Raw genomic sequence first — 57,671 nt, forward strand, 5'->3', positions numbered from 1 at the left:
TCTTATTATTATGACTCTGTCATTCTGAATGTAACGTAGTGAAATGAAGAATCTAAGCTATCATGGGATTCTTCCTTCGTCAGAATGACAATGGTGTAAAATTGTATATAGTCGCCATTTTTAATATTTGAATGCCGCCATCTTGGAGCGGTTTTTTATGGCTGGAAAATAAGAAATATCAACTTGAACTAATGATATACTTCCGAAAGAAATTATTGAAAAGATTTAAAATTGTTATGAAATATTATACCATTGCATTATATCTATTTTGTAATTTTTTTATACTTTAATTTAGAAGAAAATTCAAATTTAGACTTTCTGCCGGATCAATATTTACACTAAATCTTTGTACATTCGCTTTAAATCTTATTATGAAAAAAACGTTGTACCCTTTTTTTATATTGTGTATGCTCTCACTTTCCGCACAGGGAAAGAAATTCTTTGAAAGCGGTAATGTGCAGCTTAAAAATCCCGTAGAGAAGATCAACCTGAGATATACCGGAGATCTGCCTTTTGTACAGGTCAGCATCAATGGTAAGAAATATAATTTCCTTTTTGATACCGGTGCTCCAACGGTCATTTCGAATGCTGTTTACACTGAACTCAACCTTGAGAAAAAATACAAGGCTAAAATTAAAGATTCACAGAAAAATAAACAGACGCAGATCTTTACAGAACTCCCGGAAATGGTGGTAGATAATGTGGTTTTTAAAAATATTGGTGTTGTGGTAATGGATTTTACGGTTTCAGAACTGGACTGTTTTAAGGTTGACGGTATTCTTGGTGCGAATCAAATGGCAAAACTGTTTTGGAGGATCAACTATTCGGAGAATTCACTGGAGGCTACAAAAGACCTGTCTCTGTTCGATCTGAGTGCCTATGATACAGTTATTCCTTTTGATCCGAAGCCACAGAAAACACCTGTTGTAATAGCCAAAGTTTTAGATAAAAAAATGGATCTTACATTTGATACCGGATTTTCCGGAAGGATGAAGATGTCAGAAAGCAACTACGATATCGGTAAAGCAGCAAAAAGCATTAAAACGTACGGTACAAGCTCTGTGGGAGCTTATGGGGCCGGAAAACCGATTGCCGGATATATTTTCAAAGCTGATGAGATTTCTCTGGGAAATAAAAGCTTTGCTAATGAAATTGCGAGTACCGGGAATTCCAATCTGATTGGAAATGATTTCTTTAAGAATTTCTCTTTCATTATGGACTGGACCAATAATAAGGTGTATATGAAGCGAATTAAAAATGAGGCTCCCAAACTGGAATCATTTGGTTTCGGATATCGTTTCGTAGATTCAAAACCTGTGGTTGCCTTTGTATTTGAGGAGGAAAACTTTCCATTGAAAGTAGGGGATTCCATTATCAGTATTAATGATGTGGAACTTGATAAACTGGACAAAGATGGAGCCTGCCATTATTTTACCAATAGAGTAGAAAAGGATTTCAGTACGATTGAAGTCAAAGTAAAGAGAGACGGTAATATTCTGGATTTCAGAATGAGTAAGAAAGAGTATTTGAAATAGTGGTTTTCCATATCAAATTACTCTAAATATGTGTTTTAAGGAACTTTAATTCAATGAAAAGATTAATACAAAAACCGCCTATACAGGCGGTTTTATAATAGTAAGAAGTTATATATAATTCTACCAGTTTTTATCAATCATATAAATAAGTTGGGTCATAGCGGTCGCTCCAAGCAGCAATTCCCGGCGGTTAACCTTTTCGAAAGTATCTTCTTCTGTATGGTGGATATCAAAATACCGCTGTGAATCGGGAACGAGCTCCGCGGTGGGAACCCCCATGTCATGAAGCGGATAAATATCAGTTCCGGAATAAGTTCCTTCAAAGTTGTAGACACCGTAGGGAAAGAATAAAGGTGCCCAGCTTTTGATCTGATTTCTTTTGGTATCGTCCATTTCCAGGGAGATTCCTCTTGGGGCAAAACCTCCGGCATCAGATTCTATCGCAAAAAGATGTTTTTCATTATTGTCTTTGGCTGTTTTGCCATACTGTACGCCTCCCTTTACACCATTTTCTTCATTGGCAAAGCATACTGCTCTGATGGTGTGGTTATTTTTAATTCCCAGTTTTTTGAAGGTTCTGAGGACTTCGATACTCTGAACAATTCCGGTACCATCATCATGGGCACCTTCGCCTACATCCCAGGAATCCAAATGGCCGCCGACAACAATAACGCTCTGGTCTTTTTTGCCGGTGATCTCGCCAATAACAGAGTGGGAGAGTTTTTCAGCTTTCATACCGCAGTTAGAGTTTAGCTTGGCAGTAATTTTTTGGCTTTTTAAAAGATTCTCCAGTTCATCGGCAGTAGTATTTCCTATGGCAACAGCCGGAATTTTAGCGTAGTCTTTATCATACCGCATCCCTCCGGTATGAGGGATATCATCAAAAGCAGAAGATAATGACCGGATAATGGCAAATCTTCCTCCCTTTTTAGAAGTTAAAGAAGCTGCGTTCACCCTGTACTTTGCTGCATCGCCATATCCCTTGAAAGTTTCTACGAAAGACTGGCTAAAGGGATAGTTGAAGAAGACGATCTTATCTTTCACCCGTTCAGCAGGTAACTTGTCGTATTCTTCCATGGATATTACCATAATAATCTCTCCTGAAACGTCTTTTCCGCCGGTGCCTTCAGAGTTTCCAAGAGAAAGCATTTTAAGACTTTTCCATTTTCCATCTGGGGTTTTGATCTGGAGAGATTCTTTTCCTCTTTCCCAGACAGGGATCATGACTTCCTGAAGCCATACCTTATCAGCGCCTGCATCCCTGAGTTTCTGTGCTGCCCATTCTACGGCTTTTTCGTAAGATTGGGAACCGCTTAAACGATGGCCTATGTTTTTGGTTAGTTCTTTTAATTCTGTATATCCTTTTCCATTATTCAGAATTTCCGTGGAAATTTTACTGAATTGTATAGAGTCTTCTTTTGCCTGACCGAATACAGTCATGCTTAATAGAAGCAATGTAGTTCCAATTATTTTTTTCATTTTACCAGTTTTTATCAATCATATAAATAAGCTGTGTCATTACAACAGATCCCAGAAGGAGCTCTCTGCGGTTTACTTTTTCGAAAGTATCTTCTTCCGTATGGTGGATGTCAAAATAACGTTGCGGATCAGGTACCAATTCTGCAGTAGGAACTCCTGTTTCATGAAGCGGGGCAATATCTGATCCCGAATATTTTCCTTCAAAATTATAGACGCCATAAGGCAGAAAAAGACTGGTCCAGCTTTGAATCTGTTTTCTGTTTTGATCATCCATTTCCAGTGATATGCCTCTCGGAGAAAAACCTCCTGCATCAGATTCTATCGCGAAAAGATGTTTCTCATTATTTTCTTTGGCTGTTTTTCCGTATTGTTTTCCGCCCATCGTTCCGTTTTCTTCATTCGCAAAACAGACCGCCCGGATCGTATGGCTATTCTTAATTCCCAGTTTTTTAAAGGTTCTAAGGACTTCGATACTCTGAACAATTCCGGCACCATCATCATGAGCTCCTTCGCCTACATCCCAGGAATCCAAATGTCCTCCTACAACAATAACGCTCTGGTCTTTTTTGCCTGTGATTTCACCAATAACAGAGTGGGAGAGTTTCTCACCTTTCATGCCGCAGTTGGAATTGAGCTTTGCGGTAACTTTTTTGTTTTTTAACAATACTTCCAGTTCATCTGCGGTAGTATTTCCGATGGTTACAGCCGGTACTTTGGAAATATTCTCATCATACCGCATATTACCTGTATGGGGAATATCATCAAATGCTGAAGACAAAGATCTGATTATGGCAAACTTTCCGCCTTTTTGGGCTGTTAAATTGGCTGCAGTTCTTCTGTATGCTCCGGCTTCCCGGTATGAAATAAAAGTTTGCACATGTGATTGATTAAAAGGGTAGTTAAAGAATACGATCTTATCCTTTACTTGATCTGCCGGAAGCCTGTCGTATTCCTCTAAAGATCTTACCATAATCATCTCACCGGAGACATCTTTTCCACCCGTTCCTTCGGAATTTCCAAGAGAAAGCATTTTGAGACTTTTCCATTTGCCATCCGGGGTTCTGATCTGGAGAGATTCTTTTCCTCTTTCCCAGACCGGGACCATGACTTCCTGAAGCCATACTTTGTCAGCACCGGCATCCCTGAGTTTCTGTGCTGCCCATTCTACTGCTTTTTCGTAAGATTGGGAACCGCTTAAACGATGGCCTATGTTTTTGGTTAACTCTTTTAATTGTGTATATCCTTTCCCGTTATTGAGTATTTCCGTGGAGATTTTACTGAATTGTACGGAATCTTCTTTAGACTGTCCTAAAACAGCCATGCTTACCATTAAAAGTGAAAGGGTAACGGTCTTTTTCATTTTACCAGTTTTTATCAATCATAAGAATAAGCTGCGTCATGGCAACTGCACCAAGCAAAAGTTCTCTTTTACTTACTTTATCGAAAGTATCCTCTACAGAATGGTGATAATCAAAATATCTTTGGGTATCGACTACCAATTCAGCCAAAGGAATGTCCAGCTTTTTCAACGGAGAAATATCCTGAATGGCATCAGTCTGGTCAAAATCATAAATGCCGTAAGGAAGGAAATAACTTTTCCAATCAAATATCAATCTTCTTCTCTGAGGAGACATATCTAGTGAAAACCCTCTTGGTGAATACCCTCCGGCATCTGTTCCTAAAGCAAAAATATGTTTTTCATCTCTCTTTTTAACGTACGCTGCATACATGTCACGTCCCTGTCCGCCGTTTTCACTGTTTGCGTATAATACCACTCTGATCGTATGGTTATTTTCATAACCCAATGCTTTCAGGGTTCTCAATACTTCAATACACTGAACCACGCCGGTACCGTCATCGTGGGCACCTTCTGCAAAATCCCAGGAATCTAGCTGAGCCCCCAAAACAATGACTTTAGAATCTTTTTTACCTTGAATTTCAGCAATAATATTCGGATTGGTCGTATCGCCTTTTGATTCGGCAGACAGATTTAATTTTGCAATTACTTTTTGTTTTTTTAATAACTTTTCCAATTCATCAGCAGATCTTACTCCAATTGATAAAGCGGGAATTTTAACTTTATCATCAGGTTCATAATAGACCATTTTTGCATGAGGCGTATCATCGGATGCTGTTGTTAAAGATCTTATAATTAAAGCTTTTGCCCCTGTTTTTGAAATGACAGAAGCTGAAATTAATTTTGATTTTGCGGTAACTAAATAAGAATCACTTGTGTTAATGATTTTTGGATCGATCGGGAGATTAACGAAAACGATTTTATCTTTTAATTGTCCAACGGATAAAGAATTAAGCTCAGAAACAGTATTAATCTGAACAATTTCACCTGTAAGATCTTTGCCTCCGGTTCCTTCAGAATTTCCAAAAGACAGCATTCTGATGTTTTTCCAATCTCCATTACCGGCTTTTATCTGCAAAGATTCCTTTCCCCGTATCCAAACAGGAACTTTTACTTCCTGTCTCCAGATCATTTCAATACCGGCATCTTTAAACTTCTTTTCAGCCCATTCTACGGCTTTCATATAACCTGGTGTTGCGCTGAAACGAGATCCAACACCTTTAGTTAATTCTCCAAGGTTTTCGTAAGCGGTTCCGTTAGTCATGATCTCATCCGAGATCTTTTTAAACTCATCTTGGTAATTTAATTTTACAACGATTCCTTTTTTTACCGGCTTTTTTTGAGGTTTTTTCTGAGAAAATAAAAATCCACTCAAAAAGAGTGGAAGTATAATGAATATTTTTTTCATTTTTATAAACCATTTCTTTTTCCGCCGATAAAAGTAGCGAAAAAATAGGAATATTTTAAGGTTTCATGTCGTACATGAGTAATGCTGTAACCAATTTTGGCTCAATGAATGTACATTTTGGAGGCATGCTTAGCTTCAGGTCTGAAATTTTAATCATATCATTAAAACTTACAGGATAAATTCCGAAACCTACTTTTCCTTCACCATTGTCTACTTTTTCTTTTAATAAATTGATTCCCTGGATGTTGGATGTGCCTTTTACATAAGAGATTTTGTCTGAACTGTCAGAGTTCTCGATTTTCAGAATATTTTTAAAGATGTATTTATCTAAAAGATGGTGGTCTACATTATCCAATGACATTTCTGCAGAACGAAGGTCGTGTTTTACGTGAAGTGAATAAAACTTTCCGTCCATATACATGGACATATGGAATTTCTGTGAAGGAAAATATGCCGTTTCTCCTTTTTCATGAATCAGAAAATATTTTTCAAGCTCTTTTAAAAAGTCTTCTTTCGAAATGCCGTCAATATCGCTTAAAATCCTGTTGTAGTCATGAATTTTAATCGACTGGTTGGAAACGATAAAGCTGTATACAAAATTATACGCTTCCGTACCGTTATGTCTCTTGTTTTTATCTTTATTACGCTTTGCATTCAGAGCGGTAGAACCGATCCTGTGGTGGCCGTCTGCAATGTAGAAGGAATCAATCTGATCGATCACTTCTTTAAACTGCTGTAATTTCAGGCGGTTATCGATGCGCCAGATTTTATGTCTGATGCCTATAGAATCCACATGATTGAAAATCGGAACGTTTTTCTCCTCATGGTTCATCAGCAATTCAATTTTTGAATTGGAAGGATAAGTAAGCAGTACAGGTTCAGCCTGCAGGTTTACTTTCTCCAGATAATGAGCCAGTTTTTCCTTCTTTTGAGGAATGGTACTTTCGTGCCTTTTAATTTTCCCGTTCCAGAAATCTTCTATGCTGGCAAGGCCTAGCAGGCCTCTGAATACCTGTTTGTTGGGATAGATCTGCTCATAAAGATAATAAGCCGAACTGTCCTGGACCAGTGTTTTCTCTTCCAGGAGTTCTTCAAAAGTAGAACGTATTTTTCTTAAGTTCCGGTCAATATCTTTAGATTTACTTACAACATAAGGCTTTATCATATTGATGTAAGTATTTTCAACTTGAGCCTTCTCCGCAATCTCTTCCTGGGTAAAATTGTCAAGAGGATGCGTAGGGAAAGTGCTCTCAAAGTCTTTATGAGGTCTTATTCCACGGAAAGGTTTAAAAACAGGCATATTTTATTTTATAATTTCTTTTTGTAGCTTAATAATTTGTTCTGCAAGCTCAACTCCGATCTTTTCCTGAGCATCTACCGTATTTCCTCCTACATGTGGAGAAAGCGATAATGATGGGTTCATCAGTAAAAGGACTTCAGGATTGGGTTCGCGTTCGAAAACGTCCAATGCTGCACCGGCCACTTTACCGGATTCAATATAGTCAATCAGAGTTACCTCATTGATCACACCGCCTCTGGCAGTATTGACAATATAAACGCCGTCTTTCATTTTCTCAAACTGGGCGGCATCTATGATATATTCATTGGTTTGTGGAGTATTAATACTGATAAAATCTGCGTTGCTTAGGAATTCATCAGAATCAGTGGTGGAAGTTACTTCAAAATGTACAGACTGTCCGTCAAAAAAATCCAGTGTAAGTGTTTTTGTTTTAACTTTTCGGGTTAATACACTTACTTTCATTCCTAAGGCAATTCCCATCTTTACGACTTCCTGGCCAATACTTCCAAACCCTATCACTCCTAATGTTTTTCCTGAAAGCTCATACGCATTGCTGAATGATTTTTTCATCGCATTGAAATGAGTTTCTCCTTCTAAAGGCATTAATCTGTTGGATTCGTGAAGAAACCTTGCCAATGAAAAGAAATGTCCAAAAACCAGTTCTGCCACTGATTTTGAAGACGCATTAGGGGTATTGATTACTTGTATTCCTTTGCTTTTTGCATATTCTACATCAATATTATCCATTCCGATACCGCCTCTCCCAATAATTTTCAGGCCGGGGCAGGCATCAATAATATCTTGCTTCACTTTAGTTGCGCTTCTTACCAGAAGAACGTCCACGTTGTTCTCGTTGATAAAGTTGATCACGTGGTCCTGGGCAACTCTGTTGTCCAGAATTTCAATTCCTGCTTCCTGTAAGGCTAATTCCCCTGCTTTGGAGATTCCATCGTTAGCTAAGACTTTCATAGTTTATTTAATTTAAAATTCAAAGATTGAAAGATTTTAAATAGGCCTGCAAATTAATCAATTTAAATTAACTGCATTTCCCTCTTTCTATCTTTGAATTTTTTAATACTTACATTGATTAGTTTATAGACTGAATTACGTCTACCAATACCTGTACGCTTTCAATCGGTAAAGCGTTATACAGACTGGCTCTGTAACCTCCCAGGCTTCTGTGCCCGTTCAGTCCGCTGATTCCTGCTGCTTTCCAGGCATTGTCAAATGCTTCTTTTTTACTTTCGTCTGTGATTTGGAAAGAAACATTCATTAAAGAACGGTCTTCTTTTACACAAAATGCTTCAAACAGAGGATTTCTGTCTATTTCATCATACAAAAGTTTTGCTTTTGCTTCATTTCTTTTTTCAGCAGCAGCAATTCCGCCGTTTCTTTCAAGATGCTGAAGAGTCAATAATGTAGCATACACAGGGAAAACAGGAGGGGTATTGTACATTGATTCTTTTGAAATATGCTGAGAATAATCTAGTATAGACAACATATTTTCTCTTCCTGTTTTTCCAAGGATTTCTTTTTTAATCACCACTAAGGTAACTCCTGCAGGTCCCATATTTTTCTGAGCACCAGCATAAATCAGATCAAATTTAGAGAAATCCAGTTGTCTTGAAAAAATATCAGAACTCATATCACATACCATCAACGTATCCACTTCCGGAAAAGACTTCATCTGTGTTCCGTAGATCGTGTTGTTTGAAGTACAATGGAAATAATCATATTCTGAAGATACCGTGTAATCTTTCGGAATGAATGAATAGTTTTCTTCTTTTGAAGAACCTACCACATCCACTGTTCCCAGCTTTTGAGCTTCTTTGATAGCTCCTGCTGCCCAGGTTCCGGTATTGGTATAAGCGGCTTTTCCCCCTACTTTCATCAGGTTGTAAGGAACCATTGCAAACTGCAGGCTGGCACCACCTCCCAAATATAAAACTTCATAATCATCACCCAGATTCATTAATCTTTTTACAATGGCACGCGCCTCATCCATGACAGCAACGAAATCCTTGCTTCTGTGGGAGATTTCTAAAAGAGAAAGTCCAATACCATTAAAATCTAAAATAGCTTCTGCTGATTTTTCGAATACCTCCTGAGGTAAAATACATGGTCCTGCGCTGAAGTTGTGCTTTTTGCTCATATTTTTATTTTTTGGTTGTGCAAGAACTTGCGGACTTGCATTTTACTAGATTTATTGAGATTTATAGTTAAAAAAACCGTCCCATACTTCATGAGACGGCGTTTTTTTATTCACCGTGTAAAAACGCTTTTTTATTAAGCAGCGCTTCTTCAGATTCTACGTGATCTTCATCCGGAACACAGCAATCTACCGGGCAAACGGCAGCACACTGTGGTTCCTCATGGAATCCTTTACATTCTGTACATTTGTCTGTAACAATAAAATAAACATCATCGCTTACAGGTTCCTGTGGTGCATCTGCATTTACAGTAAGACCTGACGGCAATGTGACAGTACCTTTAAGCTCAGTACCCTCGGAAGCTTTCCAGTCTACTGCTCCTTCATATATTGCATTATTTGGACACTCCGGTTCGCAGGCCCCACAATTAATGCATTCATCAGTTATTTTAATAGCCATCGCTAATTTTTTTTAAATTTGCACAAAATTACAAAATATTCCCCAATTTTACAGCAATTATGAATATTGAAAAACAAGTTTTAGGACTTATTAAGCTAGGCGATTATATAAAAGAGTTTTTAGCAAAGAATCCAGAAGGATATAATGATAATGATTTAGATTTTGAATTATTGTTAAAGAAATCTGAAATTGAAAATCCATGGTTTACTATTGATAATCAGAAATTTGCCTTACAGCAGTGGTCTGGTTTACTTACTGAAGAAAATATAAAAAACTGGCTTAAAGACTATTCGATCTCTAAGATCACCAAAAGGGTAGGACTTATTTTAGCGGGGAATATTCCTTTGGTAGGATTTCATGATGTGATATCGGTGGTGCTGAGCAATCATATTCCGGTGATCAAACTTTCTTCAAAAGATAAGTATATGGTTCCGTTTTTACTGAGAAAATGGAAAGAATTTTCTGATGATCAGGTTAATTATGAGTTTGTTGAACGATTGAAAGATTTTGATGCGGTGATTGCAACCGGCAGTAATAATACAGCAAGATATTTAGAATACTATTTTAAAAACAGTTTAAGCATCATCCGTAAAAACAGAACTTCTGCGGCAGTACTGAAAGGGGATGAAACTCCAGAAGAATTGCAATTGCTGGCGAAAGATATTTTCCAGTACTTCGGGTTGGGATGCAGGAATGTAACCCGTATTTTTATTCCGGATGACTTTCTGATTGACAGGCTGTTTGAAAGCTTTATTGAGTATAAAGATATTATCAATCATAATAAATATGCCAACAATTATGACTATAACAGGGCTGTGTTTTTATTGAATCAGGATAAATTCTGGGATAATAATTTTGTCATGCTGAAAGAGGATGATAAATTATTCAGTCCGCTTTCTGTCGTTCATTTCAGTAGATATTCTTCGTTAGATGATGTTAAAAATTTCATTGCTGAAAACGGAGAAAGTATTCAATGTATCGTGGCTAAAGAAGAGTTGGGTCTGGATTCAATCGGCTTTGGAGAGGCCCAAAACCCAAGTCTGAATACGTATGCCGATAATGTAGATACGATGAAATTTTTGGAATTGGTTTGATTTTCGTATCTTCAATCACTTATTTCACCCAATCCAAGAAATCAATAGTATGAAAAAATTAATGTTTGGACTTGCCGTTCTTTTCGGACAGTTTTTCTTTGCACAGGAAGTCGTAAATCTGAAAGTGCAGGAGAGCCAGAAAACAGCTTTACCGTCGGAACTGAGCAAGGAAAAAATCAAATTGTATAACGGGAAATTCTTCGAATTTGTCAATGCTTTAAAGTCTTCCGACCGTAAGGCGATGGACGGATTAATTTCTGAAAAAGTGAAAACTATTGTTACCGATGGTGTCCTTAAGAAAGTTAAAGATGGCATTGATGTTACAAAAAAGTTTGAGGTTTTAAAAGCAGATTATACGCCTGTGGCAGATGGTTCTAATTATCCTGTAATTCAATACAGATACGAAGGAGATTCAACTGCTCAGGGAGTAGTGAGTGTTGTGTTTGAGGAAGATGGTAAGATATTAGGGATTAAACCCTTAAGTAAAAGTGAATAATTAAAAAAATATAAATTATGATGACAGATGTTTTAGTTGCGAATTCCACCGATGTGGAAAAAGCAAGTTTTTATAAGAAAACATACCTGCACGTTGCTTTGTCAATTCTTGCCTTTATAGGAGTTGAAACTGTTTTATTGAAAATAGTTCCGGAGCAGCTTATTTTTGCCATGTTTGCTCAGCGATACATATGGCTTTTGATAATCGGTGTTTTTTGGCTGGCTTCTTTCTTAGCGAATAAATGGTCGCTTTCACAAAGTAGGTCAACGCAGTATTTTGGACTTGGATTCTACATTCTGCTTGAAGCTGTGATTTTCCTGCCGCTGATTTATATCGCGATGCTGTATTCCGGGCCAAAAGTTATTTTCCAGGCTGCAACGTTAACTGTAGCGATGTTTGCAGGGATTTCTGCAGTAGCCTTTACTTCGAAGAGAGATTTTTCTTTTTTAAGAAATGTAATCGTTATCGGAGGATTTATTGCTCTGGGATTGATTGTAGGAGGAATGCTTTTCGGATTTAATCTTGGACTGTGGTTCTCGGTAGGAATGGTAATTTTAGCTTCGGCAACGATTTTATATCAGACCAGCAAACTTAAAGATTCGTATGCTACCAATCAGTATGTGGGAGCTTCTTTGCAGCTTTTCGCTTCGATCATGTTATTGTTCTGGTATCTTTTGAGTATTTTAATGAGCAGAAGAAGCTAAGACCATAGAAAAAATAATAAACCCAAAAAATCCTGATGTTAATGCATCGGGATTTTTACTTTTTTAGGAGTAGTATATTGGATAAAGACTACTTGTCAATTGAACCTAAAACTTTCTGAGCAAAAGAATTTAAAGCATCTTTTTCACTCATTCCGTTTTGTACATTGGCATGAACTTCTAAAGCTCCGCAAATGTTGGTAATCAATTCTCCGGCAACGTTTAAATCTTCTTCGCTGGTTCCTCTGAACTCAGAGAAGCTTTCTAAAACTTCCAGTGTTTTTTCAAGGTTTTCCGGTGTCTGATTCTGATAAAATTGTCTTATTACAGGTAGTTTCATATTATAATTCGTTAAATAAATTAATTAAACTTTCCGCCTGGTTAGACTGAACCTGGTTGACCAATTCACCGTTTTTGAAGATGGCGAAAGTAGGTAAGTTGTCCACTTTTGCTAATTTTCTGCTTTCCGGAAGTTTCTCAGCATCTACGTATAAAAATGGGATATCTTCATTTTCAGAGGCTAATTTTTTGAATTTAGGTTTCATGATTCTGCAGTTTCCACACCAGGTTGCCCCGTACTGAACGACTACTTTTTCATTATCGGTTACGATATTTTGTAAGGTATCTTCTGTTAATTCTGTATACATGAGTTTATTTTTTAGAATAAAAAACAAACAATGTAGCAATCTAATAATTTACCAGTTTACCAATTTACCAATCATTGTTACACTGATACATTGCTACATTGTTAGATTAATTTTGATTAATTTTTTGCTAAATATTCAGCGGTAGAATTTCTGTCAGCTTTCATAGCATCTTTTCCTTCTTCCCAGTTAGCAGGACAAACTTCTCCATGCTTCTGAACGTGAGTATAAGCGTCGATTAATCTTAAATATTCTTTTACGTTTCTTCCAAGAGGCATATCGTTTACAGACTCGTGGAATACTTTTCCAGTTTCGTCAATTAGGTATGTTGCTCTGTAAGTAACGTTAGAGCCTGTGAAGTTTTCATTACCTTCTTCATCATATTCGAAATCCTGATCTACAATTCCTAAAGCGTTAGCCAATTGTCTGTGCGTATCTGCCAAAAGAGGGTAAGTAACTCCTTCAATACCTCCGTTGTCTTTTGCTGTGTTTAACCATGCAAAGTGTACTTCGTTAGTATCACAAGAAGCACCGATTACTTTTGTGTTTCTTTTTTCGAATTCACCAAAAGCATCCTGGAAAGCGTGAAGCTCAGTCGGGCATACGAAAGTGAAATCTTTCGGGTACCAGAATAAAATAACTTTTTGTTGGTTTTTAGTGGTTTCTTCGAAGATGTTGATTCTAAGATCATCACCCATTTCAGACATTGCGTCAATTGCTACATTTGGGAATTTTTTTCCTACTAAAGACATAATTTTCGGTTTTTATATTTAAATTTTCTGATGCAAATATAGAACTATTCTGTCTATCGAACAAATCAATATCGATAAATAGGATCTATAATTGTTTTTGATTGATCCTAAAGAAAAAAGCCCTGAATTCAGGGCTTTTCATTATCTTTTAATAACCGAATACTTCGGTTAGGCTAAGCTTTTTCACTTCTCCGAGTTTTTTCATATCGGCTTCATTCACTTTATCCTGAGAGGAAACGATACAGTATGTATAGTTTTTACCTTTCATCTGTTTGTCGTGGAAATTACTGATGTCCGTGAACGCCAGTTTCGGAGCCTGCTCGTACACATTCTTTCTCATATCAAAATTATTTCCAAGCTTTTGGGCTTTTAAATAAGAGAAGATAATTCCGTCTTGGGTAATTCTTTCAGAAGCGATCGTTTTTTTCAATCCGCTTTTTGCTGTTTCAAATAACTGATCTGATTTTGGAAGATCAGTAAGAAGTTCGTTCATCGCGGTTGTAGCCTCATTGAATTTATCAGCCTGAGTTCCAACATATGCCATTACCATATCCTTATCTTCTTTTTTGCTTGGAAGGGCAAAGTAAGAATAGGTGGAGTAAGCTAATGCTTTAGACTCTCTGATGGTCTGGAACACGATAGAACCCATTCCGCCACCAAAATAATTATTGAATAAGCTTACGGTAGGTGTTGTTGATGAATTATACTGATCAGCATTTCTTACCCAGAAAACTTCGGCCTGCACCATATCATAATGAGCAAATAAAACCTTGTTCTTATCGGTTGGGATCTGAGCAAAAGTTTTAGATTTTGGAAGTTCTTTCAGGGTAGCAGGTAGTTTGTGTACCGGTGTCAGAGCAGCCGTAACTTCATTTCCGGATTTTGGTCCATAGTATAATACTCTATGCTTATTGTTGAACAAGTCATGAAGTACATTAATAAGGTCTTCTGCCTTTAACGCATCCAGTTCAGCGTCACTTAATACATTGTTGAATGGGTTTTGAGGACCATACTGCGCGTAACTTCTAAGTCCGGCCATAATGGTCCCTTTGTTCTGTTTTGCGTTGGCTCTGGCCTTCTTTAACCTGATTTTATAAGCGTCCAATGCCTCCTGATCTGCCTGACAGTTTTTGATCAGATCTTCAAACAGGGAAGCGGTTTGAGCAAAATTTTCATTTAACCCTTCAAGAGATACGTAAGTTTCTTCATTTCCGGCACTTACATTAAAGCTTGAAGCCAGTTTGTAGAATTCTTTACTGATGGTTTCAGAAGATTTGTTTTTTGTTCCCAGGTATTCAAGATATTCTGCCGCCAGAGGAAGGATTTTATTGTTCCATTTTCCGGAATCAAAGTGATAGTATAATCTGAACAGGGCGTTATCCGTATTTTTTACAGACAATACATCTACACTTCCCAATTTATTTTTAGCGATATCTTTATCATAGTTCAACCATACCGGAGTAATAGCATTTTCCGGCATTTCATCGATCTTTTTAAGGAAAGGAGACTGATCTTCTCTGTTTACAGAAACCGGAGTAATTGTAGGCTTATCCACTTTTACAATGCTCTTGTCTTCACCTTTTCTCTTGTAGATCGCTACATAATTGTTGTTTTGAAGATACTTTGCAGCGAAATCCATAATATCCTTTTTGGTAAGTTTGGATATTTCGTCTACATATTCCAGAGAAGCTTTATGATCAATATCAGAAGTAAATTCATCCATCAGGATACTTGCTCTTGAAGAATATTTTTCATCTTTCTGAATGATACTTTTCTTTTCATTATTAACAATAGACTGAATCAGGTCATCCGAGAATTCCCCTTTTCTAAGTTTGTCAATTTCCTGAAGAAGAAGGTTTTTCACTTCATCCAGCGATTGCCCTTCGGTAGGTTTCCCCTGAAGTAAAAGAACGGAATAGTCTTTTAAAACATATGGGTAAGCGTACGCTCCTAATAATTTCTGTTTTTTTACTAAGTCAAGGTCAATTAATCCAGCCTGTCCGTTGGTAAGCATATTGCCCACTAAGTTTAATAATCTCGCGTCTTTTGTTGTGGCACCCGGAAATCTGAAACCGAGCATTACGTTTTCAGGATTAGGGCCTACTACTTCTTTAACGATTGGAGCGGTGATTGATTTTTCCTGTCCTACCTTATATTCAGGAACCGTTTTAGGTTTCATGTAAGAGAAGGCTTTATCTATCTTGGCAATCATTTCATCAGGATTAAAATCTCCGGACATAATGATTCCCATGTTATTAGGAACATAATAACTGTTGAAATAATTTCTGATGGCATTAAGAGAAGGGTTTTTCAAATGCTCGATCGTTCCGATGGTGGTTTGCTTTCCATAGTTGTTATTAGGAAATAAGCTGGCAAACATCATGTCATACACCTTGTCAGCATCATCATCAAGAGATCTGTTCTTTTCCTCGTAAACTGCCTCTAGTTCTGTATGGAAAAGTCTTAAAACAGGCTCTCTGAATCTTTCACCCTGTACAGCCAGGAATTTATCCACTACATTAGCAGGAATATCTTCTGTGTATACGGTTTGTTCAAAAGAAGTGAACGCGTTTGTTCCGTCAGCGCCCATTCCGGCCATCATTTTGTCGTACTCGTTGGCGATGGCATATTTTGCAGCTTCCCCGGAAACTCTGTCAATTTCCTTATAAATTGCTTTTCTTTGAGTTTCGTCTGTTGTTTTATTGTATTTCTCGTAAAGAGCATCAATCTGGTCTAATAGAGGTTTTTCTTTTGCCCAGTCTTTAGAACCGAATTTATCCGTTCCCTTAAAAAGCATATGCTCCAGGTAATGGGCAAGTCCTGTATGATCTGCGGGGTCAGTTTTACTTCCTGCTTTTGTCGCAATATAAGCCTGGATTCTTGGATCTTTACTGGTTGGGCTTAAAATGACAGTCAACCCATTTTTTAGGGTGTAATATCTTGCTGAAGTAGGGTCGTTGGTGACGTACTTATAGGAATAGCCATTCGATTTGGCTTCCTTCCATTGGAAATCCTGTCCGTAAGCATAGCCCGTGAAACTCGCCGCAGCAATACTTGTTACAATTGTGATTCTCTTAAAAAAATTCATGTGTTATAGTCGTGTGTTTATATAATAATTATATTTAATTGAATTTAGTCAACAGATCTTTGATTCTTTTCATCGCTTCTGTAAGGTCTTCTTCCGATGCAGCATAAGAGAATCTTATACATTCCGGACTGCCGAAAGAAACTCCGCCTACACATCCTACACGTGCATTTTCTAATAGGAACATGGCGAAATCATCAGAATCTTTTATTTCTGTTCCGTCTAAAGTTTTTCCGATATAATAAGAAATATCCGGGAAGAAGTAGAAGGCTGCTTTTGGCAGTACTACTTTAAATCCTGGAATTTCTTTCATGAGGCCGTACACAAGATCTCTTCTTTTTTTGAAGGCATCGATCATGTATCTATATTCAGATGGATCTGTCATTAACGCTGTGATAGAAGCTCTCTGTGCTACCGTATTCGCGCCGCTGGTCATCTGTCCCTGTACTTTTTCACATGCTTTCGCCAGCCATTCCGGGCAGGCGGAATATCCTATTCTCCATCCTGTCATGGCAAACGCCTTAGACATTCCGTTGATAACGGCAGTCTGCTCATATACTTCAGGAAATTGAGCGATAGAAGTGGTTTTTGTTTCGTAGTTGATGTATTCATAGATCTCATCAGAAATCACCGTTACATGCGGATATTTGGCAATTACTTTTGCCAGAGATTTCAACTCGTCATATGTATAATATCCGCCGGAAGGATTACACGGAGAACTGAAAAGAATTGCTTTTGTTTTTTCAGTAATAGCTTCTTCCAGTTGTTCTGCAGTAATCTTGAAATCAGTGATGTAGGAAGCGGGAAGCATGACAGAGTTTCCACCCATCATTTTTACCATTTCATCATAGCTTACCCAATAAGGAGCGGGAAGCAATACTTCATCTCCGTCATTAACGATGGCTGCCAAAACATTTAAAATAGCTTGTTTGGCACCGTTTGATACACAAATCTGGGTCGGTTTATATTCGAGGTTATTATCTCTTTTTAATTTATGAACGATAGCCTGGCGCAGTTCTAAAAATCCCGGAACAGGAGAGTAGTGGCTGTAGTTTTCGTTGATGGCGTCAAAAGCTGCCTGTTTTATATTGTCTGGAACATCAAAATCCGGTTCGCCAAGGGTCAGGCTGATAACGTCTATTCCGTTGGCTTTCATTTCTCTGGCTTTGTTAGACATTACAAAAGTCTGAGAGTAGCCTAGTCTTTTTACTCTATCTGAAAGTTTGTCCATGTAGTATTTTTGAATTGTAACAAATATATAATAAAAACATCTTGCCGGGAAATAAAAACAATTCTAGTTTATAAGAATTTTGTCAGGTTTATATTAAATCATTAGATTTGGAAATAAGATTAAATGACCGGCTTTTACGGCATTTAACGGTATTGTAACCAAATTAGTATTGAAAATGTACAGATTATTGTTTTTATTATTTGCAACCCTTTTTTCAGCGCAGAACTATCGTTTTGTATATGAATATAAAATGAAGCCGGACGCCGGAAAGAAAGATTCCGTGGTAACGGATTATATGAATCTGGATACGGATGGTAAAAAGTCTTATTTTTATAATGCCGTAAAATATGAAAGAGATTCTGCATATACTGCCGATAAAAACAATGCAGCGCTCTTTCAGAGTAAACATTATGACCAGAACTTAAATTATATCATTGAAAAACAATATGCTAAAAAAACAGTGAATTTCTATGATAAATTTAAAAGTGTTAATCTGTTGATCACGGATAACGATGCTCCGAAATGGAAAATAGAAAAGGAATTTGCAACCATTAATACTATGAACTGCCAAAAAGCAACAACCGACTATAAAGGTAGAAAATGGGAGGCGTGGTTCAGTAAAGAATATCCTATCAGTGATGGTCCTTATAAGTTCAGCGGACTACCGGGGGTTGTTTTAAAATTGAAAGATGCTGATGATAACCATGTTTTTAATTTAATACAGATCAAAAAAATACAATCACTCTTTGCGCTAGTTCCTAAGAGCAATAAACAGGTTTCGAGGGAGGAATACAAAAAGATTATGAAAAATTACACCTTCATTGCTGCGGATGATATTCAGAGCATGAATATGGATTCCAAAGCGGGAATGATGAGTATTCAGTTAAAAGACGGGTACATTGGTAAGTTTGACACCAACCAGCTGAAAAAAAGCGGTGCCGGAATGGATGCTGAAATTGCCAAAAGGTTACGGAAAACAAATAATCCCATTGAAATGGATTAGAAATAAAATAAAAGACTGCTAAAAGGCAGTCTTTTTTTATATACCCGCCTTCAAAATTTGAATAAAGCCAATAAAAACTTATTTTTGCAGATTATAATAATTCACATGTCTACATCGTTACTATTAAAATACTTTCCGGATCTTACCGAAACACAGATCGAGCAGTTCACATCATTGGAATCCCTTTATCATGAGTGGAATGAAAAGATCAATGTGATCTCCAGAAAAGATATGGAATCGCTTTACGAAAAGCATATTCTCCATTCTTTGGGTGTTGCCAAGGTAATGGCATTCGAGCCGGGAACCAGAGTGCTGGATATCGGAACCGGAGGCGGTTTTCCGGGAATTCCTTTAGCGATATTATTTCCTGAGACGGAATTCACTTTAGTGGATTCTATCGGAAAGAAAATCACCGTAGTAAATGCAGTTGCTGAAGGAGCCGGACTGAAAAACGTAAAAGCCATCCACGGAAGAGCTGAAAAAGTAAAAGAAAAGTTTCATTTTGTAGTAAGCAGAGCGGTAACGCAGATGCCGGAATTTCTTAAATGGCTTAAAGGAAAATTTGAAAAAGAACAGATTAATTCCAAACACAACGGCGTTCTCTATTTAAAAGGCGGAGAACTTGCAGAAGAGCTTGCCGGAATTAAATGTGAAATTTACAGTCTTAAAAATTATTTTGATGAAGATTTTTTTGATACTAAAAAAGTGGTTTATGTATCAAAAGGGAATTTTAATTCTTAATTTAATAGGCTTTAGTGATAATTTTTGCTTAATATTGATTGATAATCAAAAATAACGATAACGTCATGAAAAAACTTTTACGTCTAGCGTTTTGTGCACTGTTTTTAGGATTATTTCTAATTTCTTGTGATGATGATGATTATCAAACCGTTGAATCTGTGGATAAAATAAAGATAGACAGTGTAAAAATTGTTAAAGATACCATGGATGTTTTTTCCATACAGCATATCAAGACGTATTCCACATATCCTTCTCATTGTGAAGGGTTTTACGGCTATGACTATGTGTATGATACCAAATTTGACAGAACTGTTACTTCATACAAATACAGATCAAGCGGACCGTGTGGACAGGGGAGTTATACTGCTGCCAGCCAGATTAATTTCAGTCCGCAGCAGACAGGTACCTATACTTTTAGATTCTGGAATGGAGGCAATAACTGGATTACCAAAACAATCGTAGTTGAATGATAATGAAATGGATCATGTTAATCTGTCTGACGGCTGCAAGTGCAGTATTTGGGCAAAAGATTAACTGGAAAGAAGATCAAAAACTGGTTTGGGACAATTTTAAAAGTTCCGTAAACAGAAAAAGCAATCCCGATGTGGTAGCGTATACACATTGTGGTTGGGAATATTCCGTAGTGAAATCTACCAATCCGAAATCTCCCGTTACCATTGAAATTACAACTATTTTCAATGAAGACAAATCCTGGAAAGATGTAAAAAGGATTAATGATTATGTACTGCTGCACGAGCAGAAACATTTTGATATTGCAGAAATATTTGCCAGAAAACTTCGAAAAGAAGTCAGTGAAAAGATCAAAACCTCCGGAGATTTCGATAAAACTTTCAAATCGATTTACAATACGATATCTACAGAGTACAGAAATTATCAGATCTCCTATGACAAAGATACCCAGCACGGAATGAATAAGGAGAAACAGGCAGAATACAATGCTGCTATTTCTGAACAATTAGACAACCTAAAAAGCTATAAAGCCTCTTGAAGTTCCTCAATAAAATCATCGACGAATTATTAGTACAAAACACAGATTTATCGGTGTTTAATATCGTTCTGCCCGGAAAACGTCCTATTGTATTTATCCGACAGATTTTAGAAGAAAATAATTATTCGGGATTTCTTCCCAACTTTTTTACAATAGAGGAACTGATCGACAGGATTGCAGATAAATTGCCCATTCAGGGGATTTCTTTGTGGCTTTTTTCGTTTGATGTGTATCAGAGTATGAATTTCATTCCCAGAGAAAGTTTTGCAGATTTTTTAAAATGGTTTCCCACCTTACAAAAAGATTGGGACGATATTTTAAAGTTTTCTGATAGTGATGAAGCGGTGCTTCAATATATGTTTGATGAAGAGCGGATAAAAGAATGGGCACAGGATCTGGGTGATGATGAAGATGTTCCAAGAAGGAAATTCCTTAATTTCTGGAAAAATATGACGGTTTTCCTTCCTGCGTTAAAGAAAAAGCTGCAGGAAAAAAATTGGGCGACTTCAGGAATGATTCACGAAGAAGCAAAATCTAAAATTGAAGCCTTTGCTAAAAATAATACCGAACAGTTTGTTTTTTGTGGGTTCAATGCTTTTACCCCTGTGGAAGAAAAGCTGGTGAGAAACCTACTGCAATGGGATAAAGGACAATGTTTCTTTCAGGCAGACCGCTATTATTTCGATGACGAAAGACAAGAAGCCGGAAAATTCCTGAGAAATCATATAACATGGAAAGAATTCAATGACAGCAGAGCTTTTCAATGGATTGAAGATGATTTTAACCAGCCTAAAAATATAAAAGTTTACGAAGTTTCAGGGAATGTGGCCCAAACTAAAATCCTACCGGAAATATTCAAGGAAATTACCAATAAAACCTTTTCAAACACGGCTGTAGTATTGCTGGATGAAAATCTCTTGCCTGCAAGCCTGGACGTAATGTATGGTGTTGATAATCTAAATATTACCATGGGATTTCCGCTGAAGAATTTATCATTCTCCAATGCGGTGAAACAACTTTTTTACCTGCAGAAGCAGTTAGAAAAAAATAAATCTTCTTACTATTACAGGGATATATTTCCAATTCTTGAAGAACTTCCCAAATCTGCTGAAGACGGGGAAATTATCAGTCAGTTTAAAGCTAAAATAGAGGAAAGGAATATCGTTTATATCTCCAGAAAGCTTTTGCATGAGCTGCTGAGCGAACTTTCTTATTTTAATTTGCTTCAGAAAGCAGATTCTGTAAGCGCATATCTCGATGAGTTTATTGCCTTCTGCCGCCAGGTGAAATGGCTGGAGATCGATGATATTCAGTATGAAAATGTATCTCATTTTGAAAATGCCTTCAGGATTATCAAAAACCAGCTTACTCCATACGATTTTGAAATTAAAATGGAAACCCTGGAGATTTTGATCAATCAACATATTAATTCTGAAAGTATTGATTTTCAGGGAGAGCCCTTGCGTGGACTGCAAATCATGGGGCTTCTGGAAACCCGTCTTCTCAACTTTGAAAACGTGATCATGCTTTCGGTGAACGAAGGAAAGCTTCCATTGGGAAATTCACAGAATACCTATATTCCATTCGACATCAGAAGGTTTTTTGATCTTCATACTTTTCTGGAAAATGACAGCATTTATGCCTACCATTTTTATAGGTTGATCCAGGACTCTAAAAATGTCCATCTGCTGTTTAACGCCTTAAGCTCCGGAGTAAATACCGGGGAAAAAAGCCGGTTCATCACGCAGATTGAAATGGAGAGTTCTCATCCTATTGAGCACCTGATTATTGAAAATTCTTCGGAGCCGATTACCACCCAGCCCATTGAAATTACGAAGACAGCTGTTGTGTTGGAAAAGCTTGAAAAGTGGAAAGAAAAAGTATCTGCTTCACATCTTACGAGCTATCTCTATAATCCTATTGATTTCTATCTTTCCAAGATCCTGAATACTTCTGAAACCGATGAAATTGAAGAAGAACTGTCTATAAAAAATTACGGAAATTTAGTGCATTATTCACTTCAAGAAGTATATGAAGTATTGAAAGGTAAGATTTTAAAAGAAAGTGATTTAAATAATTCAATTAAAGCAATAGATCAATATATTAATATTGCCATAGAGAAGCTTAAACATCAACCGGAATTCTATGAAAAGGGGATGAATTACATCCATAAAGCCATTGCAAAAAAAGTAATTGAAAGTATTCTTACCTATGATCTTGAGTTGGTAAAAAGCGGAAATGCACTGGAAATTATTGACATTGAAAGGAGGTTTGAAAATGTAGATTTTTATCTGGCTGATAAAGATAAAATTTCGTTCTTTGGATTTATCGACCGCATCGACCGTTTTAATGGAACGTTGAGAATTATTGATTATAAAACAGCAAAAATAAAAAATCTCAGTGTAAAGATAGACGAAGATAATGTTGAGGAATATTTCCTTAACAGCGACCGTAAACAGGCACTACAGCTTTGTATTTATCAGTACGTCGTTCAGAGTCTTCCTGAGTTTTGGGGACTTCCGGTGGAAACAGGTATCTGGAGCTTTGCTGAAGCCAGAAAAGGTGTAATTTCTCTGCAATTTGATAAGGGAACGATTGATGATGCAATGCAATCGGTGAAAAATTTAATTCTTCAGATTTTAGATCCTGACCTTACTTTTATAGAGAATATAAAATCGTATATCAACTAAAATGCACCCCATTGCTGAAGTGCACTACTGTAAAGATTTGATATTGAGAAAAAACTGAATTTATAATTTTACTTTTTTACTGAGTATTTTTCCATTGTTTTGAATAACCTGAACCAGATACACGCCAGATTCTAAACTTTTGGATTCAAATTGTGTTGTGTTTACGTCCTGCTGAAGAATTAATGCTCCGGAAATACTGTAAATACTGATGTTTTTAATATCATTCTTTGCTATAACCATAATCTGACGGTTTTGGGTGAAGATATCCGGTTGTTCTTCAGATTTACCATTATCTATTGTTTTATTAAACTGCAGATTGTAGAACTCGGTGACGATTTCAATAGTATACGGTTGATTTTCCAGGTCTTTGATAGCAATTCCTCCGTCTTTATCATACTGTTCTTTTGAAACTGTTTTCACTACATTTTTATTTCCATCGAAAATATTGACCGCAGACAGTTCATCACGATTGATTTTTAAAGCGAGAATCCCATTATTTTCAGATTGTACAATAGCCTCTTCCGTAATGATAGCAGGAGTTGTTTTGATATAAGGAATCATTTTATTTTCATTGTTATGATTGGATACTTTTAATAAATAAACACCATCCTGCAAAGAAGATAAGCTGCGGTCTGAACCTGATTTTTTGGTCACTTTTTCATGGTTGAAATCTGTAATTTCCACCAGTTTCATTCCCTGAAGCTCCGGTTTTATTTGTGAAGAATAGAGTTGTGGCATTACAGACTGATTATTTCCTGCCTGTTTAGAAGTTAACAAGGCCCATTCATTGAATAAACCACCGCTTCTGAGCGTATTGAATTTTGCATTGGAAGCCAGTACGAAAGGCAGAATTCCCCCTACATGTCCCAAAGGACCCCAGTAAAAAGAATCCAGTTTATATTTATTCAGATCCCACCAGGCATAATATCCACGCTGAACCTCAATGGTTTTCGAAGTATTTTCAGGCGCAATAGCAAGATCTACTGTTGAGTGTCCTAAAGTCATAGGTGTTTTGTTATACCAGTCATACACATCACTGGCTTTTAAGCACTTTCTGAATACGTGATTTGGGTTGTTTGTCACTTCATTCACAAATTGAGTCGTAAACAGTTTTCGCCAAATCACTGGGCCCCACAACAATCCGCCGTTATCCTGAGTGACATGTTCATCATATTGTTGAAGATATTCCGGGGAGATCACTTCAGAAATATTGTTGGTATAACTTTTATACCCAATGTTATTACAGGTATTGACTACATTCGCAAGAAAAGAAGAAAAAGGATAGATATCTTTTTCCAGAACTCCTTTTTGAAGAGTAACTCCTGAAAAATCATACGGTCCGTCTCCCATATAAGCATATTTGAACTGAAGATTGCCCGGATTGGAAATACTTAATTTTTTTAGAGTAGACATTGCTGCATGAGCTCCCTGAGAATAACCTGTTAAGAAATATTCATTGTACCGCTTTATTCCCAATTGAGTTAATACTTTATTGGCTGCTGTTACAAAATCAATAGTAGCGCCAGCCTCGGTGGGATAGTGTACATAAGGATGAACACCGTCTCCGCTTCCCATTCCTACATAGTCCGGAGCCATTACAATATAACCGTTAAGAGCATAAGACAACTCTACAACAAAACCTGCATACAGAACTCCTTTCAGGTTTGAAGGTACATTCTGACGGCTGTCAGTCGTTCCATGATCCGATACTACAGTGGAAAGCTTATAATTGACATTGGGATACATAACCAACCCGGTAGCTTTCACCAGTGTATTGTTTTCATTTTTAGTGTAGTAGGTTATTTTATACGCTTTTAAGCCCGTATTGAACCCATTAAGGTAGCTTACAAAGTCAGGAGCATTCTGTTCTCCCAAATTTTGGGCAATGAAGCTGATGACTCCCTGAGGGGTCAGATCTAAATTCTTTTCAAAATTAACTACATCTCCGGCCTGTTGTGCAAAATAGTAAGGTGCAGCAAGGCTTAATAAAAATAAGGATATTTTTTTTCATATTGATATTTTAAGTGATTATTAAGTTAAATATTTACATTAAATAACCGTCAATATTAATAGATCAATAACTATTCATTGAATATAAATTCCTTATGAAGTGAGTAAAATAAAAGAGTCCGGCCAAACGACCAGACTCTTTTTATACTATTGTGTTATCTTCTTAAAATGCGTTGATTCCTGTGATATCCATTCCGGTAATCAATAAATGAACATCGTGTGTTCCTTCATAGGTAATCACTGATTCTAAGTTGGCTGCGTGTCTCATCATCGGGAATTCTCCCATGATTCCCATTCCACCAAGAATCTGTCTTGATTCTCTGGCGATATCAATAGCCATTTTCACATTATTTCTTTTAGCCATTGAAATCTGTGCAGGGCTTGCTTTATGATCATTTTTAAGGGTTCCTAACTGTAAGCATAATAATTGAGCCTTAGTGATTTCCGTTAAAAATTCCGCTAATTTTTTCTGTTGAAGCTGGTAAGAACCAATAGGTTTTCCGAATTGCTTTCTTTCTTTAGAATATTGTACAGCTGTACAGTAGCAGTCAATTGCGGCACCGATTACTCCCCATGAAATACCATATCTTGCAGAGTTCAGACATGATAAGGGACCTTTCAGACCGGTAACTCCCGGAAGAAGATTTTCTTTAGGAATTTTCACATCATTAAATACCAATTCTCCTGTTTGTGAAGCTCTTAAGCTCCATTTATTGTGTGTGGCAGGAGTGGTAAAGCCTTCCATTCCTCTTTCAACGATAAGCCCCTGTACTTTTCCTTCTTCATTTTTTGCCCATACTACGGCAATATCGCATAAAGGAGAATTCGTGATCCACATTTTAGCCCCATTTAAAAGATAATGGTCGCCCATATCTTTAAAATAGGTTTCCATAGATCCCGGATCTGAACCATGGTTAGGCTCTGTAAGGCCAAAAGAGCCAATCATATCTCCGGAAGCTAATTTGGGTAAATATTTTCTTTTTTGTTCCTCAGAACCAAATTCATTAATAGGAAACATCACCAAAGAACTCTGTACAGAAGCAGCTGAACGCACTGCAGAATCTCCTCTTTCCAATTCCTGCATGATAATACCATAAGAAATCTGATCTAACCCGGAACCTCCGTATTCAACAGGAATATAAGGACCAAGGGCTCCAATTTTACCCAATTCTTTCATTAAGCCTGGTAAATCGGTATGGTTTTGTGCAGCCTGATCAATCTGTGGCATTACGAAACTTTCTACCCAATCTCTTATCGATTGACGGATTAGTTTGTGTTCTTCGGTTAATAAAGCATCAATTCCGTAATAGTCGGGAATGCTTGTAAGAGGATAGTATGACATTTGTTTTTAATTTCCCTAAAAATAGCACTTTTCAGTATTCCGGGAAAATTTTTTTTGAAAGGGTTTTCATATCCTTTATTTTCTTCTTTCTTAGAGAATAATTCTGCCGGAATTTTTCAGTCTATTTTTCATCATCATCGTCGTCATCGCGATTTGAAATAGGATACTGACTGGTGGAATTGTGCACCTTGCTTTTAAATTTATACAGGTACGGAGCCTTGTTGGCAGAGCCGTCGTACAGCTTTTCCAGCCTGTCAAGGATATTTAAGCTTAAGATTTTGCGTTGGAAATTGTTCCTCCTGAATTTCTCATTTAAAATCGTTTCATAAAGCGATTGCAGATCTTTCATGGTGAATTTTTCAGGCAGAAGATTGCTGGCTGCAACCTCCGTATTGATGTTCATCCGGAGATATTCAAGCCCCGTTTCTATCACGCGGTCATGGTCGAATGCCATTTGCGGCAATTTACCGACTTCAAACCACTCGCAGGTTTCATTGAATGCATCCGGAAAAGTATTGGCAATAGAAAAATCGATAAGGCTGCAATAACCTACAGTAATGAAGCGCTGAAATATCCAGTGGTCTTTCGGAACTTCAATTCCTTTATTATTAAGCAAAATCTGATGTACATTATTTTCCGTACGATCGATTCTCCCAAATGTATGAAACTGCTTTAAAAACAGATCTTTTAGTTGGGTCCTTTCATATAATACCCTTGCAGCAGCCTCTCTGAGATCTTCGTCATTAAAGACAAAACCACCGGGAAGCGACCACAGATCCAAGTCGTGGTATTTTAAGAGCAAAACCTTCAGAATGTTATTATGAAAACCAAAAATAGTGCAGTCAACAGATACGTGTGCCACAAAATCTTTTGTATCAATAAGTTCCTGAAGTGTTTCTTTGTTTTTTGTATCCTTGATTTCCATGGCAGTAAAAATAAAATTATTTTTTATACTTTTTTCCTGACAAGGTGAAAATATATTAAACTTATCGTAAGAAGCACGATTACAGCAAGTAAAATATAGAGTGGATAGTAGTTTAAGAGCTGTTTTCCGAACAATAATGACATAATAATTGAACTGACAGAGCTGCCCAGCGATGAAAAAATGACAATTAATGAAGTAAATAGATTTATTTTTTCCTTATTGATCTGAGCAATCATTTTAGAATTGATAACAGGGTAGAGCGGCGCCAGAAATAATCCGATGACAGGAAATAAAAAAAGAAGTACCTTCGAGTTTTCAGAATCAAAGTATTGTATTCCCAGAATAATAACCAATACACTGATAATTAAAGAAATACAAAGCGTATAATAAGCAGGTAATGAAAATCTTTGAATAATATTCGCGGTAGCGATTCTTCCTGCATAAGAAAAAAGAGCCAGAAAAGAAGTGGCCTGCAAAGCAAAAAATGAATTGACCTTCAAATGATTTTTATAAAATGAAGGAAGCCATGAATTGAATCCCTGTTCTATAAAAACGATAAAAAATACAACTCCTAAAAAGCTAACAATTATAGGATTGACAAATTTAGAAAGTTCTGAAATAATACTTTCTTTATTCACTTTCTGAGGTTCTGAAATCTCCAGTTTTGAAAATAAAAATATAGTAACTGCACAAATAAGAGATATGGATAAGAAACCAAATTTCCAGAATTCAGAATATTGACTTGATATCAGCCATCCAAAACCTGTGTTAACTACAAAAATACCAATCATGAACGAGGCCTCGACACTATTCATCATTTTGGCAAGAGATTTTTCGTCTGAAATATTATTCCTGATGATCCCAAAAACACAAATTTTACCGATTGCAAAACAGGTCCCAATAATGGCAAACCACACCTTATAAAACCAGAAAACTTCTACAAAAGGTAAAACTGATGCGCAAATACCTACAATGATAAGGGCTAAAATCAGTGCCTTTTTTGTACCGATTTTACTGATAAAGTTAACGGCAAAAAGTGAAATAAATGCGATCGGCAGATCTTTAAATGACTCTAAAAATCCCAGTTTTTCGTAGGTTATTTTTGCCTCAGAAAGTTGAAGAATCACAATGCCCATGCAGTTTAAAACCATTGAAAAAATCAGGAAAGTGAGTTTGAGAGGAAGCGAAATATGGGAGAGCTTAGTCGTCATTTTGGGGATTTTTTTATTGGATTTTTATGAGTTTTTATGATTTATAAGAAAGAAAAGATGCCTTTAAACCCCCAAAAATAAACGAAAAATTAAAATATTTATTAATATAATGTTAATTATTTAAAAAAAAATATATTTTTATTGTCTCAATTTGAGAATTAAAAACTAACTGTATATGAATGTTAAAATATCAAAATGCCTGGGAATGGTTGCTGTCCTATACTTTACAGCAAATTTCAACGCCCAGAGCCAGGTGAAAAAAGACACTGTTCCGAAAGAGAAAGCCATAGAAGAAGTTGTTCTTGTAGGTTACGGTTCAGTAAAAAAGCAGAACCTTACCAGTGCAGCTACTACGGTAAAAGCAGATGCATTTGATAACCGGCCGATCTACAATGTGGGGCAGGCACTGCAGGGACAAGCTGCAGGAGTAAGTGTCATTCAGTCCTCAGGAAAACCGGGAGCGAACATTGACATTAAAATCAGGGGAAATAACTCGATTTCGTCAGCAGTAAGTCCTCTTTACGTAGTGGATGGTATACAAACCAATGATATCAGTGGGATTAATACAGATGATATTGTAGATATGACTATTCTGAAAGATGCGTCATCTACTGCAATCTATGGTATTAACGGATCTTCGGGTGTGGTAATTATTACAACCAAAAGAGGAAAAGCAGGAAAGCCTCAATTGAATTTTAACGCATACTGGGGATCTTCTAAAACAGTAAAAAATATAGAAGTACTTTCTCTTGATCAATATAAATCGTTATTAGGAGACATCAAACTGAACGGAGGAGGAGATTATCTTGCTACAGCAAATAACAGCCGTTATGCAGGGATTAATACGGATTGGACTAAAGAAGTTTTCCAGACAGGGTTTGATCAAAATTATAACGTAAATTATTCTTTCGGAAACGAAAATGTTAAAGCATACGCAGCCCTTGGATATCAAGATATCGATGGGATTATCAAGCCTGCAAAATTTCAGAGGACATCTGCAAAATTGAATTTGGATGCAGTCATTCTTCCCTGGCTGAAATTAAATTCATCTGTTAATTATTTCCTTACGAACCTTACCAATACCAACGATAATTTAAGTACAGCAAGAGGTGGAGTTGTACTGAGTGCTTTCAATACGCCCACATTTTTGCCGGTATATGGAAACCAGGTTAATATGAGTCCTGGAGATTCAGAAATATATGATCAGACAACAGGAGCTATAAAAGATGGGTATAAGTCGGGGCAATTTGCACCCAATCCCTATCAGTCATCATGGGAAAACCCTGTTGCGTATCAATCCAGAAAAGACAAAACTCTTACGCAGAGATTTTTAAGCAATTTAGGGCTTGAAGTAAAAATTTTTAAAGATCTTACCTGGAGACCAAGTATATCATTTGATATGACGGATTCAAGGAATACTAAATTTACCGATGGGTATCAGACCAGCTACGGAAGATCTAAATTCGGTATTGGTTCTCAGGAATTGTATCAGTATCAGGAATATAATTTTGAGAATACATTGAATTACACCTTGAAGAGATCTGTACACGATTTATCGATACTTGGAGGACTTCAGATCAATGAAAAAAATGTACAGAATACATACTATAGTGGTGATAATTTCCCGGGTGATACTTTCAATTTTAATTATGATTTAGCCAAGAATCAAGGGAATGATTTCCATAAAGAGATTCTAAGACAGGTTTCATTTTTCGGAAGAGCCCTTTATACACTTAACGGTAAGTATACGGTGATGGGTGTTTTCAGGGAAAATGCAAATTCTGCTTTAGCACCGGGTAATAAATGGGGATTCTTTCCGGGAATTTCAGCTTCATGGCTGATTTCCAAGGAGAATTTCCTTGCAAACAGTAAACTGATTAGTGAGTTAAAAATTAGAGGAGGTTGGGGAAAAACAGGTAATGCTTCAGCCATTCCAGCCTATTCCCATTTTAATCTTTATGATCCTTACTGGTCTAATGGCATTCCTACCTATACCAATACCCAATCTGATAGCAGTGATCTTACATGGGAAACTACCACAGATACAAACGCGGGTCTGGATATTGGATTGATCAGTAACCGTATCAGACTAAGTGTTGATGTTTATCAGAGAAAAACAGACAACCTGATAACTTCAATTCCTTTAGGTACGAACGATTTTAAAATTTTCAGAAATATAGGTTCTCTTGAAAATAAAGGGTTGGAATTAGCCCTTAATACGGTTAATATTAAAAATGAAAATTTTACATGGAATACTTCATTCAATATTTCATTTGCTAAAAATAAAGTAACGCACATCAGCGATTATCTTAGAACAATTCAGGCTGCAAATATAGACGGGATGGGAAATCTGGTTAGAATCCAGGAAGGTCAGTCATTAGGAATGTTCTACGGATATCAGGTGGCAGGAGTAAACCCGAATAATGGGGATCAGATGTATGTAAACGCCAGCGGAAATACAGTGGCTTATGCAGATTTGAAACCGGAAGACAGAAAATACATAGGAAATCCAAACCCTGATTTTACATTTGGCTTCAGTAATAATTTTACCTTTAAAAACTGGTATCTGGATATGCTGATTACAGGGTCAGTAGGAAATGATATCTTCAATGCAACGAGATTCGATCTGGAAATGATGAATGATTATAAAAATCAGTCAACAGCAGTATTGAACCGCTGGACAACAGTAGGACAGATCACAGATGTGCCTAGAGCTAACTCCACTTCTGCACAGGCAATTTCTGATAGATTTATTGAAGATGGTTCTTATGTAAAATTAAAAGCGGTTACATTAGGGTATAACTTCAATAAACCGTTTAGAGGAGTGAATAAACTTAATCTATATGTAACGGGACAGAATATTTTTACCATCACCAATTATTCAGGGATGGATCCTGAAGTGAATGCATTCAGTCCAAACAGAGGAACATCCGGTGCGGAAAGATCAGTTTTTGGAATAGATTACGGAACTTATCCACAGGTAAGAACTTTCATCATCGGGTTAAAAGCTAATTTCTAAATTATTTACAATGAAAATCAATAAAGCAATATATTATTTATTTGGAGCATCAGTTCTTGTTACTGCTGTTTCCTGTAATAATTTCCTGGATACAGAACCGATTACAGAACAGGGGATTCCAGTTGCAAATCCTTTAAAAACAGCAACAGATGCAGAAAATAGAATGAATACCATTTATGCGGCATTCGGAAATGAATACTGGCAGCTGGATTACGGAATGAATGGAGATTCACAAACTGATATTTCCTATGCAGGTGCAGATAACGTTCAAAACTTTCAGCAGGATGAATACCGTATTATAGCCACCAATACGAATATAACAAGAGACTGGAAATATATATACGGCTTCATCAATGACTGTAATATGATTCTTAATTATGTAGATGAAATCAATGATCCTGCATTAACAGCAGCCAGAAAAGCTGAAATGAAATCTGAAGCATCCATTATGAGAGCATTGTATTATTTTCATGCTGTACAGCTTTGGGGAGATGTTCCTTTGGTGACAAAAGCGGTAATAGGGGTGAATTCAGGTAACTTTGATGAAGTATACAGTCAGGTGTATCCGGCAAGGAAAACAGTTCAGGAGGCATATGATCTGATCATTGCAGATCTTGAAGGAGCTATTGCCAATGCTCCGGCTGGAAGTGAAAAATACAGAGCCAATAAAAACTTTGCTTACGGATTGCTGGCTAAAGCTAATGCAACAAAACCAAACCCCGATTGGGCAAAAGTGAAACAATATACCTCCAATATCGCAGGTGTAAACTTACTTCCTGTGTATGATAATCTTTTTGACGGGTTGCACGAAGCTAATGCAGAATCTATTTTCGAAGCCGATGGTAATGCAGGAAGTGTATGGGCCTGGGGATCATCCATGTTTTTAGGAACCGACTGGAAGAAATTCAATGTTCCTTCCAATGACCTTGTTAAAACTTTTTCTGATGCCGGAGATACTCAGAGAATGAATAGTTCGATTCATTTTTCGCCGGTGGCATGGTCCGATAATTACTGGCCGAGTACCAACTATCCTTTCATGTATAAAATGCGGAAAACGGATGGAACACAGAATTTTTACGTCATGAGATATGCCGATATCCTTTTACTGAAGGCAGAAGCTGCTGTAAGAACAGCAGATTACACAGGAGCAGCAGGGTATATTAATCAGGTAAGATCCCGAGTGGGCATGGCCCCGGTTACAGTTTCTTCTGAAACGGATGGAATTGCTAAAGTTTTAGCAGAAAGAAAAATGGAACTGGCCTTTGAGGGACAACGCTGGTTTGATCTGAAAAGAACAGGAACAGCTGTTGCTATTCTTTCCCAACAGAAAGACGGAAATGGAAATATTCTTCCTTACGCTGCAAATATTAATCAAAATAGACTGTTATGGCCTATTCCTCAGGGACAGAGAGATAACAATCAAAATTTAACCCAAAATCCAGGCTATTAACATATGAAGTTTCACAGTTTATATAGTTTCTTTTTTAAAAGTACTACACTGCTCTATAGTGGTGTGGTACTTTTACCTTTACTGTCTTGTAAAACAGCTGTATCCGGTGCGGGTGATGAAGTTCAGGTTTGGCTTACAAAAGGGGATGAAAGCGTAAAATTGCAGATGCAGCATCCTGTCCGTTTTGTAAATACTCCTAATAGCACTCAAAATATTGAAATTGATGATACCCAAAAGTTTCAATATGTTGACGGTTTCGGATATACCTTAACAGGAGGAAGTGTAGAAGTTATTAATAAGCTTTCGCCTTCAAAGAGAAAAGCCCTGCTTCAGGAACTTTTCGGAAATGATAAAAATGGAATCGGAGTAAGTTATCTGAGATTAAGCATAGGGGCTTCCGATCTTGATGGTACTGTTTTCTCTTATGATGATCTTCAGGAAGGAGAAACTGATCTTTCTCTTTCTAAGTTCAGTTTAGCAAAAGATAAAAATCTAATTGCTATGCTCAAAGAGATTTTAGCAATAAATCCAAACATAAAAATCATTGCAGCTCCCTGGTCAGCTCCGGTTTGGATGAAAGACAACGGGAAATCAAAAGGCGGAAGCTTGAAGCCAGAATATTATGGTGTATATGCCGATTATTTTGTAAAATATATTCAGGGAATGCAGAAAGAAGGGATTGCTATAGATGCCATTACCCCACAGAATGAACCGTTGCATCCGGGGAATAATCCCAGTCTGTATATGCCTTCCGGCCAGCAGAAAGATTTTATTAAAAATAATTTAGGTCCGGCTTTCAAGAAAAACAATCTTAAAACAAAGATTGTAGTCTATGACCACAATTGCAACAAACCGGAATACGCAATGGATATTTTAAGCGATCCGGATGCGTATCAGTATATCGATGGATCAGCTTTCCATCTTTATGAAGGTGATATCTCTGCTTTAGGTACTGTTCATGCTGCTTTTCCCGATAAAAATTTGTATTTTACCGAGCAATGGACAGGCGCAAAAGGAACTTTTAATGAAGATTTAAATTGGCATACCAGAAATGTGGTTATCGGTTCCATGAGAAACTGGAGCAAAACAGCACTGGAATGGAATCTGGCCAATGACCCAAAATACGGACCCCATACAGATGGAGGCTGCACAGAATGTAAAGGAGCAATAACCGTTACAGATAAAGAAAACTTTACGAGAAACGTTGCTTATTATATCATTGCTCATGCTTCAAAATTCATCCCTGCGGATTCCAGAAGAATTGCTTCTACACAGACGAAAAACCTTTCTACAGCAGCTTTTATAACACCTGCAGGAAAGAAAGTGTTAATTGTACAGAACGACTCTAAAAATGAAGAAACCTTTACGATTAAATATAACGGAAAAACAGCAGCTGTAACCCTTTCAGGAAGTTCAGTGGCAACCTATGTTTTTTAAAGAAAAAGATATGAAAAAAAGATGCCTTTTATTAGCATTTGCAACATTCGGAATAAGCATTTCTGCACAAAAATCAATAGATCAGAAAGTTGCTGACCTGTTGTCTAAAATGACCCTTGAAGAAAAGGTAGGCCAGTTGGTACAGTACAGCGGTTTTGAATATGCTACGGGACCTCAGAATTCTAATTCCGCGAGTGTTCTGGATGAAATAAAAAAAGGTAAAGTAGGATCTATGCTGAATGTAGCAGGAACTGAAGAAACCCGTTCTTTTCAGAAACTGGCCCTGCAGTCCCGTTTAAAAATTCCTTTATTATTTGGTCAGGATGTGATCCATGGTTACAGAACCACTTTTCCTGTGAATCTGGGACAAGCCGCAAGTTGGGATTTTGGACTGATTGAAAGATCTGAACGGATTGCAGCAACAGAAGCATCCGCGTATGGAATTCACTGGACCTTTGCACCGATGGTAGATATTGCAAGAGATCCGAGATGGGGAAGAGTAATGGAAGGGTCCGGGGAAGATACTTATCTGGGAACAAAGATTGGACTTGCGAGAATCAAAGGATTTCAGGGAAAAGGGTTGGGAAATATTGATGCAGTGATGGCCTGTGCAAAACATTTTGCGGCATACGGAGCAGCAGTGGGCGGCAGAGATTACAATTCTGTTGACATGAGTTTAAGACAACTGCATGAAACCTATTTGCCCCCTTTCAAAGCAGCGGCAGAAGCCGGAGTGGCTACTTTTATGAATTCATTCAATGATATCAACGGGATTCCTGCGACAGCTAACAAATATATTCAAAGAGATCTTTTGAAAGGAAAATGGAATTATCAGGGATTTGTAGTTTCAGACTGGGGAAGTATCGGCGAAATGGTTCCTCACGGCTATGCAAAAGATAATAAAGAAGCGGCAGAAAAAGCAATTTTGGCCGGAAGCGACATGGACATGGAAAGCCGTGCCTACATGGCTGAACTTCCGGGATTAGTAAAGGAAGGAAAAGTAGATGCAAAGTTTATTGATGACGCTGCAAGAAGAATTCTAATCAAAAAATTTGAAATGGGTCTGTTTGATGATCCTTACAGATTCAGCAATGATAAAAGACAGCAGGAGCAGACCAACAACCTGGAGAACAGAAAATTTGGAAGAGAATTCGGCTCAAAGAGTATTGTATTATTAAAAAATGCAAATAAGGTTCTGCCACTTTCAAAATCTACAAAAACAGTTGCTTTAATCGGACCTTTCGGAAAGGAAACAACAGCCAATCACGGTTTTTGGTCAGTAGCTTTTAAAGATGACAATCAAAGAATTGTAACCCAGTTTGACGGAATCAAAAATCAGCTGGATAAAAAATCAACTTTATTATATGCTAAAGGCTGTAATGCGGATGATCAGGATACATCCATGTTTGCGGAAGCAATAGAAACAGCTAAAAAAGCAGATGTCGTGATTATGACCCTGGGAGAAGGACATGCAATGAGCGGAGAAGCCAAAAGCCGAAGCAATATCCATTTTTCAGGGGTTCAGGAAGAATTGCTGAAAGAAATTGCAAAAACCGGTAAACCTATTGTATTGATGATTAACGCCGGAAGACCATTGGTTTTTGACTGGGCAGCTGACAATATTTCAACGATCATGTATACGTGGTGGCTTGGAACGGAAGCAGGAAATTCTATTGCAGATGTTCTGTTCGGAACAGTGAACCCGGCTGGAAAATTACCGATGAGTTTCCCGAGAACCGAAGGACAGATTCCGGTATACTACAATCATTACAATACAGGAAGACCTGCTAAAAATAATACCGACAGAAATTATGTTTCCGCATATATCGATTTAGATAATGATCCGAAATTCCCTTTTGGGTATGGATTAAGCTATACGGATTTCAACTATTCTGATATGACGCTAAGTTCAACGGATCTGAAAGGAAATCAGACGTTAGAGATTAAAGTAACGGTTTCCAACAAAGGAAAATATGATGGGGAAGAAGTTGTACAGCTTTACATCAGAGATCTTTTTGGAAAAGTGGTAAGACCGGTAAAAGAATTAAAAGGATTCCAGAAAATCTTCATTAAAAAAGGAGAAAGCAAAACGGTAAACTTTAAACTTACCCCGGAAGATTTAAAATTCTATGATGATGCACTGAATTATGATTGGGAAAGTGGTGAATTCGACATCATGGTGGGAACAAGTTCTAAAGATGTTCAGACTAAAAGAATTAATTGGGTAAAATAAATAAAATACACCAACACTAGCGGGCTTTAGCCCGCTTTTGGAGGTAAAAGGAATTGGGTTTTAACCGAACATATAACGATTAGTAATGAAAATCAATATCCAACATATCATGACTCTGTTATTGGGAGGAGCTTTGGCTTTTTCTGTTGCAAGCTGTGCGTCAAACAAACCCGATTCCAGCAGAAAATTGATCTGGAATGATGAATTTAACGGAAAAGGATTACCGGATGCTTCAAAATGGAATTATGAAGTAGGCGGAGACGGTTATGGAAATAACGAAGCCCAGTTTTATACCAAAAACCGCCTGGAAAATGCCAGGGTTGAAAATGGAAACCTGGTCATTGAAGCCAGAAAAGAAAACTGGAAAAAAAGTAAATATACTTCCGCAAGGCTTTTGACCAGAGGGAAATTCTCCTTTCAGTATGGAACCGTAGAAGTAAGGGCAAAACTTCCGAAAGGTCGCGGAACCTGGCCAGCCATCTGGATGATGAGCGAGAATATAAAGCAATGGCCTGATGACGGGGAACTGGATATCATGGAGCATGTGGGCTTTAATCCCGGATATATTCATGCTTCGGTGCATACAAAAAAGTACAACCATATTCTGGGAACCCAGAAAACAGATACCCTGATTGTACGCGATGCCAGTGAAAAATTCCATGTCTATAAAGCAGACTGGACCCCCGAAAAAATTGATGTATACATTAATGATACAAAGTTTTTCACCTATGAAAATAAAGAAAAAAGCTATGAAGCCTGGCCCTTTGATCAGCCGTATTTTATCATTCTAAATCTGGCTGTAGGAGGATTTTGGGGTGGAAAAGAGGGAATAGACGACACCATTTTCCCTCAGAAATATTATATAGATTATGTAAGGGTGTATCAGAATAAATAATGAAGTGAGAGTGATTTTTCTCTCCATAAATAGAAAGAAAAAATATGAAAAAATTAATCGTAAGTTGTTTTGTAATGGGACTTGCTTTGAATGCAAATGCCCAGAATTATTGGAAAAAAAATGCAGGGAAAACAGCTAAGGTAATTCTTACCAGTTCCAAAACCAATGAAAAAATGGTGGATAAAGGAACGGTAAAGTTTGAAAAATTTGGTCAGCCAAAAGAAACGGATGCCTGCATCTTTGTAGATCCGGATTTTAAATATCAGAAATTGATCGGAATAGGAGGTGCCATCACCGATGCATCAGCTGAAACTCTTGCTAAAATGCCTAAAAATAAGCAGAAAGAGATCATGGAAGCCTATTTTGGGAAAAATGGACTGGGATATACGGTGATTCGTACGAATATGAATTCTTGTGATTTCTCAAGTGATTCCTACACGTATGTTGCTGAAAATGATACTTCTTTGAAGTCTTTCAATGTAGCCCATGATGAGAAGTATAAAATTCCTATGATCAAAGAAGCTCAGAAAATGATAGGAAAAGACTTTACGTTTTATTTTTCTCCATGGAGCCCGCCGGCTTGGATGAAATCCAATAAAAGTATGCTGAAAGGAGGAAGATTGGAAAATCAGTACTATCAGCCTTGGGCAGACTACTATATTAAATTCATTAAAGAATACGAAAAAAGAGGAATCAATGTCTGGGGAATGACCATCCAGAATGAACCGATGGCGACGCAAACCTGGGAGTCTTGTATCTATTCTGCGGAAGAAGAAGGGGAGTTTCTTAAAAATAATTTAGGACCAACCCTTTGGAAAAACGGATACAAAGATAAAAAAGTAATGATCTGGGATCACAACAGAGATTTAATTTACCAAAGAGCAACTACAACGCTAAGCGATCCGGAAACTTCAAAATATGCTTCAGGTATTGGTTATCACTGGTATGAAACATGGAACAACAAAACGCAGCTGTTTGATAATTTATTAGAAACCCAAAGAGCATTTCCGGATAAATTTTTAGCATTTACAGAAGGATGTAAAGAGCAGTTTGATATGTCCAGAATCAATGAAGTGAGTCTGGGGGAATTATATGGAAGAAATATGATCAATGATTTCAACAAAGGAACTGCTTTGTGGACAGACTGGAATGTTTTGCTGGACGAAACCGGAGGTCCGAACCATGTTGGAAACTTCTGCTTTGCACCTATCATTGCGGATACCAAAACAGGGGAGGTGCACTACACCTACGAATATTATTATGTAGGACATGTATCAAAATATATCAAGCCTAATGCCCAGAGAATAGGAAGTTCTTCCAACAGAGCTGCTTTAACTTCTACAACGTTTATGAATGAAAATGGACAATTGGTAACGGTAATTATGAACGACACTGATAATGATATCGAAACTAATCTTTGGATCGAAGGAATGTCAGCGAAGCTTTCAGCACCTTCACACTCTATACAGACCGTAATTTTATAGACTTCATATTAACATTTTAATGAAAACCGGCGGGCTCTCTGAGCCCGCCGGTTTATTTTTATACATGAATAAACTGATTGGCAATTTATCCAATATTCTAAAGGAAATTACAATAGATCAGCATTCCATCCTGCAGGGAAACAATAGCTTTCCTCAGAATAATAACACGTTTTTCCTGTTGCAGCTTCGCATTGTTCTTGTGAAGCATAAGGACGGTACAGTGGTGATTTAGGTCCCGGGCATCCTTCTTTAGTGCCTCCTTTTACTGATTTTAAAGCCTCTCTTGAGATGTTTCTAAGATTTTTCATGATAATAAGTTTTTAGTTTTCCTACTCTGTTATAAGCTTTTCAGATTCCGCTTTTATTTAATCCTAAAGTAGTGATTTTTTTAATATGTCAATTATATTCATATGAAATATTGATTGTATGCAAAAATAGAAGGATATTTTTTAGCTGAATCTTAAAAATGGACATAAAAAAACAACGCAAAATAATTTGCGTTGTTTTTTTATAGTTTGATCCAAATAATCCTTGCAGACTATCAGAAATGTGTCAATATTTATTCAACATCATATTTGTTGATTACTTTCTGAGAAACTCCGGTATTGCTGAAGCCTCCATCATGGAATAGGTTCTGCATAGTTACTTTTTTAGTAAGATCAGAGAACATGGTTACACAGTAATCTGCACATTCCAGCGCTGATGCGTTTCCTAGTGGAGACATATCTTCAGCATAGCCTAAGAAACCTCCAAAACCTTTTACTCCGCTTCCTGCAGTGGTAACCGTAGGAGACTGAGAAACTGTATTTACACGCACTTTTCTTTCTCCCCAGTAATATCCGAAAGTTCTTGCAATACTTTCTAAATACGCTTTATTATCAGACATATCATTGTAATCCGGGAACGTTCTTTGTGCAGCGATATAAGAAAGGGCCAAAATACTTCCCCACTCATTCATACAGTCTTTTTCCCATGCCGTACGCATTACTTTGTGGAAAGATACTGCTGAGATATCCCAACCTTTTTCCAACCAATCGTAATTCATTTCAGTATAGTGTTTTCCTTTTCTTACATTTACGGACATTCCTATAGAGTGAAGGATAAAATCTATTTTACCAAACTTCGCTACTGCAGCATCAAAAAGTTTTTCAAGATCCTCAGTAGACGTTGCATCTGCACCGATTATTTCAGAACCTGTTTTTTCTGCTAAACCGTTAAGCTCTCCCATTCTCAAAGCGATAGGAGCATTAGACAGGATAAATTCAGCACCTTCTTCATGGCATCTCTCAGCAACTTTCCATGCGATAGATTGTTCATTAAGGGCTCCAAAAATAATTCCCTTCTTGCCTTTAAGTAAACCGTATGACATAATTTTTTAATGTTTATTAACTACAAATGTAGCGATAATTTATGTTTAGAGCATAATAAAAAAACAGAGCCTTTATAAAAAGACCCTGTTTTCTTGAAAATATTTATACGACTGAAATTCTAATTGGTTTTCTTGTTCCATTCTGCTTTTACATCCTCAGCAGCATCTTTCGTTTTCTCCCATGCATCATTGGCATGATCCTTAACACTTTCCCATGCATCAGAAGCGTTGTTCTTTACCTTATCAAGCCAGTCTTCCTGAGTAGCTTCCTCATCATTTGCTCTTTTTTCATTAATATAATCCTTAGCTTTATCTGCTAATTCATTTACTTTCCATTTTGCTTTGTCTGCTGCATTCTGTAAAGAATTTTCTGTGTTGTTTACTGCATTTTCCGCTTTGTTATAATCTGAATTGTTCATAATATTAAAATTTTGTTGTGATGGTATTGAATAAACAAGAACCATTCCTAAAATAAAAAGATGTTGTTAAATTTTTCATAATATTTTGTTATGATTTTCTAAAGATGTTTCTCAATTAAAAATTATTTTAATTTGAAATGAAAATAACCTGGAAAAGCTACACTGTGATTAAAATGAAGTGGTGTATAATAATATAGAAGAAAAATAAAGTTTGAACTCGGAATTACAATTAATCATGTCTTTAAAAAACATCTTCCCTGAATTGCTGAAATTTCAAAAAGTATATCAAAAATTATAACACAACCTATTATGAATTTATGGCTTGTCTGACGATACTGACGATTGAAATCGTCTTTCATGACGTAAAAACATGTTTCATTACTTAGTGATAAATTAAATTTTAATCAATTTTTGGTGACTTTTTTTATGAATACTATAATTATTTTCAATGGTGTATATGTGATTAATGTGCTATTAAAGCCTTTAAATACGGGATTTAATGATTGGTTAATAATGGAAAATGTTTCATTTAATTGTGATTAAATGGGGTTTTAGTCACTTATGTGAGTAGTTAATTATGGAATTATTAAAAATTTTGATGTTTTATTGAAAATTATTATATTTGCAACCTCGTATTGTGAGCAATTATTCAGTAAGTCATGTTAAAAAAATTAAACCCTCAATTCATTTTCCCTCTTTTATTATTAAATTATTTTGCATACGCTCAGGTGGGGATTGGTACTCCGAGCCCGGATAATTCGGCAATGTTACAAATCAGTTCAAAAAATAAAGGAGTTCTTCTTCCGAGTGTTGCTTTAACTGCCTTAACGGATAATATTACCGTGCCATCTCCTGCAGTTGGTCTTATGGTATGGAACAATGGCAGTGGAAGTTTATCTGAAGCCGGATTTTATTACTGGAATGAATCGAAATGGAATAAGCTGTCAACAACGTCAACGAACACAGGAAATGGGATCAATAGTGGAGGAGGTACCGGGTGGAATACAACAGGAAGTAATGCCGGAAATTACAGCGGAGCGAATACCGGACTGTCTTTAGGAACGTCTACATTAGATGATCTTATATTTAAAGTGAATGCTTCAACGATAGGAAGATTGGGAACGAACAATTCCGTAAGTTTTGGAGTGGGTGCCAATGCTGCTCAAAATGGGATTGCTATTGGGAATTCCAGCAGTTCATATCAAGGAATTTCTATTGGTACAAATTCTTCTGTAACGGCTAACGAATCTGTTGCAATAGGGGCAAATACTCAAATTTCGGGGTATCAGGCGACAGCATTGGGGTACAATGCGAAAGTGACTATGAATGAAGCTACTGCTGTCGGGAATAAATCTCAGGCGGGAGGTTTTCAGTCAATTGCATTAGGATTTAATGCAAAGACCAATTCTAACAGTGAAACAGCTTTAGGGTATAACAGTGTAACGAATAACGAAAATTCTACAGCGCTGGGTTCAGGTGCCAATGCATTGGGACAATTTTCTACTGCAGTAGGATATGGAGCTTCTACAACACAGCTGAATGCCATCGTTCTTGGAAATAATAACGCCAATGTAGGTATCGGAACTTCCACACCGAATACTTCTGCGAAACTAGATGTCAATGGACAATATAAGTTAGGGGAGAAGGGAACTGTGAATAAGAATCAGATCAGTTTTGAAGTCTGGCCGAGTGTATCGGTGAATAACCTTCCTCCGGGAAAATCAACGACACTGAATATTGCGATTCCAGCCAATATACAACCAGGATCTACGAGAGCAACCATTGTGGTGTCACCGGCAGGAGATTTTGCAGGGAATGCGTCGTTTTCTATTTCAAATCCGAGAATGACCTCAACATCAAGTATTACCATCAATCTTACCAATATTTCGGGTAATCCGGAAAATTTATATTCAGGTCATTTTTATGTGACGATTAATGAGTTTTAAAGGATGGAAAGAATACTTAATCATCTATTTGTTTTTGTGTTTTTTGATTTCTTTCAAATTTCATGATCATATTAAATAATAAAAAAGGACCTCAATTTGAGATCCTTTTATTGTTTTTGTAGGTTGCTAAATATGAATTATTTGATAATTCTCTCCAACACCCAGTTGATAAGGTTTTTCTCCGAAGCATGGTGATCTGCTGAGAATTCGCCACGTCTTCTGTTGGCAATCACATTATTTACCGTGATCGCTTTGTGCCCCAATAATTTTGAAAGAGCGTAAATCGCAGAAGTTTCCATTTCGAAATTGGTTACCCCAAGCTCATTTAATGTTTCCAGAAACTTGTCATCCAACGCTTTTAAACGAAGCTGTCTTCCCTGTGGAGCGTAAAATCCCGGGAATGTAGCGGTATTTCCGTGGTATTTTGCATCTTTATAATATTCGCCCATATCTTCTGACCAATCGGAGAAGTAAAGCATCGGTTTGATTTTCGCATATGGGAATTTTTCTAGAAAGTTTTTAGAAAATTCATTCTCAAACTCATAATCCTGATAGAAATGCATTAATCCGTCCAATCCCACAACATTCTGGGTAACCAGCATATTGTCTACCTGAACATCAGGGTTTACACTTCCACACGTTCCCATACGGAAAAGCTCCAGGGCTTTATGTTCTGTTTTAAATTCTTTGTTTTGAAGATCGATATTTACAAGAGCATCAAGCTCATTCATCACAATATCAATATTTTCAGTCCCGATTCCAGTAGACATCACCGTGATTCTTTCACCACGCAATGTTCCGGTGTGGGTATAAAATTCTCTTTTGTTTTTTTTGATCTCTACCGTATCAAAATAGTTCGATACTTTTGCGACACGGTCCGGATCTCCCACAAGGATGATCTTGTCCGCAATATCTTCAGGTAAAAGGTTCAAGTGGTATACACTTCCGTCATCGTTCAGAACAAGTTCTGATGCTGCAAGCTTATTAAGCATAATTATATTTTATTTATTTTAATCAATGAATATGGCATTCTTGTAAGGAGAATTGGCCAGCTCGAAAATTGAGCCGTATTCTTCTACAATCCTTTTCTGTCCGTTAAAAACCTCGTAAACAGTAACGGTGGTTTTCTCAAAATTTTTAGGATCTTTTCTCTGGGAAGTCACTTCGTAAAAATGATTGTCTTTTTTCATCACAGAAACCAATTCCTCTTTCGTAGACTGGTTGGACGTTACCATTCCCGGAAAATCCATGAAAACATCTTTCAGTTCTTTATAATTCTTATATACTTTGGTCTGTCCGTTTGAATAAACATACACTTTGGGCACCGGCTGATCCTGCCTTAACCGGATCAAGTAATAATCATCTCCTTTTTTTTCTGCATATACCGCCATTTCCTGTCCCAGTTTCTGGGAAAATACGGAAAATGAAAAAAGACTTGCCACAAAAGCGAAGAGTAATTTAGCTTTCATAATAATATTTAGTTTTTAATGTGCTGGTTTCAATGATAAAATGCCTCCCCAATATCCTTTCATCATCATTTTAATAAGAGGCTTTTAGAATCTGTCCGCCTTTTCAGTATAATGAATTTGATTTCGGGGTTTAAAATTAATAAAAATTCCTTTATCAAAAATATAAACATTATTTAATGCTGCATTAAAGATAAGATAATGTGTAAAGAATAGCTTTGTAGCTAAAAATTAATGAAATTTTATCCGTTGCTTGTTGCCGTATTGCTGGCTGGTTTTGCTGTTATGTCATTTAACCCGACCGACAAGGGAATGAAAAACGACAATACAGTTGTTAATGCTGGTTTATCTGATTTTAAAAGTAAGCTTGAACAATTGAAATCCGATGTACATCAATTTTCTGAAGACAAAATAACGGTTGAAGAGCTCCGGAAATCATTAAGCAGTACGAGAAATTCCTTTAAAGAGATTGAATTTTATGTGGCTTACCACTATCCTGAATTTACGAAAACCCATCTGAATGCAGCGCCTCTTTTTCATATAGAAGCTGCCGGAACCTCTGCTTATACACTTCCTCCAGAGGGGTTGCAGGTATTGGATGAACTGATTTTCTCTGATGAAGCAGCCAATGAAAAGGAAAAAATGAAAGAAATTACCACCTTTTTATACAACAGCTATTCGAATTTCCATCTGAGTTCTTTAAAAAACGGATTAAGCAAAGGAAATAACAAAACATTGCCGCTTCGTTTAGAACTGATAAGAATTTATACATTGGGTGTGACAGGCTTTGATACGCCCGGATCTTTACATATTTCCGAAGAAGCAAGCCATGCGCTGCTGGGAATAAAAAAATACATTAATGACGATCCTTATTTCAAGGGATACAACATCGATAAAGCCAATTCAATCCTTACAGAAAGCAGAGAATATCTGTCAAAAAATACCGATTTTGAAACGTTTGACAGGATAGAATTTTACAAAAAATACATTCAGCCACTGTATGAGGAATTTGGGAAATGGGATGGAAGGACAGATGACCTGAAAGAATTCTCTGGTTGGAATGTCAGTAATACCAACCTTTTCAGCAGTGATTTCCTTGATCCTTATTTCTATACCTTATTGAAATCTTCCGAAGACAATGCCGATATGAGGAATGTAGGAAAAGAGATCTTTTACGATCAGAATGTAAGCGAAAATGGGAAAATGAGTTGTGCCACATGCCACCTTCCTGAAAATGCGTTTACCGATTTAAAAGTGAAATCCCAGACCAATGTTGAAGGAAAAACAGTGATAAGAAATTCACCCTCTTTGTACAATGCTGTTTTTGCGAAAAGATTCTTTTATGACATGCGTGCATTTTACATCGAGCAGCAGGCGGAACATGTCATTTATAACAAAGATGAATTCAATACCAGCTATGAAAGCATCATTAAAAAATTAAAAACGAAGCCGGAATATAAAAAAGCATTCAAAAAAGCCTTTAAAGACGGGAAAATAAGTAAAGAAAACTTTTCAAAAGCATTAAGCTCTTATGTGGCTTCCCTGTATTCTTTTGAAAGCGATTTTGACCGTTTTATGAGAAATGAAAAAGAAATATCACAGGATGCTCAAAAAGGATTTAACCTGTTTATGGGAAAAGCAAACTGTGCAACCTGCCATTTTGCTCCACACTTTTCAGGATTGGTTCCGCCGTTTTTTAATGAAAATGAATCTGAAGTGTTGGGTGTAACAAAAAAGCCACTAAACCAACTTCCTGTTGAATTAGATACAGACCGTGGAAGAGCAGACAGCCCGGTGAAAAAGGAAAAATCATGGATTTATGAAAATTCTTTCAAAACGGTTACAGTACGAAATATTGAGCTTACCAAACCTTATTTCCATAATGGAGCATTCAACACCCTGGAAGAAGTAATAGATTTTTACAATGAAGGTGGTGGAGAAGGAGCTGGGCTAAAAATGAAGAACCAGACGCTTCCTGTAGATAAATTAAACTTATCTAAACCGGAAATCAAACAGATTATTGCTTTCCTACATACTTTGACGGATATCAGCCAGGCAAAAAAATAGAGTGGACTTTTGTTAAATAGGGAAGTAAGGGATAAAATTTTTTGAATCTTAATGGTTTTTCACAAAAGACCTTAATGAAGTTTTCAGAGCTGATTTAATATTAATTTTAACAGAACGAACTTATAGTAAATTGTAAAATGAGAATTTTTTTTAAACGGTTGTTTTTTATATATTTTCTCAAAGAGAAGTTGCGCAAAAAATAACTTTTGTAAAGTAGAGAATTTCTATCTCTTTATAATTATTTCAGTTGTCATGAAATAAATTATAATAAATCATTATATATAGAAATAATTATTATTTTTGTTCTTCAAAAATTAATAATTAATCATGAAAAAAGTAATTTTAATTGCTACTATTTGTATAGCAGGTTTAGTCAGTGCTAAAAATGGTGAAGAAATGAAACCAACAAAAGAAAAGAAAGAAGTTGCAAAAGCTACAGCACAAGCTGAAGAACAAGAAGAAGCTTTAAAAGCTATTAATTGTAGAACAGTTGGAATGTACGTTTGGTGCAATGACGAAATGTTATCAGATACTGTTTGTTGGGGGGAAGGCTCTGGAACAGCTACTGAAGCACAAGCTATGGCCCAAAGTCTTCACAATGCACAGTTAGTAAATGAATTTTTCTGTGGAGGGCAACCATAAGTAGAATGCTAAAGTTGTGGCTTATTAATAATTAAAAAAATATGAAAATTTATCTTTTACTTTTATTTTTCTCATTCGGGGTTTTATTTTCTCAATCAAGTAATATTGAATCAGAATATGAAGTAATATATAAAGTGAAAATATATCCCGATACATTATCTAAACAATTTTCTAATGAAGAAAGTACTTCTCTATTGATAAATAACAATAAATCATTATTCAAAAGTACCCAAAAAGCGAAGAGCGATTCAATAGCTTTAGGGATAGGAAAAAAACAATGGAGTAATGTAATTGATGGAAAAGTAATTTTAGATATGCGAAATGTTCCATCCGTAAAATTTAAAGATGAAGTTTATTTAGAGAACGGAAAACAGATTATTTATAAGGAGTTGCTTAAAACTAAATTTTCTTTTCCCTTGGAAGATCCTATTCAATGGAAAATTGAAAGTGATACAAAAATGATTGGAAATTATTTGTGTAAAAAAGCAACAGGAAAATATAAAAAAAGAAATTATACCGCTTGGTTTACCGAATCTGTTCCAATTCCTGATGGACCTTATATTTTTAAAGGCTTGCCAGGGTTAGTATTAGAGGTTTCCGATACTAATGATTATTTAAGTTTTTCATTAATTAGTTTGAAAAAAGTTATCAAACCTATTGTACTTATGAAAGATGTTTTTGCAACAAGTTACCTTACTTATGTAAAGGCAAGAAAAAATTTCTTAGATAATCCTGCTGGGTCTCTTTCTAATCAAATAGGAATTCCAATTGAAAAAAAGAATATTGAAAGAATAAATAATAATGCAAGGAGATACAATAATTATTTTGATTAAATATATCCATAATTTATAAGAGTAAAGCACCTGTAATTGGGTGCTTTTAATTTTATGAAATAAATAATAATTAATTTACACTCCAGAAACAATATTTAAAGGAACCGCTAAAACTGTATCAACATCAGACACTTATAATAACGTATATTTAGAGGTATATAAATTACTTTAAATACTTTATAAATAACTGAATTTAAAATAAAACTACAGCTAAAATCGTGTTGAAAACTTACGGTTATCTGTGGAGCTGGTCTTGGTTATAACAGTATAAAGAATTAATCTCAAAAAACGATAATAAAAAATAAAATGAAGGAAATTATTGAATATACAAACTCTGAAGATTTTAAATTTATTGGTAATCTAGTAATGTATAATTTAAATTATAATATTCTCCATTCTTATATAGAAATAGATATTCAAACTGAATTGAATGAAGAGATTAAAAAATGGAAAATTCTGGCAAAAAATCCGATCAAAATTGGTTTTTTTGAAGCTTATAATTTTGTAAACTATCGAGAAATAACATTAATGGATAAGCATCCATTACTTTACTCTGTTTGTGGTAATTCTGTTATTTGTACATTGGAAGGGATACCGATAAATAAATTTAGTTTTATAGGAGATTTGTGTGTTGAAATCGAAAATATAACAGGAAATTGGTTAACTGTAAATGAGATAATTAGCGGTTTTAAAAATTTGTTTGAAAAAAAAGATCCTCAAGGTCGATTTGAAGAATTTTCAGTAAATAATGACGAAGAAATTCTTTCCTTTCCAAAATTTCTATTCGAAACGATAAAAACTGTCTGCGAAAAACATTCAATTATCATAAAATATGTTGAAGAAATAAATAATGCATTTAATTACCAAAACCAGATCTTACTATTTGGAAATGAAATTATTACTGGAAAAAATGATTTTTTTTTAAATCAGCCTCACATTATTGCTGAAGAATTTGAACTAATATAAGTTAAGTAGGAAAGGATATAAAGTATACTAAAAAACGTTTTTGAATTTGTAAATTGGGATGTTAAAAATAAAATATAATCTCAAAAAACGAGAATTCAGCTAAAATACTCACTTACTAGAAAGCGGTACAGATTTGCGGTACTAGGGAATTTATACACACGTAAATACCAACATTATGGCACAAAGCCACTCACTTTTGGGTAGATTGGAGCTCTTTTGTGGCATATATAAACAAGTTAGCGGTTATTGTAGGACACCTCACAACTATTAAGACAGGAACATTAAGAAATGATTATCGACAGAAAACATTTTGACATCAATAATAAATGTGCAATTGAAAAATTAATAATCAAGCCACCAATTAGACTTGATGCAGTTTTTCAGGACGAAGCCTGTTTTACTTACCTTAAGGAAGGAGAGCTATCTCTCAGTTCACCAACTGACAACCTATCTCTTCAAATTGAGGAAAGTGTTTTATTAAGATGTGGTAACTACTTTACAAACGCAATTCAAAAACATTCTACTAAGATTTGTGAAGTTTATGCTATTCATCTATATCCAGACATTTTGAAACAATTATACAAAAATGAATTTCCGAACTTCATAAAAAGCGATGCTCACAAGCCGTATATCAAGAAAATAGAAAAACAAAGTGTTATAACCAATTTCATCCAAAGCCTTGATTTTTATTTTGAGAACCCAAATTTGGTTACCGAGGATTTGCTTAAACTAAAAATCAAAGAACTTATTTTATTGCTTCTTCACACTGACAAAGCAGAAAATATCATTACTTTATTTTCTCATCTATTCAATCCGAGACAAGCTAATATATTTGAAACTGTGCAAGCACATTTGTATTCAGCTATTTCGGTAGCCGACTTAGCTAAATTGACAGGGCGAAGTTTGTCAGCATTTAAAAGAGATTTTGAAACGCAATTTAACGACACCCCAGCCAATTTCATTAAAGAAAAGAAATTGGAAAAGGCTCTTGACCTACTGCAATCAACCGAATTATCTGTATCTGAAATTTGTTACGAAGTTGGCTTTCAGGACACTTCACATTTCACAAAGTCCTTCAAACAAAAATATAATCACTCGCCTTCCGAGTATCGTAAGAAATAGTTGAACCATTTTTACCTGTATTTGGACTAAATTGCCAAGTTGCGATTTGTTTTAAGTTTCATTTTTGTATTGTGATTTTTCACTTATAAAAACGATAAAAAAATGAACGAAAGTATATTGATAACTGGTGCAAATACTGGGCTTGGCAAAGAGACTGCCCGCCAGCTAGCCTTGAAACAAGAAACAAAAAAGGTAATTCTTTTTTGCAGAAATCAGGCGAAAGCCGAGGCAGCAAAAAAAGACCTTGAGGAGCAAACAGGGAAAAAGATTTTTGAAATTATTATTGGGGATGTTTCGGATGCAAATTCCGTTAGAAAAGCAGTAGAAAATATAAAAGAACCAATTGATGCAGTAATTTTAAATGCAGGAGGAATGATTGGGAAAATGGCTGCAAAACTTACGCCTTCTGGTATGAATGAATTAGCAGCTACAAACATTTTGGGGCACGTAATTTTAGTAGAAGAATTAATCAAAAATGACAAGTTGAAAAAAGCAGTATTGTATCCAAGTGCTGAAGCCATACCTGGAGTAAAATTGCTTGGAATGAAACCAGTTTCAATGAAGACATCATCTGTAAATGAGTTTGCTGGTGTTCTTGACGGCTCATATTTTGGCAATAAATTCGATGCAACTCAAGCATACGGATATGTTAAATATGCAGCAACGATGTGGATGTTATCAATGGCAAGAAAATATCCCGACCTTAAATTTGTTGTTATGAGTCCGGGGAACACGGGCGGAACTAATGCACCTGATAATTTGCCCCCGGCAATGAAATTTATGTTGAAGTATTTGATGATGCCTATTGTATTTCCATTAATTGGGGGAATGGTGCATAAGCTGAAAGTAGGTGCAAAACGCTTTGTAGATGGTATTTCGGATGAGCAATATAAAAGTGGCATTTTTTATGCAAGTAAACAGGGTAAATTATCAGGAGATGTGGTTGACCAAAGCACTTTTTATACAGATTTGAAAAATACTACATTTCAAGACAACGCTGACAAAGCAATTCATCATTTTATAAAATAACCATTACGAAATACGAGAAAACAACGAACCGCTAACAAGGGTTTTACAATAGTGGGTCTGACGAATATAGGCTCAACTTTATGCTGCTATTTAGCTTTTGTCCTATATTCGGCTGACTGAATTCTATTGCCTCACCATCGCAAAGTCCTAATCCGTTATAATTGCTATTAAAACCTCAAAAAACGATCAATTAAAATGCTTCTAATCAATAAACATCTTTTAAACGGTATCTTTTTTAACATAATGTTAATGTAATTAACATTGGGTTTTTGATTAATTAATACGCACTGCTATTTATTTAAAGTCTTATTAACAGAGGGGAAACGATAATAAAATAGTTTTGCAAGGTCTAATAAATCAAAATTAAAAATGAAGAAAAAACTACTGACAATTGCAGCTCTTGCATTACTCACGAGTTCGGCCGTCCAGGCACAAACTTTTATTTTCAACAAAAATGCCTCATGGAGTTATAAAGACAACAACCAGGCGCAGGCAGCCCAATGGAAGGATACTACTTTTGACATTTCTACATGGGCAGTAGGAGACGGACCTCTGGGATACGGGGACCCGGTAACCACCACCATCAGTTCAGGCCTTACTACAGCTTATTTTGCGAAAGATATTACCGTAAACCTGTCAACACTTTCCGATACTATGGAACTTGGGGTGATGAGAGATGACGGTATTGTTGTTTACCTGAACGGAGAAGAGGTAGTAAGAGATAATATGCCTGCAGGTACAATTACATTCAGCACGCCCTCCAGCACCACAATTGACGGAGCTGCAGAAAGTGTATACAATATTTTTTCTATTCCAAAATCAAAATTCGTCAATGGAACAAATAGGATTTCTATTGAATTACATAACAGAACCGGAACAAGTTCGGATTTAAGAATCGATGCATATCTTAAAACGACTACAACAACCACTCCTCCTGTTACAACCTGTAATTCAACTCATATCAGTTGCTTTACGTCAATCATTCCTACAGCACAGACCAACAAGCTGATTATCCCGGCTGAGCATAAATACCAGCTTATTTTAAAAGAAGGCGATAACTATACAGAAGGAGGCGGACTGGTAGGCGGTCAAAATGACTTTACAGCATATGTTCCAAAAACGGGAAGCAGCACGAATGGTTACCTTTCCGTTAATCATGAAACCAATCCGGGAGGTGTTACCATGGCGGAAATCAACTATAATGCTTCCACAAAATTATGGCAGTTAACAAGATCCAGAGCGGTAAGTTTCTCAGCACCTAGCCTGGTACAGACGATCCGAAACTGTTCAGGAGGAGTTACTCCTTGGGGAACAGTGGTTACTGCTGAAGAATCTGTAACATCTAATGATATAAATGCAGACGGATACAAAGATTACGGATGGCTTGTAGAAATCGATCCGGCAACGGCACAGGTTATTTCTACCAATACAGACGGTTCTAAAGGGAAACTTTGGCAAATGGGAATCATGAATCATGAAAATGTAGTGATTAACAATGCAGGAACTACTGCTTATTACGGGGAAGATGGTGGAACTCACATGGTGTATAAATATGTGATGGATACACCTAACAACCTTTCTTCAGGAGATTTGTATGTTCTGAAATTAGACCAGGGATTATCCACAGCCGGAGACCCGGTAGGAACTACTGCGGTATGGGTTCAGGTTCCTAACAAGACCAAAGCAGACCAGAATAACACAGCTACTCTTGCCCAGTCCTTAGGAGGAACAAAATTCAATGGGGTAGAAGATGTAGATATCAGCCCGTTAGACGGGAAAATCTATTTTACGGCAAAAGGATTGGATAAAGTATACCGTCTACAGGATAACGGAACTACGGCATCACAGGTGGAAACTTTTGTAGGAGGAGCTTCTACACTTTATTCTTTCAATACGGCACAGGGTATGAAATCTGAAGCCTGGGGAGATGGAAATGACAACCTTACTTTTGATGAATTGGGGAATCTTTGGGTACTTCAGGATGGTGGCAAAAACTATATCTGGGTAATTGCTCCGGATCATACGGCTGCCAATCCTAAAGTGAGATTGTTTGCTTCTATGCCAGCCGGTTCAGAACCTACAGGACTTACCTTTACTCCTGATCATAAATTCGGGTTCTTCTCTATCCAGCATCCGGATGCTACCATTGCAACAGATGTTGATGCAACAGGAAACACCATTGATTACAGAGGTAAATCGGCAACCATTGTTATTGCATTAAAAAATAACTTGGGAACCACCGGTTCACTAGGAACCATCGACAGCCAAAATGCTGAAAATACAGTGACGGTTGCGCCAAACCCTACTTCAGGGCTGGTGAAAATCAATTCTTCCAAAGGATTGAAAGACATTTCCGTTACCGCCTACAGTATAGAAGGTAAAATCGTTTATACAAAGAAATTTACAGGTTCAAACAAATCGCTGGACATTGATTTTACCTCACAGCTTGAAACTTCCCGTGCATTGATCGTAAACATCGAAGCCGAAGGAGGATTCCAGAAAACGGTAAAACTCTTGAAAAAATAATTACTAATACTTTCATTGCTGCCGGTGGTTTTTTGCCGGCAGCTTTTTTTGATTATGAAAAAACTTTTACTATTCATCTCCATTTGTGCTCTCTGTCAGGTTAATGCCCAGATTGATCCGGTACAGTATCCTACTTTTACGAATATTGAAGATGCTTTAAAAAGTGAAAAAAAAGTGTACAGCATGAGCTTTAGAGGCAAAGGACTATTTAATATTCCGCCTCAGATTGCCAAGCTGGAATCAATCTTTTTTCTGAATATTATGGGAAATAAACTGGAGAAAATGGATCAGGAAATATTTATGTTAAAAGAACTTGAAATAGTAAATGCCAATGAAAACAGTATTAAATTCATTCCCGATGAAATCGGAAACCTTACAAAACTCACAACACTTTCTATCAACTTAAACAGTTTAACGAGTGTTAATCCAAATATTGCAAAGCTCCAGCATCTGAAAGTCATTCATCTTGATGCAAACAGTCTTAGCATTTTTCCGGAAGCATTGATGGAAATTCCGGTTTTAGAAGAAATCAATCTTCAGGGGAATCAGATCAGCTTTATTGCTGATAGATTAGATCAGATTAAAAATTTAAAATTTTTAAACCTTTCAGAAAATCAGATCAACGACTTGGGAAACCTTTCATTTCCAAAAAACCTGAAATATCTGGAACTTCAGCAAAATGCGATTGTGTCACTTCCTGAAAATATATTCCGTTCCAAAAAACTGGAATTTTTAAATGTAAGTGATAACCATATAAAAACGATTTCACCAAGAGTAAAAGGCTTGAAAGATATCGTAAGCATGAATCTGGCTAACAACCAGCTCAAAGATCTTCCAGCTGAAATTTCACAATTGAAAAACCTTAAAACCTTAATTTTAACCGGTAATCCAATGGAAAAATCCACCATAGAAAAATTAAAAGCCTTGATGCCGCAAACGCAGATCTACTTTTAATTTATCCGCCGACTCTTTTGGTCTTGTAGCCCATGTCTTTAAGGATTTCCATGATTTTATCACGGTTGTCTCCCTGAATAATAATAGTTCCGTCCTTTTCCGAACCACCGATTCCTAATGTGGTTTTAATCTTTTTTGAGATCTTTTTAAGGTCTTCCTCACTGCCTTCCCAGCCTTCAATCACGGTAACGGGCTTTCCGTTTCTTCCTTTTTTCTCAAATTTGCATACTAAAGGCTCTACCTGCTTGAATTGTTCTTCAGGCATCTCAAAATCCTGCTCTTCATGTGCAGGAAAAAGGTTCTTAAGCTGGTCTCGTAAATCCATACTGCAAAATTAAAAATAATATTGAATAATTCAGCTCACAGAAGTAGTAAAAATCTGCATGACCTTTACTTAGTGAACAAAAATAAACAGACCGTACTCATACATTAAACAATGAATCTGTACTGCGGCAGATTACCTTTTAATCAAAATTTAAGCCCTTTAAATGCTTACATTCATTGAAAAATAGATAAATTTGTAATACATAAAGTTATACAAAATGTCAAAAAAAGCAATATTAGCGATCCTTGACGGATGGGGATTGGGTTTAAATCCAGAAGTTTCAGCATTAGATAAAGCAAATACACCATTTATAGATAGTTGTTTCACAAAATTTCCGCATACAACCCTTGAAGCCAGTGGTCTGGCGGTAGGTTTACCGGTAGGACAGATGGGAAATTCTGAAGTTGGGCACATGAACCTCGGTGCTGGAAGAGTGGTTTACCAGAATCTTGTAAAGCTGAACATGGCAGTAGAAAATGGCACATTAGGTCATGAAAAAGTAATTCAGGACGCTTTTGAATATGCTAAAAGAGAAAATAAAAAAGTACACTTCATCGGATTGGTTTCCAATGGTGGAGTACACTCCCATATCAACCATTTAAAAGGTTTATTAACGGCTGCAAGTGAATTTGGCTTGCATGAAAATGTCTTTGTTCATGCATTTACAGACGGTAGAGACTGCGATCCGCATTCAGGATTAGGGTTCATTGATGAACTTCAAAAACACATGGAAAGCACGACCGGAAAACTAGCCAGTATAACCGGAAGATACTACGCCATGGATCGTGATAAAAGATGGGAGCGTGTAAAATTAGCATACGATGCCATGACTGAAGGCGTAGGACTCCAAACTACCGATGCCCTGGCAGCTATAAAAGCATCATACGACGAAGGAGTAACCGACGAATTCTTGAAACCGGTGATCCTTATTAATAAAACAGAAACCGGAAATATAGTTCCTGTTGCTAAAATTATTGATAATGACGTTGTGATCTGCTTCAATTTCCGTACAGACAGAGGAAGAGAAATTACAGAAGTGCTTTCTCAGAAAGACTTCCCTGAATTTTTCATGAGAAAATTCAACCTGTATTACGTGACATTAACGAATTACGATAAGACTTACCAGAATGTACATGTAGTTTTTGATGAAAATGTATTGAAAGATACAATGGGAGAAGTGTTGGAAAGAAATAACAAAACCCAGATAAGAATTGCTGAGACCGAAAAATATCCCCATGTTACATTTTTCTTTTCAGGAGGAAGAGAGCAGGAATTTAACGGAGAAAGAAGATTACTTTGCCCAAGTCCGAAAGACGTACCTACCTATGATTTAAAACCGGAAATGTCAGCATATGATATCACCAATATCATCGTACCGGAATTGGAAAATGAAACTGCGGATTTTATCTGCTTGAATTTTGCTAATACTGATATGGTAGGACACACCGGGGTATTTGAAGCAGCCGTAAAAGCAGCAGAAGTGGTTGATAAATGCATTGAAAAAGTAGCAACAGCAGCCTATGAACACGGATATGCCGTTTTCATCCTTGCGGACCACGGAAACTCTGATGTGATGATCAATCCAGACGGAACTCCGAATACGCAACATTCTACCAATCTTGTTCCTTTCATTGTAATGGATAAAGATCACACCTGGAATTTAAAGCCCGGAAAATTAGGTGATGTAGCGCCAACAATTCTTAAAGTAATGGGTGTGGAAATACCGGAAATTATGACAGGAGACATTTTAGTTAGCTAAAACCCAATAATAATAGTGAAAAAATGCCGTTATCATGGTATAGTGGCATTTTTATGATTTATGTCAGAATAGTATGAGTTGCATATGTTCTTATGCTGTAAATAATAAATAAATCATATCTTTGTATATTAAAATCTAAATAGTAGAAATGTATCAAAAGCTTGTTAGGAAAGAAGTAATGGGAATTTTGGAAAAGGAAGTAGGTTCTTTTCTTGAGAAATTTTTAACGCCAATCGAAAAGATCTGGCAGCCATCAGACTATCTTCCGGATCCTTCAAGTGATGATTTTAAACATGACCTGGAGGAAATCCAAACATTTGCCCGTGAGATGCCTTATGATTTATTCGTAACCTTAATCGGTGACTGTATTACAGAAGAAGCATTGCCTTCTTACGAATCTTGGTTAATGGGTGTTGAAGGAATCAATCAGGAAGAAAATAAAGTGGGCTGGGCCAACTGGATCAGATCATGGACAGGTGAAGAAAACAGACACGGAGATCTGCTTAATAAATATCTTTATCTGTGCGGTAGAGTAAATATGAGGCAGGTTGAAATAACTACCCAATACTTAATCAGTGATGGTTTTGATATCGGTACCAGTATGGATCCATACAGAAACTTCATATATACAAGTTTTCAGGAAACAGCAACCAATATCTCTCACAGAAGAGTAGGAACACTGGCAAAACAGTCCGGAAACGGAAAATTAGCAAAAATGTGTGGAGTAATTGCAGCAGATGAGGCAAGACACGCAAAAGCATACAAACACTTCGTAGCAAAAATTCTTGAACTGGATCCGTCAGAAATGATCATTGCATTTGAAGATATGATGCGTAAGAAAATTGTAATGCCTGCGCATTTGATGAGACAGTCAGGACAGAAAGCCGGAGAACTTTGGGGGCATTTCTCGGATGCAGCACAAAGATGTATGGTATATACAGGTCAGGATTACATCAATATTATGAAAGACTTATTGGATGAATGGAAGATTGAGCATGTAAAAGGTCTTAACGAAAAGGCAGAAAAAGCTCAGGAATATTTAATGAAATTACCGGGAAGATTACAGAAAATTACAGATAGAGTTTCTACTCCGGATCTGCAGTTTCAG

The 57,671-nt window shown here is 36.5% G+C and carries 48 protein-coding genes (1 of these 48 running past the window's edge); 26 read left to right on the forward strand and 22 right to left on the reverse strand.

Translation table 11 applies throughout. From position 1 onward, the window contains the following. Nucleotides 1–371 precede the first annotated feature (371 nt). Nucleotides 372–1,535 carry a retropepsin-like aspartic protease gene (locus tag IW15_RS18415; protein ID WP_034714406.1) on the forward strand — a complete coding sequence of 388 codons (1,164 nt, stop codon included), beginning with the start codon at nt 372–374 and terminating at the stop codon, nt 1,533–1,535. A gap of 120 nt (nt 1,536–1,655) precedes the next feature. On the opposite strand, the gene IW15_RS18420 is transcribed toward IW15_RS18415, so the two are convergent. The 7 genes from IW15_RS18420 to IW15_RS18450 form a co-directional block, all read right to left on the reverse strand. After that, the gene (locus IW15_RS18420) at nt 1,656–3,014 is read right to left on the reverse strand and encodes a M28 family peptidase (protein ID WP_034714408.1); all 1,359 of its coding nucleotides are present in this window, start codon (nt 3,012–3,014) and stop codon (nt 1,656–1,658) included. A gap of 1 nt (nt 3,015) precedes the next feature. Then, a complete protein-coding gene (locus tag IW15_RS18425) occupies nt 3,016–4,374 on the reverse strand; it encodes a M20/M25/M40 family metallo-hydrolase (RefSeq protein ID WP_051882202.1) in 1,359 nt (452 codons plus the stop codon). A 1-nt stretch (nt 4,375) separates the two neighbouring features. After that, nucleotides 4,376–5,779, reverse strand: a complete 1,404-nt coding sequence (locus IW15_RS18430) for a M28 family peptidase (protein ID WP_051882204.1) — start codon at nt 5,777–5,779, stop codon at nt 4,376–4,378. Nucleotides 5,780–5,834: 55 nt separating this feature from the next. Then, a complete protein-coding gene (locus IW15_RS18435) occupies nt 5,835–7,079 on the reverse strand; it encodes a DUF1015 domain-containing protein (RefSeq protein WP_034714410.1) in 1,245 nt (414 codons plus the stop codon). A gap of 3 nt (nt 7,080–7,082) precedes the next feature. Further along, nucleotides 7,083–8,048: a D-2-hydroxyacid dehydrogenase gene (locus IW15_RS18440; protein WP_034714412.1), complete on the reverse strand. Its 966-nt coding sequence runs from the start codon at nt 8,046–8,048 to the stop codon at nt 7,083–7,085. A 118-nt stretch (nt 8,049–8,166) separates the two neighbouring features. Next, nucleotides 8,167–9,231: a 3-phosphoserine/phosphohydroxythreonine transaminase gene (serC, locus tag IW15_RS18445; protein ID WP_034714413.1), complete on the reverse strand. Its 1,065-nt coding sequence runs from the start codon at nt 9,229–9,231 to the stop codon at nt 8,167–8,169. Nucleotides 9,232–9,337: 106 nt separating this feature from the next. Next, a complete protein-coding gene (locus IW15_RS18450) occupies nt 9,338–9,688 on the reverse strand; it encodes a 4Fe-4S binding protein (RefSeq protein WP_034714414.1) in 351 nt (116 codons plus the stop codon). A gap of 59 nt (nt 9,689–9,747) precedes the next feature. Here IW15_RS18450 and IW15_RS18455 point away from each other — a divergent pair, with 59 nt between their 5' ends. Genes IW15_RS18455 through IW15_RS18465 form a run of 3 tightly spaced genes read left to right on the forward strand, consistent with a single transcriptional unit; the run spans nt 9,748 to nt 11,982 of the window. Beyond that, nucleotides 9,748–10,782, forward strand: coding sequence for an acyl-CoA reductase (locus tag IW15_RS18455; RefSeq protein ID WP_034714415.1), 1,035 nt, complete (start codon nt 9,748–9,750; stop codon nt 10,780–10,782). 49 nt (nt 10,783–10,831) lie between these two features. After that, complete coding sequence (locus tag IW15_RS18460; protein WP_034714416.1) at nt 10,832–11,278, forward strand: hypothetical protein; 447 nt, start codon at nt 10,832–10,834, stop codon at nt 11,276–11,278. A gap of 17 nt (nt 11,279–11,295) precedes the next feature. Then, a complete protein-coding gene (locus tag IW15_RS18465; RefSeq protein ID WP_034714417.1) occupies nt 11,296–11,982 on the forward strand; it encodes a Bax inhibitor-1/YccA family protein in 687 nt (228 codons plus the stop codon). 88 nt (nt 11,983–12,070) lie between these two features. Here IW15_RS18465 and IW15_RS18470 read toward each other — a convergent pair whose 3' ends face one another. From IW15_RS18470 to IW15_RS18490, 5 genes are all read right to left on the reverse strand, one after another. Next, the gene (locus tag IW15_RS18470; protein ID WP_027375263.1) at nt 12,071–12,319 is read right to left on the reverse strand and encodes a DUF6952 family protein; all 249 of its coding nucleotides are present in this window, start codon (nt 12,317–12,319) and stop codon (nt 12,071–12,073) included. 1 nt (nt 12,320) lies between these two features. After that, nucleotides 12,321–12,626 (reverse strand): thioredoxin family protein, encoded by a 306-nt coding sequence (locus IW15_RS18475; protein ID WP_034714418.1) that lies wholly within the window; start codon nt 12,624–12,626, stop codon nt 12,321–12,323. 116 nt (nt 12,627–12,742) lie between these two features. Further along, nucleotides 12,743–13,375 carry a peroxiredoxin gene (locus tag IW15_RS18480; protein ID WP_034714420.1) on the reverse strand — a complete coding sequence of 211 codons (633 nt, stop codon included), beginning with the start codon at nt 13,373–13,375 and terminating at the stop codon, nt 12,743–12,745. 148 nt (nt 13,376–13,523) lie between these two features. Then, nucleotides 13,524–16,463 carry a M16 family metallopeptidase gene (locus IW15_RS18485; protein ID WP_034714422.1) on the reverse strand — a complete coding sequence of 980 codons (2,940 nt, stop codon included), beginning with the start codon at nt 16,461–16,463 and terminating at the stop codon, nt 13,524–13,526. Between the two features lie 34 nt (nt 16,464–16,497). Beyond that, the gene (locus IW15_RS18490) at nt 16,498–17,691 is read right to left on the reverse strand and encodes a pyridoxal phosphate-dependent aminotransferase (RefSeq protein WP_034714424.1); all 1,194 of its coding nucleotides are present in this window, start codon (nt 17,689–17,691) and stop codon (nt 16,498–16,500) included. Nucleotides 17,692–17,866: 175 nt separating this feature from the next. Here IW15_RS18490 and IW15_RS18495 point away from each other — a divergent pair, with 175 nt between their 5' ends. From IW15_RS18495 to IW15_RS18515, 5 genes are all read left to right on the forward strand, one after another. Beyond that, on the forward strand, nt 17,867–18,694 hold the full coding sequence (locus IW15_RS18495) for a GLPGLI family protein (protein WP_051882206.1): 828 nt from the start codon (nt 17,867–17,869) through the stop codon (nt 18,692–18,694). A gap of 105 nt (nt 18,695–18,799) precedes the next feature. After that, entirely contained in the window at nt 18,800–19,435 is a 636-nt protein-coding gene (gene rsmG / locus IW15_RS18500; RefSeq protein ID WP_034714426.1) for a 16S rRNA (guanine(527)-N(7))-methyltransferase RsmG, read from the forward strand. A gap of 65 nt (nt 19,436–19,500) precedes the next feature. After that, complete coding sequence (locus IW15_RS18505) at nt 19,501–19,905, forward strand: hypothetical protein (protein ID WP_034714752.1); 405 nt, start codon at nt 19,501–19,503, stop codon at nt 19,903–19,905. Continuing rightward, nucleotides 19,902–20,444, forward strand: coding sequence for a DUF922 domain-containing protein (locus tag IW15_RS18510; protein WP_228384397.1), 543 nt, complete (start codon nt 19,902–19,904; stop codon nt 20,442–20,444). The genes IW15_RS18505 and IW15_RS18510 overlap by 4 nt, the downstream gene beginning before the upstream one ends. Further along, nucleotides 20,441–23,134 (forward strand): PD-(D/E)XK nuclease family protein, encoded by a 2,694-nt coding sequence (locus tag IW15_RS18515; RefSeq protein ID WP_034714430.1) that lies wholly within the window; start codon nt 20,441–20,443, stop codon nt 23,132–23,134. The genes IW15_RS18510 and IW15_RS18515 overlap by 4 nt, the downstream gene beginning before the upstream one ends. A gap of 60 nt (nt 23,135–23,194) precedes the next feature. On the opposite strand, the gene IW15_RS18520 is transcribed toward IW15_RS18515, so the two are convergent. The 4 genes from IW15_RS18520 to IW15_RS18535 all read right to left on the reverse strand — a co-directional run bounded on the left by IW15_RS18520 (nt 23,195) and on the right by IW15_RS18535 (nt 28,622). Next, entirely contained in the window at nt 23,195–25,009 is a 1,815-nt protein-coding gene (locus IW15_RS18520) for a T9SS type A sorting domain-containing protein (protein ID WP_228384398.1), read from the reverse strand. Between the two features lie 298 nt (nt 25,010–25,307). Next, nucleotides 25,308–26,486: an acyl-CoA dehydrogenase family protein gene (locus IW15_RS18525; RefSeq protein WP_034714434.1), complete on the reverse strand. Its 1,179-nt coding sequence runs from the start codon at nt 26,484–26,486 to the stop codon at nt 25,308–25,310. Nucleotides 26,487–26,607: 121 nt separating this feature from the next. Continuing rightward, nucleotides 26,608–27,411, reverse strand: coding sequence for an NUDIX hydrolase (locus IW15_RS18530; RefSeq protein ID WP_051882208.1), 804 nt, complete (start codon nt 27,409–27,411; stop codon nt 26,608–26,610). 23 nt (nt 27,412–27,434) lie between these two features. Beyond that, nucleotides 27,435–28,622 carry an MFS transporter gene (locus IW15_RS18535; RefSeq protein ID WP_034714436.1) on the reverse strand — a complete coding sequence of 396 codons (1,188 nt, stop codon included), beginning with the start codon at nt 28,620–28,622 and terminating at the stop codon, nt 27,435–27,437. Nucleotides 28,623–28,797: 175 nt separating this feature from the next. Here IW15_RS18535 and IW15_RS18540 point away from each other — a divergent pair, with 175 nt between their 5' ends. From IW15_RS18540 to IW15_RS18565, 6 genes are all read left to right on the forward strand, one after another. Beyond that, entirely contained in the window at nt 28,798–31,641 is a 2,844-nt protein-coding gene (locus IW15_RS18540) for a SusC/RagA family TonB-linked outer membrane protein (protein ID WP_034714439.1), read from the forward strand. Between the two features lie 10 nt (nt 31,642–31,651). Further along, nucleotides 31,652–33,091, forward strand: a complete 1,440-nt coding sequence (locus IW15_RS18545) for a RagB/SusD family nutrient uptake outer membrane protein (RefSeq protein WP_034714441.1) — start codon at nt 31,652–31,654, stop codon at nt 33,089–33,091. Nucleotides 33,092–33,094: 3 nt separating this feature from the next. Beyond that, the gene (locus IW15_RS18550; protein WP_034714443.1) at nt 33,095–34,528 is read left to right on the forward strand and encodes a glycoside hydrolase family 30 protein; all 1,434 of its coding nucleotides are present in this window, start codon (nt 33,095–33,097) and stop codon (nt 34,526–34,528) included. 10 nt (nt 34,529–34,538) lie between these two features. Continuing rightward, complete coding sequence (locus IW15_RS18555) at nt 34,539–36,761, forward strand: glycoside hydrolase family 3 N-terminal domain-containing protein (RefSeq protein ID WP_034714756.1); 2,223 nt, start codon at nt 34,539–34,541, stop codon at nt 36,759–36,761. Nucleotides 36,762–36,846: 85 nt separating this feature from the next. Continuing rightward, the gene (locus IW15_RS18560) at nt 36,847–37,656 is read left to right on the forward strand and encodes a glycoside hydrolase family 16 protein (protein ID WP_034714445.1); all 810 of its coding nucleotides are present in this window, start codon (nt 36,847–36,849) and stop codon (nt 37,654–37,656) included. 44 nt (nt 37,657–37,700) lie between these two features. Further along, nucleotides 37,701–39,140: a glycoside hydrolase family 30 protein gene (locus IW15_RS18565; RefSeq protein WP_034714447.1), complete on the forward strand. Its 1,440-nt coding sequence runs from the start codon at nt 37,701–37,703 to the stop codon at nt 39,138–39,140. Between the two features lie 107 nt (nt 39,141–39,247). Here IW15_RS18565 and IW15_RS22630 read toward each other — a convergent pair whose 3' ends face one another. From IW15_RS22630 to IW15_RS18580, 3 genes are all read right to left on the reverse strand, one after another. Next, nucleotides 39,248–39,448: a bacteriocin-like protein gene (locus IW15_RS22630; protein WP_131368595.1), complete on the reverse strand. Its 201-nt coding sequence runs from the start codon at nt 39,446–39,448 to the stop codon at nt 39,248–39,250. A 251-nt stretch (nt 39,449–39,699) separates the two neighbouring features. Next, nucleotides 39,700–40,509, reverse strand: a complete 810-nt coding sequence (locus IW15_RS18575; RefSeq protein WP_034714451.1) for an enoyl-ACP reductase FabI — start codon at nt 40,507–40,509, stop codon at nt 39,700–39,702. 119 nt (nt 40,510–40,628) lie between these two features. After that, the gene (locus IW15_RS18580) at nt 40,629–40,928 is read right to left on the reverse strand and encodes a hypothetical protein (RefSeq protein WP_034714453.1); all 300 of its coding nucleotides are present in this window, start codon (nt 40,926–40,928) and stop codon (nt 40,629–40,631) included. A gap of 659 nt (nt 40,929–41,587) precedes the next feature. On the opposite strand from IW15_RS18580, the gene IW15_RS18585 reads away from it, so the two are divergent. Beyond that, nucleotides 41,588–42,874, forward strand: a complete 1,287-nt coding sequence (locus tag IW15_RS18585) for a hypothetical protein (protein WP_034714456.1) — start codon at nt 41,588–41,590, stop codon at nt 42,872–42,874. 137 nt (nt 42,875–43,011) lie between these two features. On the opposite strand, the gene IW15_RS18590 is transcribed toward IW15_RS18585, so the two are convergent. After that, the gene (locus IW15_RS18590) at nt 43,012–43,866 is read right to left on the reverse strand and encodes a nucleoside phosphorylase (protein WP_034714458.1); all 855 of its coding nucleotides are present in this window, start codon (nt 43,864–43,866) and stop codon (nt 43,012–43,014) included. Nucleotides 43,867–43,884: 18 nt separating this feature from the next. Next, nucleotides 43,885–44,343, reverse strand: a complete 459-nt coding sequence (locus IW15_RS18595) for a hypothetical protein (RefSeq protein WP_034714460.1) — start codon at nt 44,341–44,343, stop codon at nt 43,885–43,887. A 231-nt stretch (nt 44,344–44,574) separates the two neighbouring features. Here IW15_RS18595 and IW15_RS18600 point away from each other — a divergent pair, with 231 nt between their 5' ends. The 8 genes from IW15_RS18600 to IW15_RS18635 all read left to right on the forward strand — a co-directional run bounded on the left by IW15_RS18600 (nt 44,575) and on the right by IW15_RS18635 (nt 54,479). Continuing rightward, complete coding sequence (locus IW15_RS18600; RefSeq protein ID WP_034714461.1) at nt 44,575–46,407, forward strand: cytochrome-c peroxidase; 1,833 nt, start codon at nt 44,575–44,577, stop codon at nt 46,405–46,407. A gap of 327 nt (nt 46,408–46,734) precedes the next feature. Then, a complete protein-coding gene (locus IW15_RS18605; protein ID WP_034714462.1) occupies nt 46,735–47,049 on the forward strand; it encodes a hypothetical protein in 315 nt (104 codons plus the stop codon). A gap of 41 nt (nt 47,050–47,090) precedes the next feature. Further along, complete coding sequence (locus IW15_RS22170; protein ID WP_051882211.1) at nt 47,091–47,882, forward strand: GLPGLI family protein; 792 nt, start codon at nt 47,091–47,093, stop codon at nt 47,880–47,882. A 306-nt stretch (nt 47,883–48,188) separates the two neighbouring features. Next, a complete protein-coding gene (locus IW15_RS18615) occupies nt 48,189–48,848 on the forward strand; it encodes a hypothetical protein (RefSeq protein ID WP_034714463.1) in 660 nt (219 codons plus the stop codon). Nucleotides 48,849–49,136: 288 nt separating this feature from the next. After that, on the forward strand, nt 49,137–49,970 hold the full coding sequence (locus IW15_RS18620) for a helix-turn-helix domain-containing protein (protein WP_034714464.1): 834 nt from the start codon (nt 49,137–49,139) through the stop codon (nt 49,968–49,970). Nucleotides 49,971–50,072: 102 nt separating this feature from the next. Next, complete coding sequence (locus IW15_RS18625; RefSeq protein ID WP_034714466.1) at nt 50,073–50,999, forward strand: SDR family NAD(P)-dependent oxidoreductase; 927 nt, start codon at nt 50,073–50,075, stop codon at nt 50,997–50,999. 369 nt (nt 51,000–51,368) lie between these two features. Next, nucleotides 51,369–53,525 carry an alkaline phosphatase PhoX gene (locus IW15_RS18630; protein ID WP_034714468.1) on the forward strand — a complete coding sequence of 719 codons (2,157 nt, stop codon included), beginning with the start codon at nt 51,369–51,371 and terminating at the stop codon, nt 53,523–53,525. A 54-nt stretch (nt 53,526–53,579) separates the two neighbouring features. Then, entirely contained in the window at nt 53,580–54,479 is a 900-nt protein-coding gene (locus tag IW15_RS18635; protein ID WP_034714470.1) for a leucine-rich repeat domain-containing protein, read from the forward strand. A 1-nt stretch (nt 54,480) separates the two neighbouring features. On the opposite strand, the gene IW15_RS18640 is transcribed toward IW15_RS18635, so the two are convergent. Beyond that, nucleotides 54,481–54,804 carry a translation initiation factor gene (locus tag IW15_RS18640; RefSeq protein WP_034714472.1) on the reverse strand — a complete coding sequence of 108 codons (324 nt, stop codon included), beginning with the start codon at nt 54,802–54,804 and terminating at the stop codon, nt 54,481–54,483. A 217-nt stretch (nt 54,805–55,021) separates the two neighbouring features. Here IW15_RS18640 and gpmI point away from each other — a divergent pair, with 217 nt between their 5' ends. Together gpmI and IW15_RS18650 are read left to right on the forward strand one after the other, a co-directional pair. Further along, a complete protein-coding gene (gene gpmI / locus IW15_RS18645; protein WP_034714474.1) occupies nt 55,022–56,563 on the forward strand; it encodes a 2,3-bisphosphoglycerate-independent phosphoglycerate mutase in 1,542 nt (513 codons plus the stop codon). Between the two features lie 148 nt (nt 56,564–56,711). Further along, a protein-coding gene (locus IW15_RS18650) for an acyl-ACP desaturase (protein ID WP_034714476.1) crosses the window boundary here: on the forward strand, nt 56,712–57,671 show its 5' portion. 21 nt of this gene lie beyond the right edge of the window; the window shows 960 of its 981 coding nt (coding positions 1–960); its start codon is at nt 56,712–56,714; its stop codon lies off the right edge, out of view.

This window comes from Chryseobacterium soli (assembly GCF_000737705.1).
Taxonomy (GTDB): Bacteria; Bacteroidota; Bacteroidia; order Flavobacteriales; family Weeksellaceae; genus Chryseobacterium; species Chryseobacterium soli.

Coding starts and splice junctions, on each gene's coding strand:
- IW15_RS18415 (WP_034714406.1), top strand. CDS start 372: ATGAAAAAAACGTTGTACCCTTTTTTTATATTGTGTATGCTCTCACTT.
- IW15_RS18420 (WP_034714408.1), bottom strand. CDS start 3,014: ATGAAAAAAATAATTGGAACTACATTGCTTCTATTAAGCATGACTGTA.
- IW15_RS18425 (WP_051882202.1), bottom strand. CDS start 4,374: ATGAAAAAGACCGTTACCCTTTCACTTTTAATGGTAAGCATGGCTGTT.
- IW15_RS18430 (WP_051882204.1), bottom strand. CDS start 5,779: ATGAAAAAAATATTCATTATACTTCCACTCTTTTTGAGTGGATTTTTA.
- IW15_RS18435 (WP_034714410.1), bottom strand. CDS start 7,079: ATGCCTGTTTTTAAACCTTTCCGTGGAATAAGACCTCATAAAGACTTT.
- IW15_RS18440 (WP_034714412.1), bottom strand. CDS start 8,048: ATGAAAGTCTTAGCTAACGATGGAATCTCCAAAGCAGGGGAATTAGCC.
- serC (WP_034714413.1), bottom strand. CDS start 9,231: ATGAGCAAAAAGCACAACTTCAGCGCAGGACCATGTATTTTACCTCAG.
- IW15_RS18450 (WP_034714414.1), bottom strand. CDS start 9,688: ATGGCTATTAAAATAACTGATGAATGCATTAATTGTGGGGCCTGCGAA.
- IW15_RS18455 (WP_034714415.1), top strand. CDS start 9,748: ATGAATATTGAAAAACAAGTTTTAGGACTTATTAAGCTAGGCGATTAT.
- IW15_RS18460 (WP_034714416.1), top strand. CDS start 10,832: ATGAAAAAATTAATGTTTGGACTTGCCGTTCTTTTCGGACAGTTTTTC.
- IW15_RS18465 (WP_034714417.1), top strand. CDS start 11,296: ATGATGACAGATGTTTTAGTTGCGAATTCCACCGATGTGGAAAAAGCA.
- IW15_RS18470 (WP_027375263.1), bottom strand. CDS start 12,319: ATGAAACTACCTGTAATAAGACAATTTTATCAGAATCAGACACCGGAA.
- IW15_RS18475 (WP_034714418.1), bottom strand. CDS start 12,626: ATGTATACAGAATTAACAGAAGATACCTTACAAAATATCGTAACCGAT.
- IW15_RS18480 (WP_034714420.1), bottom strand. CDS start 13,375: ATGTCTTTAGTAGGAAAAAAATTCCCAAATGTAGCAATTGACGCAATG.
- IW15_RS18485 (WP_034714422.1), bottom strand. CDS start 16,463: ATGAATTTTTTTAAGAGAATCACAATTGTAACAAGTATTGCTGCGGCG.
- IW15_RS18490 (WP_034714424.1), bottom strand. CDS start 17,691: ATGGACAAACTTTCAGATAGAGTAAAAAGACTAGGCTACTCTCAGACT.
- IW15_RS18495 (WP_051882206.1), top strand. CDS start 17,867: ATGTACAGATTATTGTTTTTATTATTTGCAACCCTTTTTTCAGCGCAG.
- rsmG (WP_034714426.1), top strand. CDS start 18,800: ATGTCTACATCGTTACTATTAAAATACTTTCCGGATCTTACCGAAACA.
- IW15_RS18505 (WP_034714752.1), top strand. CDS start 19,501: ATGAAAAAACTTTTACGTCTAGCGTTTTGTGCACTGTTTTTAGGATTA.
- IW15_RS18510 (WP_228384397.1), top strand. CDS start 19,902: ATGATAATGAAATGGATCATGTTAATCTGTCTGACGGCTGCAAGTGCA.
- IW15_RS18525 (WP_034714434.1), bottom strand. CDS start 26,486: ATGTCATACTATCCTCTTACAAGCATTCCCGACTATTACGGAATTGAT.
- IW15_RS18530 (WP_051882208.1), bottom strand. CDS start 27,411: ATGGAAATCAAGGATACAAAAAACAAAGAAACACTTCAGGAACTTATT.
- IW15_RS18535 (WP_034714436.1), bottom strand. CDS start 28,622: ATGACGACTAAGCTCTCCCATATTTCGCTTCCTCTCAAACTCACTTTC.
- IW15_RS18540 (WP_034714439.1), top strand. CDS start 28,798: ATGAATGTTAAAATATCAAAATGCCTGGGAATGGTTGCTGTCCTATAC.
- IW15_RS18545 (WP_034714441.1), top strand. CDS start 31,652: ATGAAAATCAATAAAGCAATATATTATTTATTTGGAGCATCAGTTCTT.
- IW15_RS18550 (WP_034714443.1), top strand. CDS start 33,095: ATGAAGTTTCACAGTTTATATAGTTTCTTTTTTAAAAGTACTACACTG.
- IW15_RS18555 (WP_034714756.1), top strand. CDS start 34,539: ATGAAAAAAAGATGCCTTTTATTAGCATTTGCAACATTCGGAATAAGC.
- IW15_RS18560 (WP_034714445.1), top strand. CDS start 36,847: ATGAAAATCAATATCCAACATATCATGACTCTGTTATTGGGAGGAGCT.
- IW15_RS18565 (WP_034714447.1), top strand. CDS start 37,701: ATGAAAAAATTAATCGTAAGTTGTTTTGTAATGGGACTTGCTTTGAAT.
- IW15_RS22630 (WP_131368595.1), bottom strand. CDS start 39,448: ATGAAAAATCTTAGAAACATCTCAAGAGAGGCTTTAAAATCAGTAAAA.
- IW15_RS18575 (WP_034714451.1), bottom strand. CDS start 40,509: ATGTCATACGGTTTACTTAAAGGCAAGAAGGGAATTATTTTTGGAGCC.
- IW15_RS18580 (WP_034714453.1), bottom strand. CDS start 40,928: ATGAACAATTCAGATTATAACAAAGCGGAAAATGCAGTAAACAACACA.
- IW15_RS18585 (WP_034714456.1), top strand. CDS start 41,588: ATGTTAAAAAAATTAAACCCTCAATTCATTTTCCCTCTTTTATTATTA.
- IW15_RS18590 (WP_034714458.1), bottom strand. CDS start 43,866: ATGCTTAATAAGCTTGCAGCATCAGAACTTGTTCTGAACGATGACGGA.
- IW15_RS18595 (WP_034714460.1), bottom strand. CDS start 44,343: ATGAAAGCTAAATTACTCTTCGCTTTTGTGGCAAGTCTTTTTTCATTT.
- IW15_RS18600 (WP_034714461.1), top strand. CDS start 44,575: ATGAAATTTTATCCGTTGCTTGTTGCCGTATTGCTGGCTGGTTTTGCT.
- IW15_RS18605 (WP_034714462.1), top strand. CDS start 46,735: ATGAAAAAAGTAATTTTAATTGCTACTATTTGTATAGCAGGTTTAGTC.
- IW15_RS22170 (WP_051882211.1), top strand. CDS start 47,091: ATGAAAATTTATCTTTTACTTTTATTTTTCTCATTCGGGGTTTTATTT.
- IW15_RS18615 (WP_034714463.1), top strand. CDS start 48,189: ATGAAGGAAATTATTGAATATACAAACTCTGAAGATTTTAAATTTATT.
- IW15_RS18620 (WP_034714464.1), top strand. CDS start 49,137: ATGATTATCGACAGAAAACATTTTGACATCAATAATAAATGTGCAATT.
- IW15_RS18625 (WP_034714466.1), top strand. CDS start 50,073: ATGAACGAAAGTATATTGATAACTGGTGCAAATACTGGGCTTGGCAAA.
- IW15_RS18630 (WP_034714468.1), top strand. CDS start 51,369: ATGAAGAAAAAACTACTGACAATTGCAGCTCTTGCATTACTCACGAGT.
- IW15_RS18635 (WP_034714470.1), top strand. CDS start 53,580: ATGAAAAAACTTTTACTATTCATCTCCATTTGTGCTCTCTGTCAGGTT.
- IW15_RS18640 (WP_034714472.1), bottom strand. CDS start 54,804: ATGGATTTACGAGACCAGCTTAAGAACCTTTTTCCTGCACATGAAGAG.
- gpmI (WP_034714474.1), top strand. CDS start 55,022: ATGTCAAAAAAAGCAATATTAGCGATCCTTGACGGATGGGGATTGGGT.